Origin of the sequence: Rhizobium sp. BR 315 (assembly GCF_050577975.1) — a bacterium.
GTDB lineage: Bacteria > Pseudomonadota > Alphaproteobacteria > Rhizobiales > Rhizobiaceae > Rhizobium > Rhizobium miluonense.
On record NZ_JARWKZ010000012.1, the window covers coordinates 1 to 56,859 of the forward strand.

54 protein-coding genes and 1 pseudogene (1 of these 55 only partly in view) are annotated in these 56,859 nt (G+C 60.7%); 30 read left to right on the forward strand and 25 right to left on the reverse strand.

Annotated elements, in window-relative coordinates:
* The 4 genes and pseudogenes from QD409_RS14415 to QD409_RS14430 all read right to left on the reverse strand — a co-directional run.
* Positions 1–130 (reverse strand): annotated as a pseudogene (locus tag QD409_RS14415) (IS110 family transposase); the annotation flags it as partial.
* A gap of 203 nt (positions 131–333) precedes the next feature.
* On the reverse strand, positions 334–1,302 hold the full coding sequence (locus tag QD409_RS14420; RefSeq protein ID WP_430762951.1) for a 2-hydroxyacid dehydrogenase: 969 nt from the start codon (positions 1,300–1,302) through the stop codon (positions 334–336).
* 105 nt (positions 1,303–1,407) lie between these two features.
* Positions 1,408–2,454: a LacI family DNA-binding transcriptional regulator gene (locus QD409_RS14425; protein ID WP_092850200.1), complete on the reverse strand. Its 1,047-nt coding sequence runs from the start codon at positions 2,452–2,454 to the stop codon at positions 1,408–1,410.
* 118 nt (positions 2,455–2,572) lie between these two features.
* Entirely contained in the window at positions 2,573–3,085 is a 513-nt protein-coding gene (locus QD409_RS14430; protein ID WP_430762952.1) for a MarR family winged helix-turn-helix transcriptional regulator, read from the reverse strand.
* Between the two features lie 86 nt (positions 3,086–3,171).
* On the opposite strand from QD409_RS14430, the gene QD409_RS14435 reads away from it, so the two are divergent.
* The 4 genes from QD409_RS14435 to cysE all read left to right on the forward strand — a co-directional run bounded on the left by QD409_RS14435 (position 3,172) and on the right by cysE (position 7,120).
* Positions 3,172–3,963 (forward strand): creatininase family protein, encoded by a 792-nt coding sequence (locus QD409_RS14435; protein ID WP_430762953.1) that lies wholly within the window; start codon positions 3,172–3,174, stop codon positions 3,961–3,963.
* Between the two features lie 140 nt (positions 3,964–4,103).
* A complete protein-coding gene (locus QD409_RS14440) occupies positions 4,104–5,198 on the forward strand; it encodes a CobW family GTP-binding protein (protein WP_430762954.1) in 1,095 nt (364 codons plus the stop codon).
* Complete coding sequence (locus QD409_RS14445) at positions 5,198–6,187, forward strand: WD40 repeat domain-containing protein (RefSeq protein ID WP_430762955.1); 990 nt, start codon at positions 5,198–5,200, stop codon at positions 6,185–6,187. Before QD409_RS14440 ends, QD409_RS14445 begins: the two co-directional genes overlap by 1 nt.
* A 117-nt stretch (positions 6,188–6,304) precedes the next feature.
* The gene (gene cysE, locus QD409_RS14450; RefSeq protein WP_430762956.1) at positions 6,305–7,120 is read left to right on the forward strand and encodes a serine O-acetyltransferase; all 816 of its coding nucleotides are present in this window, start codon (positions 6,305–6,307) and stop codon (positions 7,118–7,120) included.
* Here cysE and QD409_RS14455 read toward each other — a convergent pair.
* A complete protein-coding gene (locus QD409_RS14455; RefSeq protein ID WP_430762957.1) occupies positions 7,117–7,296 on the reverse strand; it encodes a hypothetical protein in 180 nt (59 codons plus the stop codon). The genes cysE and QD409_RS14455 overlap by 4 nt on opposite strands.
* 80 nt (positions 7,297–7,376) lie before the next feature.
* Here QD409_RS14455 and QD409_RS14460 point away from each other — a divergent pair, with 80 nt between their 5' ends.
* Both QD409_RS14460 and QD409_RS14465 read left to right on the forward strand, forming a co-directional pair.
* A complete protein-coding gene (locus QD409_RS14460) occupies positions 7,377–9,005 on the forward strand; it encodes a phospholipase C (RefSeq protein WP_430762958.1) in 1,629 nt (542 codons plus the stop codon).
* Between the two features lie 19 nt (positions 9,006–9,024).
* On the forward strand, positions 9,025–10,389 hold the full coding sequence (locus QD409_RS14465; protein WP_430762959.1) for a cytochrome-c peroxidase: 1,365 nt from the start codon (positions 9,025–9,027) through the stop codon (positions 10,387–10,389).
* A gap of 39 nt (positions 10,390–10,428) precedes the next feature.
* Here the strand turns inward: QD409_RS14465 and QD409_RS14470 are convergent, their stop codons facing one another.
* Both QD409_RS14470 and odc2 read right to left on the reverse strand, forming a co-directional pair.
* A complete protein-coding gene (locus QD409_RS14470) occupies positions 10,429–11,019 on the reverse strand; it encodes a GNAT family N-acetyltransferase (RefSeq protein WP_092850234.1) in 591 nt (196 codons plus the stop codon).
* Positions 11,020–11,187: 168 nt separating this feature from the next.
* Positions 11,188–12,321: an ornithine/lysine decarboxylase gene (odc2, locus tag QD409_RS14475; protein ID WP_092850237.1), complete on the reverse strand. Its 1,134-nt coding sequence runs from the start codon at positions 12,319–12,321 to the stop codon at positions 11,188–11,190.
* Between the two features lie 528 nt (positions 12,322–12,849).
* Between odc2 and QD409_RS14480 the strand changes: the two genes are divergently transcribed.
* The 5 genes from QD409_RS14480 (at position 12,850) to QD409_RS14500 (ending at position 17,578) form a co-directional block, all read left to right on the forward strand.
* Positions 12,850–13,743, forward strand: a complete 894-nt coding sequence (locus QD409_RS14480) for a LysR family transcriptional regulator (RefSeq protein ID WP_430762960.1) — start codon at positions 12,850–12,852, stop codon at positions 13,741–13,743.
* 189 nt (positions 13,744–13,932) lie between these two features.
* The gene (locus tag QD409_RS14485) at positions 13,933–14,280 is read left to right on the forward strand and encodes a YciI family protein (RefSeq protein ID WP_430762961.1); all 348 of its coding nucleotides are present in this window, start codon (positions 13,933–13,935) and stop codon (positions 14,278–14,280) included.
* Positions 14,281–14,284: 4 nt separating this feature from the next.
* Positions 14,285–15,592 carry an RNA polymerase sigma factor gene (locus tag QD409_RS14490; protein WP_092850246.1) on the forward strand — a complete coding sequence of 436 codons (1,308 nt, stop codon included), beginning with the start codon at positions 14,285–14,287 and terminating at the stop codon, positions 15,590–15,592.
* Between the two features lie 217 nt (positions 15,593–15,809).
* A complete protein-coding gene (locus QD409_RS14495; RefSeq protein WP_208858656.1) occupies positions 15,810–16,469 on the forward strand; it encodes a DUF1007 family protein in 660 nt (219 codons plus the stop codon).
* On the forward strand, positions 16,463–17,578 hold the full coding sequence (locus QD409_RS14500) for a nickel/cobalt transporter (protein ID WP_430762962.1): 1,116 nt from the start codon (positions 16,463–16,465) through the stop codon (positions 17,576–17,578). The genes QD409_RS14495 and QD409_RS14500 overlap by 7 nt, the downstream gene beginning before the upstream one ends.
* 7 nt (positions 17,579–17,585) lie before the next feature.
* Here the strand turns inward: QD409_RS14500 and QD409_RS14505 are convergent, their stop codons facing one another.
* From QD409_RS14505 to QD409_RS14515, 3 genes are all read right to left on the reverse strand, one after another.
* Positions 17,586–17,801, reverse strand: a complete 216-nt coding sequence (locus QD409_RS14505; RefSeq protein ID WP_092850467.1) for a hypothetical protein — start codon at positions 17,799–17,801, stop codon at positions 17,586–17,588.
* Positions 17,802–17,991: 190 nt separating this feature from the next.
* A complete protein-coding gene (locus QD409_RS14510) occupies positions 17,992–18,711 on the reverse strand; it encodes a tellurite resistance TerB family protein (RefSeq protein WP_092850254.1) in 720 nt (239 codons plus the stop codon).
* A gap of 131 nt (positions 18,712–18,842) precedes the next feature.
* Positions 18,843–19,481 carry a 2-dehydro-3-deoxy-phosphogluconate aldolase gene (locus QD409_RS14515; RefSeq protein ID WP_092850261.1) on the reverse strand — a complete coding sequence of 213 codons (639 nt, stop codon included), beginning with the start codon at positions 19,479–19,481 and terminating at the stop codon, positions 18,843–18,845.
* A 159-nt stretch (positions 19,482–19,640) separates the two neighbouring features.
* On the opposite strand from QD409_RS14515, the gene QD409_RS14520 reads away from it, so the two are divergent.
* The 3 genes from QD409_RS14520 to QD409_RS14530 all read left to right on the forward strand — a co-directional run bounded on the left by QD409_RS14520 (position 19,641) and on the right by QD409_RS14530 (position 22,098).
* Positions 19,641–20,126 (forward strand): CYTH domain-containing protein, encoded by a 486-nt coding sequence (locus QD409_RS14520; protein WP_092850270.1) that lies wholly within the window; start codon positions 19,641–19,643, stop codon positions 20,124–20,126.
* Complete coding sequence (locus QD409_RS14525) at positions 20,104–21,015, forward strand: CHAD domain-containing protein (protein ID WP_092850273.1); 912 nt, start codon at positions 20,104–20,106, stop codon at positions 21,013–21,015. The genes QD409_RS14520 and QD409_RS14525 overlap by 23 nt, the downstream gene beginning before the upstream one ends.
* Positions 21,016–21,156: 141 nt before the next feature.
* Complete coding sequence (locus QD409_RS14530; protein WP_092850278.1) at positions 21,157–22,098, forward strand: rhodanese-related sulfurtransferase; 942 nt, start codon at positions 21,157–21,159, stop codon at positions 22,096–22,098.
* Positions 22,099–22,207: 109 nt separating this feature from the next.
* Here QD409_RS14530 and QD409_RS14535 read toward each other — a convergent pair whose 3' ends face one another.
* The 3 genes from QD409_RS14535 to QD409_RS14545 all read right to left on the reverse strand — a co-directional run bounded on the left by QD409_RS14535 (position 22,208) and on the right by QD409_RS14545 (position 26,520).
* On the reverse strand, positions 22,208–24,421 hold the full coding sequence (locus tag QD409_RS14535) for a bifunctional diguanylate cyclase/phosphodiesterase (RefSeq protein WP_092850282.1): 2,214 nt from the start codon (positions 24,419–24,421) through the stop codon (positions 22,208–22,210).
* Positions 24,422–24,531: 110 nt separating this feature from the next.
* Positions 24,532–25,080: an NADPH-dependent FMN reductase gene (locus QD409_RS14540; RefSeq protein ID WP_092850287.1), complete on the reverse strand. Its 549-nt coding sequence runs from the start codon at positions 25,078–25,080 to the stop codon at positions 24,532–24,534.
* Positions 25,081–25,146: 66 nt separating this feature from the next.
* Entirely contained in the window at positions 25,147–26,520 is a 1,374-nt protein-coding gene (locus tag QD409_RS14545) for a GH1 family beta-glucosidase (RefSeq protein WP_092850292.1), read from the reverse strand.
* A 235-nt stretch (positions 26,521–26,755) separates the two neighbouring features.
* Between QD409_RS14545 and QD409_RS14550 the strand changes: the two genes are divergently transcribed.
* Positions 26,756–27,160, forward strand: a complete 405-nt coding sequence (locus QD409_RS14550; protein WP_430762963.1) for a DoxX family protein — start codon at positions 26,756–26,758, stop codon at positions 27,158–27,160.
* A 46-nt stretch (positions 27,161–27,206) separates the two neighbouring features.
* On the opposite strand, the gene QD409_RS14555 is transcribed toward QD409_RS14550, so the two are convergent.
* The 5 genes from QD409_RS14555 to QD409_RS14575 all read right to left on the reverse strand — a co-directional run bounded on the left by QD409_RS14555 (position 27,207) and on the right by QD409_RS14575 (position 33,539).
* Positions 27,207–28,394: a Gfo/Idh/MocA family protein gene (locus tag QD409_RS14555; protein ID WP_430762964.1), complete on the reverse strand. Its 1,188-nt coding sequence runs from the start codon at positions 28,392–28,394 to the stop codon at positions 27,207–27,209.
* 222 nt (positions 28,395–28,616) lie between these two features.
* Entirely contained in the window at positions 28,617–29,669 is a 1,053-nt protein-coding gene (locus QD409_RS14560; protein WP_430762965.1) for a sugar phosphate isomerase/epimerase family protein, read from the reverse strand.
* Positions 29,670–29,928: 259 nt separating this feature from the next.
* The gene (locus tag QD409_RS14565; RefSeq protein ID WP_092850308.1) at positions 29,929–30,876 is read right to left on the reverse strand and encodes a substrate-binding domain-containing protein; all 948 of its coding nucleotides are present in this window, start codon (positions 30,874–30,876) and stop codon (positions 29,929–29,931) included.
* A 64-nt stretch (positions 30,877–30,940) separates the two neighbouring features.
* Positions 30,941–31,954 carry an ABC transporter permease gene (locus QD409_RS14570; RefSeq protein WP_092850313.1) on the reverse strand — a complete coding sequence of 338 codons (1,014 nt, stop codon included), beginning with the start codon at positions 31,952–31,954 and terminating at the stop codon, positions 30,941–30,943.
* Positions 31,955–32,015: 61 nt separating this feature from the next.
* The gene (locus QD409_RS14575; RefSeq protein WP_092850323.1) at positions 32,016–33,539 is read right to left on the reverse strand and encodes a sugar ABC transporter ATP-binding protein; all 1,524 of its coding nucleotides are present in this window, start codon (positions 33,537–33,539) and stop codon (positions 32,016–32,018) included.
* A 167-nt stretch (positions 33,540–33,706) separates the two neighbouring features.
* On the opposite strand from QD409_RS14575, the gene QD409_RS14580 reads away from it, so the two are divergent.
* Together QD409_RS14580 and QD409_RS14585 are read left to right on the forward strand one after the other, a co-directional pair.
* Positions 33,707–34,732, forward strand: a complete 1,026-nt coding sequence (locus QD409_RS14580; protein WP_092850332.1) for a LacI family DNA-binding transcriptional regulator — start codon at positions 33,707–33,709, stop codon at positions 34,730–34,732.
* 12 nt (positions 34,733–34,744) lie between these two features.
* A complete protein-coding gene (locus tag QD409_RS14585; protein ID WP_092850339.1) occupies positions 34,745–35,101 on the forward strand; it encodes a VOC family protein in 357 nt (118 codons plus the stop codon).
* 38 nt (positions 35,102–35,139) lie between these two features.
* Here QD409_RS14585 and xylA read toward each other — a convergent pair whose 3' ends face one another.
* The 5 genes from xylA to QD409_RS14610 form a co-directional block, all read right to left on the reverse strand.
* Complete coding sequence (gene xylA / locus QD409_RS14590) at positions 35,140–36,450, reverse strand: xylose isomerase (protein WP_092850348.1); 1,311 nt, start codon at positions 36,448–36,450, stop codon at positions 35,140–35,142.
* A gap of 223 nt (positions 36,451–36,673) precedes the next feature.
* Positions 36,674–38,131, reverse strand: a complete 1,458-nt coding sequence (gene xylB, locus QD409_RS14595; protein WP_430762966.1) for a xylulokinase — start codon at positions 38,129–38,131, stop codon at positions 36,674–36,676.
* 36 nt (positions 38,132–38,167) lie between these two features.
* Entirely contained in the window at positions 38,168–39,193 is a 1,026-nt protein-coding gene (locus QD409_RS14600) for a LacI family DNA-binding transcriptional regulator (protein WP_092850362.1), read from the reverse strand.
* Positions 39,194–39,445: 252 nt separating this feature from the next.
* A complete protein-coding gene (locus QD409_RS14605) occupies positions 39,446–41,047 on the reverse strand; it encodes a DHA2 family efflux MFS transporter permease subunit (RefSeq protein ID WP_430762967.1) in 1,602 nt (533 codons plus the stop codon).
* Positions 41,048–41,073: 26 nt separating this feature from the next.
* The gene (locus QD409_RS14610; RefSeq protein WP_430762968.1) at positions 41,074–42,294 is read right to left on the reverse strand and encodes an HlyD family secretion protein; all 1,221 of its coding nucleotides are present in this window, start codon (positions 42,292–42,294) and stop codon (positions 41,074–41,076) included.
* A 163-nt stretch (positions 42,295–42,457) separates the two neighbouring features.
* Here QD409_RS14610 and QD409_RS14615 point away from each other — a divergent pair, with 163 nt between their 5' ends.
* From QD409_RS14615 to QD409_RS14625, 3 genes are all read left to right on the forward strand, one after another.
* Positions 42,458–43,144, forward strand: a complete 687-nt coding sequence (locus QD409_RS14615; RefSeq protein ID WP_092850379.1) for a TetR/AcrR family transcriptional regulator — start codon at positions 42,458–42,460, stop codon at positions 43,142–43,144.
* Between the two features lie 106 nt (positions 43,145–43,250).
* Positions 43,251–44,090, forward strand: a complete 840-nt coding sequence (locus tag QD409_RS14620; RefSeq protein WP_430762969.1) for an AraC family transcriptional regulator — start codon at positions 43,251–43,253, stop codon at positions 44,088–44,090.
* A gap of 139 nt (positions 44,091–44,229) precedes the next feature.
* Positions 44,230–44,973 carry a TerC family protein gene (locus QD409_RS14625; RefSeq protein ID WP_092850384.1) on the forward strand — a complete coding sequence of 248 codons (744 nt, stop codon included), beginning with the start codon at positions 44,230–44,232 and terminating at the stop codon, positions 44,971–44,973.
* A gap of 47 nt (positions 44,974–45,020) precedes the next feature.
* Here QD409_RS14625 and QD409_RS14630 read toward each other — a convergent pair whose 3' ends face one another.
* Entirely contained in the window at positions 45,021–45,431 is a 411-nt protein-coding gene (locus QD409_RS14630) for a hypothetical protein (protein ID WP_092850387.1), read from the reverse strand.
* Between the two features lie 361 nt (positions 45,432–45,792).
* On the opposite strand from QD409_RS14630, the gene gltX reads away from it, so the two are divergent.
* From gltX to QD409_RS14645, 3 genes are read left to right on the forward strand one after another with little or no spacing between them, the layout of a single operon-like run.
* Entirely contained in the window at positions 45,793–47,250 is a 1,458-nt protein-coding gene (gene gltX, locus QD409_RS14635) for a glutamate--tRNA ligase (RefSeq protein WP_092850390.1), read from the forward strand.
* A gap of 15 nt (positions 47,251–47,265) precedes the next feature.
* A complete protein-coding gene (lysS, locus tag QD409_RS14640) occupies positions 47,266–48,762 on the forward strand; it encodes a lysine--tRNA ligase (protein ID WP_430762970.1) in 1,497 nt (498 codons plus the stop codon).
* Positions 48,763–48,797: 35 nt separating this feature from the next.
* Positions 48,798–49,082 carry a hypothetical protein gene (locus QD409_RS14645; RefSeq protein ID WP_092850406.1) on the forward strand — a complete coding sequence of 95 codons (285 nt, stop codon included), beginning with the start codon at positions 48,798–48,800 and terminating at the stop codon, positions 49,080–49,082.
* A gap of 41 nt (positions 49,083–49,123) precedes the next feature.
* Here the strand turns inward: QD409_RS14645 and QD409_RS14650 are convergent, their stop codons facing one another.
* A complete protein-coding gene (locus QD409_RS14650) occupies positions 49,124–49,963 on the reverse strand; it encodes a hypothetical protein (RefSeq protein WP_430762971.1) in 840 nt (279 codons plus the stop codon).
* A 195-nt stretch (positions 49,964–50,158) separates the two neighbouring features.
* Between QD409_RS14650 and QD409_RS14655 the strand changes: the two genes are divergently transcribed.
* From QD409_RS14655 to QD409_RS14685, 7 genes are all read left to right on the forward strand, one after another.
* Positions 50,159–51,067: a LysR substrate-binding domain-containing protein gene (locus QD409_RS14655; RefSeq protein ID WP_092850412.1), complete on the forward strand. Its 909-nt coding sequence runs from the start codon at positions 50,159–50,161 to the stop codon at positions 51,065–51,067.
* Positions 51,068–51,135: 68 nt separating this feature from the next.
* Positions 51,136–51,792, forward strand: a complete 657-nt coding sequence (locus tag QD409_RS14660) for a 3'-5' exonuclease (RefSeq protein ID WP_430762972.1) — start codon at positions 51,136–51,138, stop codon at positions 51,790–51,792.
* Between the two features lie 105 nt (positions 51,793–51,897).
* Positions 51,898–53,058, forward strand: a complete 1,161-nt coding sequence (locus QD409_RS14665; RefSeq protein WP_430762973.1) for an ABC transporter substrate-binding protein — start codon at positions 51,898–51,900, stop codon at positions 53,056–53,058.
* Between the two features lie 145 nt (positions 53,059–53,203).
* Positions 53,204–54,190, forward strand: a complete 987-nt coding sequence (locus QD409_RS14670; protein WP_092850422.1) for an ABC transporter ATP-binding protein — start codon at positions 53,204–53,206, stop codon at positions 54,188–54,190.
* Positions 54,187–55,161, forward strand: a complete 975-nt coding sequence (locus QD409_RS14675) for an ABC transporter permease (protein ID WP_092850425.1) — start codon at positions 54,187–54,189, stop codon at positions 55,159–55,161. Before QD409_RS14670 ends, QD409_RS14675 begins: the two co-directional genes overlap by 4 nt.
* Complete coding sequence (locus tag QD409_RS14680; protein ID WP_092850428.1) at positions 55,151–55,966, forward strand: ABC transporter permease; 816 nt, start codon at positions 55,151–55,153, stop codon at positions 55,964–55,966. Before QD409_RS14675 ends, QD409_RS14680 begins: the two co-directional genes overlap by 11 nt.
* A 13-nt stretch (positions 55,967–55,979) precedes the next feature.
* Positions 55,980–56,859, forward strand: the 5' portion of a protein-coding gene (locus QD409_RS14685; RefSeq protein WP_430762974.1) for a gamma-aminobutyraldehyde dehydrogenase. The gene runs 548 nt beyond the window's last position; only the first 880 of its 1,428 coding nucleotides appear in the window; its start codon is at positions 55,980–55,982; its stop codon lies beyond the right edge, outside the window.

Genomic DNA, 56,859 nt, shown 5'->3' on the forward strand with positions numbered 1-56,859 from the left:
GCCAAAACCAGGCGATCAGCGCATCGGGTTCACTGTGGACCTTTGCTTCACGCACAATGCGGCCATCCGCATCCACCACGCACACACTTGAGTATTCCAATGATACGTCGATGCCGGCATACTGCTTCATGGTCGTCTCTCCGTGATGCTATGGAGCAGGTCTCTCCTGACTCCGCGACACCATCATTGTGAGGGACGACCACCAGCCATTCAAACCTGGCTGGCCGGGCTCCGCCCGTTACACCATCTATCTTCTTATTTCCCAACGCATTCCGGACGGAAAACCGCTGCGCACTTTTCCATGAAATGCTCCATGGGCAGAAGGCCGTGTGATCAGCCGCGCAGCTTGACCGGCGTCTCCGGCACCGGCGTCACCGGCCGGCCTTTTACGAACCATTCGATGATGTTGTCGACGACAAGATCGGCCATGGCGTCGCGTGTCGGCACCGAGGCGGACGCCACATGCGGCAGCAAGGAAACGTTCGGCAGAGAGAGATAGCCGGCCGGCACATTGGGTTCATCGTAGAACACATCAAGGCCGGCGGCCCCCAGCGTACCGTTGCCGAGGGCGGCGATCAGTGCATCGTCATCGACCGACCAGCCGCGGCCGACATTGATGAACACGCCCTGCGGCCCAAGCGCCGATAGGATATCCGCGTTGATGACCTTGTGCGTTTCCGGCGTCTTCGGCACGATGGAGATCAGCGTATCCACCGACTGTGCCATTTCCTTCAGGGTCGGATAATAAACGTAAGGCAGCGAGTCGCGCGGCGAGCGTGTGTGGTAGCCGATCTTCACCTTGAACGGCTCGAGCCTTCTGGCGATCTCGAGACCGATGCGGCCGAGACCATTGATACCGATGCGGCGCCCCTTCATCGAAAAAGGCGAGAGCGGAAACGCCCCTTCCTTTACCCAGCGCCCCTCGCGCAGCCAGCTTTCAGCTTTCGGAAACTGCCGCAGCGTGTTCAGCAGCAGCGCGATCGCCGTATCCGCGACCTCGTCATTCAGGACGTCAGGCGTATTGGTGACAACGATCCCTTTGGAAGCGGCATGTTTGACGTCGATACCATCATAGCCGACGCCGAAATTGGCGATGACTTCGACATTCGGAAGGGCATCGATCCAGGTGGCACCGAAGCCGCCCGAGACAGCGACGCCGCGGATGCGCGCTGCCGTCTCCGCATCGACCTTTGGGCCGCCATCACGTTCTACGGACACGATATCGAACTGCTTTCCAAGCCTTTCGAGAACACGCGGGTGTATCTTCCCCGGAACGAGGACGGCAATGCGGTTATCGGACATGAATCTTTCCTCTTGCGGTACGGTTCGGCGCGACTGCAGCAATTCCAGGAAAATAGACGGCGGCTTCCCGCCCGGAACTACATAGAGCCAATGAGATAGAGCGGTTCAGCGATCCCGTGAAGGGCTGAACTGCTCGCGAGCCTTGTATGGCGCCGTCGACTGGCGGATGCGCATTTCCGGCTTGATGAGATGGATACCATCCGGCTCATGGCTTCCCGCCAATCTATCCAAAAGCGCCCGTGCTGCAAGCCTTCCGACCTCGGCCTGACCGTTCCAGACCGTCGTCAGCGCCGGCGTGGCGATCGCCGCTTCTTCCAGATCGTCGTAGCCGGTAACCGAAATGTCCCTCCCCGGTACAAGACCGGCGCGGGAAATACCGTTCATCAGACCGATGGCCACCAGATCGTTCCAGCAGACCGCTGCCGTGGGCTTCTGCGGCAGCGACAGGAAGTGCACGGCCGCCTCGAAACCGCCCTGCTTCGAGCGCGCGCCGGGAATACGCAGATTGGGATCGACCTCGATGCCCGCCTTGCGCAGCGCATTGACATAGCCCTGATAGCGGTCGCGCCCCGTCGAGGTCTGGTCCGTGCCGCCGATCATTGCGATCGAGCGGTGACCAAGGCTGATCAAGTGGTTGGTGGCAAGCGAAATCCCGTAGCTGTCGTCGCCGCGATAGGTCGGCAGATCCAATGCATCGATCTGGCGCGCCACGAGAATGGCCGGCATGCCGTTTTCTTCGGCCAGCTCGAAATCTTCCGGCGGCGTTCCGATCGCCGGCGACATGATCACGCCGTCGCCGCCAAGCTGCAGCAGCGTCTCGATGAAGGTTCGCTGCTTCTCAACCGAGTCATAATGGTTGGAGAGAATGAAGGTGTGCCGGCTGCGATCGAGCTCACTTTCGATCGCCTTGAGGATTTCCCCGTAAAACGGGTTCATGATGTCATGAACGACGACACCGATGATCCCCGATCGCGACGTTCTGAGGCTCGCCGCGCGGCGATTGTAGATGTAGCCTAGCGCGCGGGCCTGGTCCTTGATCTTCTCGCGTGTATTGACCGCGACCAACGGGCTATCACGTAAGGCCAGAGATACCGTTGCTGTTGAAATGCCGAGCGTTTCCGCAATTGTAGAAAGCTTTATCTTTTGCGCCACGCGCTCCCTCCCCGTGAAACGCAGCCGTAACATATTCCGTTCGTTTTACGATTCCGGAATTTAAAATATTTAATTAAAAGCTTTAATCGCGTCGCGCAACTCGAATTCGCGAGGATTTTCAGATTTCCTCATCGTCCTCGTCGTCATCGCCCGCCTGGAGATTGTTCTCGATCGTCTTCAGCAGTCGCACGAGCGAGCGAATGTCCTTTTCGGAGAAGCCGCGCGTAGCCAGTTCATCGCAGCTGGCAGCAGAGCTTTCGATCTCGCTGACGCTGTTGCGGCCCGTCTCGGTGAGATAGACCTTGGTCAGGCGAGCATCCTCGGCATCCGGCCGCCGTTCGACGAAGCCTTGCGCCTCCATGCGCCCGATCGTACGCGTCATCGTCGGCGCCTTGACGCCGAGCTTCTGCGCCAGCGATCCGGCCGGAAGACCGTCGCTGGCCGAAAGCGCAAGGATGACACCGTCCTGCCCGGCATAGAGCCCACTCGCCGTCAGGCTGCGGGTCATCACCGTTCGCATGGACCGCGCCGCCTGCGTCAATGCCGGCGACAGATCGGCAAGCGTATAGTCCCGGTGATCCTTCTTCTTACCTGACTTACTTTTCTTCCCGACCTTGTTCTTCTTACCCATCGTGATTCCGTTGACCTTTTCGCCGATGCGCCATCACGCTATGACATTGCGCAGGTTATTGACATAAACAAGAGGCACACCCTCAGATGGCGCATCCTTTGCCATGTTTCGACGACAATGATACTACATTGGCCCCTGAAGTACGGGCAAAATGGATCGCTGTGCTGCCACTTGGCGCCTATGAGCAACACGGTCCGCATCTGCCCTTTGAAACCGATGCGCTGATCGCCGAAGGCATCGTTTCACGCCTCAAGGCCGCCCTGCCCGCCAAACTGCCCGTTACCTTCCTGGCGACGGAGCCTGTCGGCTACTCCATAGAGCACATCGATGTCGCCGGAACCAAAACCCTGACTTTCGACGAAGCCGTGAAACGCTGGCTCGGCATCGCCGAGCGGATGAACAAGCTCGGCATCCGCAAATTCGTCATGCTGAACGCCCATGGCGGCAACTCTCCGCTGATGACCATCGTCGCGACGGAAGCGCGTGTGCGCTTCAACATGCTGGCGGTCGCGACCAGTTGGATCCGCTTTGGCGTGCCCGGCGGACTGATCATGCCCGACGACAAAGCGATCGACATTCACGGCGGCGATATCGAGACATCGGTCATGCTCGCCCTGCACCCTGAAAAGGTCGATATGTCGAAGGCGGAGAACTTTCCTTCCCGCCAATCCGATTTCATCCGCGACTTCAATCACCTTCGCGCCTACGGCCCCCACGCCTTCGGCTGGAAAATGTCCGATCTGAGCATTCGGGGCGTAGCCGGTAATGCAGGCGTGGCAACAGCGGACAAGGGCGAAAGACTGATCGCACATGCCGTCAAAGGGCTTGTCGAACTGCTTGAGGATATCGACCGCTTCGATGTGTCGTCGTTGACTTAGTGTTGCCGCCGATCTGCGCCTCAGCAATCCAATGTGATCTTATAACATATAAAAGCCTTTGAACTGACGTCTCCAACTCCTTATATGGAACCCGACCAATGTCTGCTCCTCGGGGCAACCTTCCCTATTTCGAGGCTCCCATGACCGAAACAGCCACGCAAAAGCCCGTTCCCGTTACCGTTCTCACCGGCTATCTCGGCGCCGGCAAGACGACGCTGCTCAACCGCATCCTGTCTGAAAATCACGGCAAGAAATACGCCGTCATCGTCAACGAGTTCGGCGAGATCGGCATCGACAACGACCTCATCGTCGAATCCGACGAAGAAATCTACGAAATGAACAACGGCTGCGTCTGCTGCACCGTTCGCGGCGACCTCATCCGCGTGGTCGAAGGCCTGATGCGCCGTCCCGGCCGCTTCGACGGCATCATCGTCGAAACCACCGGTCTTGCCGATCCGGTTCCGGTCGCCCAGACCTTCTTCATGGACGAGGATGTCCGCGCCAAGACCGAGCTTGATGCCGTCGTCGCACTCGTCGATGCCAAGCACCTGCCGCTGCGCCTGAAGGACAGCCGCGAAGCCGAAGATCAGATCGCCTTTGCTGACGTTGTCGTCATCAACAAGTCCGATCTCGTAACGCCGGAAGAACTGGCTCAGATCGAGGACATCGTCCGCGCCATCAACCCGGCCGCCCGCGTCTACAAGACGACCCGCTCCGGCGTCGATCTCGCCCGCGTGCTTAACCAGGGCGCCTTCAACCTTGAGCGCGCGCTCGAGAATGACCCACATTTCCTCGAGAACGGCCATGATGATCACGTCTGCGGCCCGGATTGCGATCACGACCATCATGATCATGACCACCATCATCATGATCACGACCACGATCATGACCACGGTCACGACCATCATCACCACGCCCCGTCGCCGATCCACGACGTCACAGTGCAGTCGGTTTCGCTGCGCGGCGGCCAGATGAATGCCGAACGCTTCTTCCCCTGGATCCAGAAGATCACGCAGACGCAGGGCCCGAACATCCTGCGCCTCAAGGGCATCATCGCCTTCAAGGACGATCCGGAGCGCTATGTCGTTCAGGGCGTGCACATGATCATCGAAGGCGATCATCAGCGTCCGTGGAAGGATGGCGAGAAGCATGAAAGCCGGCTCGTCTTCATCGGTCGCGAACTCGACCGCGAAAAGCTCGAAGCGAGCTTCAAGGCGTGCGAGGCGTCTGCCTGATGCCGACTGTTGCTCCGCTTGATATCGACGGCCACGTTCTGGCCGTCGAATTTTTAGGTGACACCCCCCTCTTCGCCAGCGCCGCAGGCGCCATCCATCGCCTGGAGGGCGGGGATAAGGTCACCGAAGCTCACCAGGGCATGCTCACCTGCATTCGCGATCCTTATAGCGAGAGCCTGATTTCCGGCGGCGAAGACGGCAAGGTCCTGCGCATCGCGGCCGATGGCGGCATAACGGTGCTGGCCGAAGCGCCGCGCAAATGGATCAGCCAGGTCGCCGCCGGACCGCAGGGCTCGGTCGCCTATTCCTATGGCAAGAGCGCCTTCGTCCGGCTGTCCGACGGCACGACGAAAGAGTTTCCGGAAGAGCGCACGGTCGAAGGCATCGCCTTTGCTCCGAAGGGCCTGCGCATCGCCGCTGCCCGCTATAACGGCGTGTCGCTGCATTGGGTCGGCATGAGCGCGCCGCCGGTCAATCTGGAATGGAAGGGTGCCCACACCGGCGTCACTTTCTCGCCGGACGGCCAGTTCATCGTCACCACCATGCAGGAAAACGCTCTGCATGGCTGGAAGCTGGACGCCAAGCCGGGTGCCGAAGCCCGGCACATGCGCATGACGGGCTATCCTGCCAAGGTGAAGTCCCTATCATGGTCGGCAAAGGGCAAGTGGCTCGCTTCGAGCGGCGCACCGGCTGCCATTGTCTGGCCTTTCCAGGGCAAGGACGGCCCGATGGGTAAGGCACCGCTAGAGCTCGGCAGCCGCGCCAATATCATGGCGACCTGCGTGAAGTTCCATCCGGCCGAAGATATCCTTGCCATCGGCTTCATCGACGGCATGATCCTGGCGGTCCGCGTCGGCGATGCCAAGGAGGCGCTCTTGCGCCGGCCCGGCAAGGGTGCAATCACATCGATGAGCTGGAGCAAGTCCGGCAAGCTGCTCGCTTTCGCCTCGGAAGCCGGCGACTGCGGCGTCGTCGACGTGTCGGCCTGAGGTGATCCCGCGAAAAGCACGCAGAGGCTTTTCGTTGGGAACCGCGTAACACCATAAATTGGAGCGGTTCGGAGTATCACTGGATAGCTGAACCGCTCTGGAGAGAAAGACAGGATCATGCCCAAGTCGGGAACGGCACCAGCCGGAAATACCCCTGCCCCAGCCGAAGACATCTGGGATGTGATCCGTTGCGAGGCCGCCGAGCTTGCGGCCCGCGAGCCGACGATAGCCCCGCTGCTGCAGGCGCAATTGCTTGCCAGCAGCTCCAATGTCGAAGGCCTCGACAATGTGCTCGCCGCCCGGCTCTGTGTCGTCAGGATTGAGCATGGCGACATGCTTTCGCTGCTGTCCGACGTGCTGACGCGGCATCCCGCAATCCTGCATGCAACCGAGGCCGATCTCATTGCCGTTCGCACGCGCGACCCGGCCTGCACCACCTATCTGCATGCGCTTTTGAACCTGAAGGGCTTCCATGCCCTGCAGACGCATCGCATCGCCCATGCGCTCTGGACTGAGGGACGGACGGAAATTGCCAGCTGGCTTTCCAACCTCGTCTCGCTCGTCTTCGGGCCGGATATCCATCCGGCTGCAAAGATCGGCACGTCGATCATGCTCGATCACGGCTCCGGCATCGTCATCGGCGAAACCGCCGTCATCGAGGATGAGGTCTCCATCCTGCAGAACGTCACCTTGGGCGGCACCGGCAAGGAGAGTGGCGACCGGCATCCGAAGATCCGTCACGGCGTGATGATCGGCGCCGGCGCGAAAATCCTTGGCAATATCGAGGTCGGAGCCTTCAGCAAGGTCGCGGCCGGCAGCGTCGTCGTGAAACCGGTTCCTGCGCACTGCACCGTCGCCGGCGTGCCGGCTTTGGTCGTGCGCATCCATCGTGCCGACGAGATCCCGGCCGAAACGATGGATCAGAACATCTAGTTCCAATCGATCGAGCCGGCGTCACGGCGCGTGACATAAGGTAGCAGCACGATCGCATCCGGCGAGCGCGCGCACGATGTCGCTCTCCGCTGCAGCAGAATCAAGTGTTTGACGACGGAAGGATTGCCGCGGCTTAGACTGACCGCCGCATCCTTCATGGAACTGTCATACTCCATTGATAGCTCGAAAGGGTTCTCTATGCCCGGCGTGGCGCAAATGCGCCGGAGCAATGCCCCCACTCGAAGAGGATATGACGATGACCAGTCTTTCACGTCGCGCCGCCCTTGTAGCCGGCAGCGCGCTTACTCTTATCTTGCTCTGTTCCACCGCGGGTGCCGCTGACACAGCGCCGGCACCGAATACCGCAACGCCGATCAAGCATCTTGTCGTTATCTTCCAGGAAAACGTCTCCTTCGACCATTATTTCGCGACGTACCCCAAGGCCGCAAACATCGCCGGCGAGCCGGAGTTCAAGGCGGCCGACAACACGCCGACCGATATCAACACGCTGGCCAATGCCGGTCTTCTCGACACCAATCCGAACAAGACCAACGCGGCCAATGGCGCAGACGCCGCTGCCCCGTTCCGGCTCGACCGCACGCAGGCGGCCACCCAGTCGCAGAATCACGGCTATACCGCCGAGCAGGCCGCCTATAACAATTTTGCCATGGACCTCTTCCCGGCCAATACCGGCAGGGGCACCAAGGGTGCCGCCGGCGCCTTCGGCACGAAGGGTCAGGTCATGGGCTATTATGACGGCAACACCGTCACGGCCTATTGGAACTACGCCCAGCACTACGCCCTGAACGACAATTCCTTCTCCACCAATTTCGGCCCCTCGACCCCCGGCGCGCTGAACCTGATCTCCGGCCAGACCAATGGCGTCATCCTGCCGCCCGGCTACATGCTGGAAAGCGACGGCACCTATTCCAAGGGCCGCATCGTGCCTGACGGCAATGGCGGCTGGACCGCGATCAGCGACTTCGATCCGACCGGCGACGTCTGCTCGGTCGGTCAGACGGCGCTGATGTACGGCAAGAACATCGGCGACATGCTGAACGAGCACAAGATTACCTGGGGCTTCTTCGAAGGCGGCTTCGACCTCTCGCTGACCAACCCGGACGGCACGACGGGTTGCAAGCGCGCGACGACTTCGACCGTCACCAAGGTCAATTACGGCGACTACATCCCGCATCACCAGCCGTTCCAGTACTATGCCTCGACCGCCAATCCGACGCATGCGCGCCCGTCCTCCGTGGCGGCGATCGGCACGACGGATGCGGCAAACCACCAGTACGACATGACCGACTTCTATGCGGCCTTGAAGAACGGCAACATGCCAACCGTCAGCTTCCTGAAGGCACCCGCTTATCAGGACGGCCATGCCGGCTATTCCGATCCGCTCGACGAGCAGGAATTCGTCACCCAAGTGGTCAATACCGTGCAGAATTCGCCGGATTGGAAGGATACCGCCGTCATCCTCCTCTACGACGATTCCGACGGCTGGTATGACCATGCCCACGCGGTCGTCAATCCGTCGAAGCTCCCGGTCAAGGGCTATGACGTGCTGAGCGGCGACAGCTGCTCCACCGGCACGCCGCTGCCCGGTGTCAACGGACAGCCTGCGCAAGGGCGTTGCGGCTATGGCACACGTCAGCCGCTGCTGGTCATCTCGCCCTACGCCAAGGTCAACTTCGTCGACCACACGCTGACCGACCAGACCTCGGTCATGCGCTTCATCGAGGATAACTGGATGGCCGGCGCCCGCCTCGGCGGCGGTTCTTTCGATGCGCTTTCGGGCTCGCTGAACAGCATGTTCGACTGGTCCAAGGGCGACGCGCCGAAGCTGACCCTCGATCCGAAGACCGGCAATCAGGCCTCTTAAAATCATAGGGGAGACGGAAATGCCCTTGCAGATCAACCACCGTCTCCTGCCGCTTCTCGCACTCGCAGGGCTTTCGCTTGCGGGTGCGGCTGTCGGCGTGGCAAGCGAGCCGACCGCAAACAGCTATGATGAACAGGCGCCACTGAGCGCGGTTGCCCAGCTCGGCAAGAAACTGTTCTTCGACCCGTCGCTCTCCGGCAACGGCCAGATGTCCTGCGCGAGCTGCCACGACCCGGCCAACCACTACGCGCCGGCCAACGGTCTCGCCGTCCAGCTCGGTGGCTTGCATCTCGATCAGCCGGGCATCCGCGCGGTACCGAGCCTCGCCTACAAGACGTCGACGCCTTCCTTCTCGATCGGAGAGGAGAGCGCTGCCGACGAGGCGGCGGAAGCGTCTCCGATGACCGAAGCATCGGGTGTGGCTCTGGCCAATGCGCCCGCCAGCGTCGCCGGCCCACTGACCGCCCAGGCCGTCAAGGCCGATGCGGCAGCCGCGAACCTCGTGCCGCGGGGCGGCATGTTCTGGGATGGGCGAATCGATTCGCTGGAAGAACAGGCCTTGCAGCCGATGATCTCTCCCTTCGAAATGGCGAATGCCGATGTGGCGACCGTCTATGCGAAACTGAAAAAGGGTTACGGCAAGGACATTTCGGCGCTCTTCGGCAACAATATCCTCAACGATCAGAACATGATGATTTCGGAGATCGGCTTCGCGCTCGCCCGCTATCAGATCGAGGAGCCCTCCTTCCATCCCTACACCAGCAAGTACGACTATTATCTCCGCGGCAAGGCGGTGCTGACGGACATGGAAGCGCGGGGGTTGAAGCTCTTCGACGATGCGAACAAGGGCAATTGCGCCTCCTGCCATCTCGACAAGATGACCGGCGACGGGCAGATGCCGAACTTCACCGATTTCGAGTTCGAGGCCTTGGGCGCGCCGCGCAACCCGGCCATTCCGGCGAATGCCGATGCCCATTATTACGATACCGGCATTTGCGGCCCGCTGCGCAACGACACCTATTCCGCCCAACAGCAGAATTGCGGGCTGTTCAAGACGCCGACGCTGCGCAATGTCGCCACCCGCCATGTCTTCTTCCACAATGGCGTCTACCGGACGCTTGAGGACGTGACCCGCTTCTACGTCAAGCGTGATATCAATCCGGAGGAAATCTATCCGAAGGATGCGAGTGGCAAGGTGGTGAAATACGACGACCTTCCGCCGCAGTATCGGGCCAATATCGACATCATCGACGCGCCGATGAACCGCAAGCTCGGCGATGCCCCAGCATTGAGCGACGCCGAGATCGCCGACGTCGTGGCCTTCCTGAGAACGCTGTCGGATGGCTATGACCCGGCGAAGGACAGTGTGAAGGCAGCCAGATAGAAACGCCTCCGCCCCAACGGGCGAAGGCGGAGTAAGACCTCAGGCTGCCTTGGAGATCGGCGGCTGAGCCAGCTTGCGACCGCTGGCGACGATGATGCCGGCGGCGCTGTCGAGCCAGCCTTCCTTGAGCTCGAGAGCCAGGAAACGATCGCGCTGGAACGGCCCAGACATGACAAGATGGCGGGTCTTCGAAGCGAAGAAGCCGAAGCGCTCATAGTAAGGCGCATCGCCGACGAGCAGGATCGCGCCGTGCTCACGCTTCTTCGCTTCCATGATGGCCGCGCGCATTAGCGCCGAGCCGACACCCTTGCCTTCATATGCCGGATCGACGGCCAGCGGGCCTAGCAGCAGCGCATCGACCGGGCGGGTCTCGCGGTCGACGCCGGCTTCGATGTTCCACAGGCGAACCGTGCCGATGACATGGCCGGCCCGATCGCGCGCGACTAGCGCCAGGCCTTCGGCCGGGATGCGGCCCTGGCGCAGCTTTTCCGACGACTTCTTGCGGCGACCGGCGCCCATGGCGCGATCCAGCAGGTTTTCGCGCGCAACGACATCGCCTGCGTTTTCCAGGTCAAGAGTGAAAGTGGACGGCGCAAAAAATGCGCGGACAGAATCAAGAACAGCGGCCATCTTGGCCTCCCGTGCCCAATACCGTTATCAGCGGCGGTGACGAACTATTGTGAGGGTGCCGCCCCGATTGGCTACGGGGGCGGCGATATCAGAACTCAGCCGACGCTGAGTTTTTTCCTTGGCATGATCTTATCCGAAAACCGCTTCGCACTTTTCGGGATGCATGCCTTAGATGATGTAGGCCTTCAGCGGGTCGAAACCGTTGAATGCCACAGCCGAGTAGGTCGTGGTGTAGGCGCCGGTTCCTTCGATCAGGACCTCGTCGCCAATGGTGAGCGTCACCGGCAGCGGATAGAGGTTCTTCTCGTAGAGCACGTCGGCCGAATCGCAGGTCGGGCCGGCGATGACGCAGGCTTCCATTTCGTCGCTGTCGCGCTCCGTGCGGATCGGGTAGCGGATCGCCTCGTCCATGGTTTCGGCGAGACCGCCGAACTTGCCGATGTCGAGAAAGACCCAGCGAGCGGCATCGTTGTCCGACTTCTTCGAAATCAGGACGACTTCAGCCTTGATCACACCGGCATTGCCGACCATGCCGCGGCCGGGCTCGATGATCGTGTGCGGGATCTGATTGCCGAAATGGGCGCGCAGAGACGCAAAGATCGCTTTGCCATAGGCTTCGGCCGAAGGAACGTCGCGCAGGTACTTGGTCGGAAAACCGCCGCCCATGTTGACCATCTGCAGGTGAATGCCCTGCTTGGCGAGCGAAACGAAAACGCGCTTGGCATCGGCAAGAGCGTCATCCCAGGCATCGACCTTGGTCATCTGCGAGCCGACGTGGAAAGACACGCCGTAGGATTCCAGACCGAGCTGATGAGCATAGACGAGAACGTCGACAGCCATCTGCGGAACGCAGCCGAACTTGCGCGACAGCGGCCATTCGGCGCCTTCGCCATCCGTCAGCACGCGGCAGAACACGCGAGCGCCGGGAGCGGCACGGGAAATCTTCTCGACTTCCTCGTGGCTGTCGACGGCGAAGAGGTTGATACCGAGTGCATGCGCACGGGCGATATCGCGCTCCTTCTTGATCGTGTTGCCGAAGGAGATGCGGGCAGCGGTCGCACCGGCATCGAGCGCCATTTCGATTTCAGCGACGGACGCGCAATCGAAATTGGAGCCGAGGCTTGCGAGCAGGCGCAGCACTTCCGGAGCCGGGTTGGCCTTGACGGCATAGTAGATGGCGCTGTCCGGCATGGCATGACGGAAAGCGTGAAAATTATCGCGGACGACATCGAGATCGACCACCAGGCAAGGACCATCCGGACGTCGGGTAGCGAGAAAGTCGCGAATACGCTGCGTGGTCATGTCAATTCCCTTTCAGTTCCAAAAGCTCCGGGAAAGACCCAGAGGACAAAGGGCGACGCTCATTTGCTTAGGAACCAGCCGGTGGAGACCCCGGTACCATGCAAATGCGCGAAGCGCGGATGATGAACGAGTGCCGCAAGCGGCGCTAATTCGCTTTGTCTGCCATGGATTGGAGGGAGAATCCCAACCGCACTTCCGGCAATGAAGGTGTGCCTCTTCAGTAACCCCGGCTGTTGGAAAGCCGGGAGAGAACAAAAAGGCCCGCACCGTCGTTGCTTCAGATGTCCTCGCATTTTTCGGTTGGCCGAAATAGCGACTGGAGGGGTTAGTTCCAGGTACCTTACCGATTTTCTCACCACATCGAGGATCGGCGGACACCCACGGGCACGTGCGACTTTGGGCTGATCGGGAAATAGGAACATTCGCGGTAATAATCAAGAAAATTTTTCGCGCATGCCCTAAAAAAATAATTGAACAAATCGGCGCATTTTGTTCAACATCTCGAAACAGTTAACGGGGGGCTCTGCCATGGATACTTTAACCCGAATTCGCGCCTTTATAGACGTGGTGGAGGCTGAAGGATTTTCGGCGGCCGCACGCAAGACCGGGCGCTCCAAGGCGCTGCTTTCGAAATACGTTCGCGAACTCGAAGACGAACTTGGCGCGCTGCTGCTCAATCGCACCACACGCCAGTTCTCCATGACGGAAGCCGGCCATACTTATTATCGCACCGCCTCCGACATCTTGAAGGAGATCGACAATCTCGCCGACCTCGTGCGCGAGAACAATCAGCAGCTCAAGGGGCGGCTGCGCATTTCGGTGCCGCGCACCTTCGTCGACGCCGAGGTCGGGCAATCGCTGATCGACTTCGCCAAGGAAAATCCCGATCTGGCGCTGGAGATCGCCGCCGACGATCGCTTCGTCGATCTGATCGAGGAAGGCTTCGACGTTGCCGTGCGCATCACCAAGCTCGAAGACTCAGGCATGATCGCCCGCAAGATCTCGGATTTCCGCGTCCACCTTTGTGCGACGGAGGAATTCCTCAACCTCTATCCGGCGCTGGAGCATCCGAGTGACCTTACGCGCGTGCCTTTCATCATCGACACCAACACCCGCTCCCAAGGCAATATCCGTTTCGTCGATGCCGACAGCACCATTTTCAATGTCGCCATCAACGGCACGCTCGAGGTCAACAGCCCGCATGCGACGCTGCGCGCGGCGCTTTCGGGCCTTGGCATCGCCGTCGTCCCGGATTTTATCGGTCGCAAGGCGATCGAAAGCGGACAATTGCTGACCTTGTTCAACGACTATCTGCCGACCGACCGCGGCATTTATGCCGTCTATCCGCACCGACGCTACCTCCCGGCAAAGGTGCGCATCTTTGTGGACTACCTGCACAACTGGTTCCGCAAGAACGGCTGAACACTCCAGCTGTCAAAACCAGCAAGGCCTGCAGCCGATCGCTCATGTCCCGCGTGTTTATAGGAGGAAATGCCTCCAACTCTGTCTCGGTTGAAATTTCGCCCCGCGCCCTGTCAAAATCGCGCCGGTTCAAACGTCACTGCTGCAGCGGGCACTAAAGCTCCGCGTAACGCGAGAAAGGAACGCGTCATGCAATATATGCTGTTGGTGTATTGGAACGAAGCTGAACACAAGAATGCTAAGAAAGAGCAGAAGGCCGAGATGTTTGCGGCCTATGCGGCCTACACGGAAGTGTTGAAAAAGGCCGGAGCGTTCCTGGCAGGCAGTGGATTGCAGGATTCCTCGACGGCAACCGTGGTGCGTGCGCCGGATAGCAAGCCCTCGGTTCTCAACGGCCCCTATATCGAGAGCAAGGAGCAGTTAGGCGGCTACTATCTTATCGAGGCGGCTGATCTCGACAGCGCCGTCCTCTGGGCAGCCCGTTGCCCAGGCGCTCAGCATGACACGGTGGAGGTTCGCCCTCTCATGGTCTATTGACGCCATGTCGCGAGAAGACGACCAGCCGGCCATTAAGGCTGCCGAGGCGGTTGCGCGCCGAAGCTATGGCAAACTGGTCGCCATTCTCGCGGCGCGCACGCGCGATGTGGCCGGCGCCGAAGACGCCTTGTCGGAGGCTTTTGCCTCCGCCCTGGCCGATTGGCCAATCAATGGCGCGCCGCATAACCCCGAGGCTTGGCTGCTTGCCGTTGCCCGGCGCAAGATGATCGACGCCATCAGACGCGGACGGGTCAGCGCCGCCGCCTCTGAACATCTTCGGCTCATGGCGGAGGAGCTGGAGGCAACGGCGAGCCAAACGCCGGAAATTCCCGACGAGCGCCTTGCTCTGATGTTCACTTGCGCGCATCCGGTAATACAGCCTGGAATCAGAGCGCCGCTGATCCTGCAGACGATCCTCGGGTTTGACGCACAGACAATCGGTTCCGCCTTCCTGGTCTCACCGGCGGCAATGGGCCAGCGCCTGGCGCGGGCCAAAAACAGGATTCGACGCGCCAAGATTCCTTTGCGCGTGCCCGACAAGGCAGACATGCGCGGGCGCCTTGGCGCAGTTCTGGAGGCGGTCTATGCGGTCTATACGGAAGGCTGGAGTGATCCGGCCGGCGCCGATGCTAGCCTGCGTAACCTGGCCGAGGAGGCGATTTGGCTCGGCCGGCTGATCGTCGCGCTCTTACCGGAGGAGGCTGAAGCGCTCGGCCTGCTTGCGCTGATGCTCTATTCACATGCGCGGCTTGAGGCTCGGCGCAGTTCGGCCGGCGAATTCGTACCGCTGGCCAATCAGGATCCTGCTCTTTGGGATGAAGAGTTGATCGACGAAGCTGAGAGGTTGCTTATTCACGCCAGTTCATTTGACGCCTTCGACCGCTATCAATTGGAAGCGGCAATCCAATCGGCCCATGTCGCGCGACGCCGAACAGGCAAGACTGATTGGGTGGCGATCGAACGTCTCTATGATGGCCTCTGCGCAATTACCGGCTCGCCGGTGGCGGCCATCAATCGCGCGATCGCCGTGGCGCAGACGCGCGGCGCGGCCGCAGGGCTGGCGGCGCTGCCGAGGCTGGACCCCGGTAGTCGGCTTAGCGAGTATCAACCCTATTGGGCAGCGCGAGCCGAACTTCATGCAAGAACAGGGGAGATATTGGCGGCACGCGAGGCCTATGACCAAGCGATTGCGCTGGAAATAGATCCTGCGGTCCGCCGCTTCTTGCAAAAGCGACGGACGGAAAGCATGGCGCCCGCTAACCCCGAGGGGCGTCAGACAAAGACAGATCCTAACAAAACAAGCTTGCTTTGAGTTACGCTAATTCTTACACGCTCGTCAGGTCAACGCATCAACGGACTTGTTCTTCGCAAAATGAACCTCTTCTTCTCGGCAGGTATTGCGAGATCAAATACTTGAATGAATCGCCTTGAATTGGTTTTGATACCGGTTCCGCCGGCCGGTCCCAATTCCGTCTCATTTCCTGACCAGAAGTCGAAGTGAATCAATGCTCACGAAGCACATCGGACGCATGAGAAAATCCACGATCGTTCACGCTGTCGCCTTGACCGGCGGCCTGCTGCTTGCGCCGGCTGTTGCTTCAGCGCATCCGCATATTTTCGTGGAAGCGCGGCTTGAAGTACTGTCAGGGCCTGATGGCAATGTGCAGGAGCTGCGCAACGTCTGGCGCTTCGACGAGGTGTTTTCCTCCTCGGTGCTGATGGATTTCGACAAGAACACCAATCTGAAGCTCGATCCGGACGAGCTGAAGGAAGTCGGCAAGACCGTGCGGGAATCCCTCGCCGAATACGACTACTACGCCAACCTGACGCTCAACGGCAAAACGATCAAAGTGCAGAAGCCAGACATCATCAATGTCGACTTTCGCGATGGTCAGCTTCTGATGTTCTTCGCCGTCAGGCCGGCGGAACCAATGCCACTGGCGAAGGGCAACAAGCTCGGCTTCGGCATCTACGACCCCACGCTCTACACATCGATCGATTTCCCGAGCGACAAGGAGCTGGTGACGGAAGGCGAAGCCTTCAAAAGCTGTACGCAGAAGGTCGTGCGCCCGAACCCGGATGAAGTCATCGCCGAAAACAAGTCAACCTTGACGGATGCCTTCTTCAACGATCCGACGGGGACGACGATGTCGAAACTCTTCGCAACGCGGATAGACGTCCAATGCTGATTTCGAGAATAGGAAAGCTCGCTCCGGCTGCAACGCTCGTCCTTCTGGCAGCCGCCGGCCTTGCACATGCCGCGGGTTCGCCGCTCGGCGTCGGCACGGCAGAGCCGAGCTTCCAGCCGATCGGCGGCCCGCTTGCGCCGATCTTACTTTATGTGAATTACGAGCAGCAGGCTTTCTATCGCGCGCTGACCAAATCGATCGAAGCCATGCGTCAGGACCCCTGGCAGCTTTGGACCTTGATCGGCCTCTCGTTTGCCTACGGCATTTTTCATGCAGCCGGCCCCGGCCACGGCAAGGCGGTCATTTCCTCCTACATGGTCGCCAACGAGATCGAACTGAAGCGCGGCATCAGCATCTCTTTCGTCTCGGCCCTCATCCAGGGCCTCGTCGCCGTCCTCGTCGTTGGCGCCGCCTATTTCGTCCTGCGCGGCTCCGGCATCACCATGACGATGGCCACCAACGCCATGGAGATCGCAAGCTTCGTCATGGTCATCCTGTTCGGCTGCTGGCTTCTGTTCCGCAAAGTGCGGGCGATGCTTCAAAGCCGGGCGCGGCGCCGCGAGATCCAGCTCGCGACATCGGCCGGACCGATCAGCCTGTCGCTCTTTGAAGGGGCCGCAACCGGCACGGATTCGGTAAGGGGCTTCTCCCGCAGCCGTGCGGCTGCCACGCCTGCCGCCGGCGGCTATCAATGCTACGATCCCGCCCACGCGACGGGCGATGGCGCCTACTGCGAAGCCTGCGGCCATGCCCATCTTCCCGATCCGAAGATGCTGTCGAACGAGAAATTCAGCGTCCGCGAAGCCTGGTCGGCCATCATCGCCGTCGGCCTGCGTCCCTGCTCCGGCGCGCTGCTGGTCATGACCTTTTCGATGCTGAACGGGCTCTATCTCGGCGGGTTGCTGTCCGTGCTCGCCATGTCGATCGGCACGGCGCTGACCGTTTCGCTGCTCGCGATCATCGCGGTTTTCGCGAAAGGCACCGCCATGCGCTTCACCGGCAGGGGCTCGACGCTTTCGGCATGGGTCGGCAACAGCATCGAGATCCTCGGCGCGCTGCTGGTCGTCTGCACCGGCGTCATTCTGCTCGGCGCTTCACTCCAGAGCTGACGGCGGCTTACCGCTCCCTGCGACGCTGATAGCGCGCCCTCAGCCAGAAGACGAAGAAGAAGGCGAGGATGACCAGCACGCCGAATCCGGTGCCGAGCCACGGCGAAATCGTTCCGAGCCAGACGATGACGTTCGGCATCAGATAAAGCACGGCCGTCGCGACCAGTAAAATAACCCCTGCCGCGATCGCTGCCGAGCGGGTGTCGCTTTTCTTGTCCGTCAAATCGCCGATCCCCAAAGCAATTCCAGGAAAAGTGCATAACGGTTTTCCGTCCGGAATTGCGTAAAAACAAAAAGATAGAGCTTTTTCGCGATTCGAAGAAAAGCGGAAAGGCTCTAGCACGCCATGAAGTGTTTCGGCGAAGGCTTAGGCCAGCCGCCGATGAAAGGCAACCGGCCGCAACCGATCAGGCTCAGACCTTGGCGCCCGCGACCGTCGCCTCGATGTGATCGACCAGCGCGTCGGGCAGACCGAGCCGGCCGGCCAGCAGGTCCAGATAGCCGCGCTCGGCCCGTGAATCAGGCTCGATCGTCAGCCGCGATGCCGTATAAACCTGCACCCGCTGCTCCTCCGTCTTTGCCGAGGCAACGATGGCGTCGAGATCGACGGGATTGGCAAGTTCGCGCTGGAAGAAGGCCTCCGCCTCGGATCCGACGCCAGCCTCCTGCACCTTGCCGAGAATGCGCTGGCGCTCCGTGTCGTCGATATGACCGTCGGCACGGGCAGCCGCGATCATCGCGCGGACGAGGGAGAGCGTAAAATCGTTGCTGGCAATAGCCGGCGCGGTGCTGAAACCGGAATTCGACGGCGGCGGCAGGAACTGCGGCTCGGCCTGCGGGGCGGCCCGTGAGTCCGACTGCGGCGCGGGCTGCGGCTGACTGCCGTCGCGATAGTTCTTGTAGGCCTGGTAGCCAAGCCCCGCGATGGCGGCGAGGCCGCCGAGCGCCAACGCATTGCCGGCGACCTGACGCCCGGTCTTCGTCCCAAGCAGCACGCCAGCAATCGCACTCGTTGCCATCGGATTGTCGCGGGCGAGATTGATGACCTCGGTCGCCTTGTCCTTAACGCTTCCCTGCATACCAGGGACCTGCGACCCTAAAAACTGGTCCAGCAGCTTGCGGGCATCGATCATGTGGTGCTCCTTCCGTCCTAGCGATGGTGACAGGGAGATAGGAAGCGCAACCGCAAATACAAATAATCCGCGACAAAGAAAAAGGCGCGCATGATCCACGCGCGCCTTCGAAATCGAATGGAAGCGACTTATCAGCCCTTGAGTGTCGCAGCCTCGGCGGCAAGCTTGGTGATCCCGGCCCAGTCGCCGGCAGCGACCAGTTCCTTCGGCGCGACCCAGGAACCACCGACGCAGATGACGTTCGGCAGCGACAGGTAGTCATGGGCATTCTTCAGCGAGATGCCGCCGGTCGGGCAGAAGACCGTGCCAGCAAGCGGCGAGGACAAAGCCTTGAGATAGGCCGCGCCTCCGGCCTGCTCGGCGGGGAAGAACTTCAGCACCGTATAGCCTTCTTCCCGCAGCGCCATGACTTCGCTTGCCGTGGCAGCGCCCGGCAGCAGCGGCACATGCGAGGAGCGGGCAGTGTCGAGAAGCTCCTGCGTCGTGCCCGGGCTGACGATGAACTTGGAGCCGGCTTCGACGGCCGCGTCCCACTGCGCAACGTTCAGGATCGTGCCGGCACCGACTTCGGCACCTTCCACTTCCTCGGCCACGGCACGGATGGCATCGAGCGCGCCCGCGGTACGCAAGGTAATTTCGATCGCCTTCAGGCCGCCGGCGACCAGCGCCCGGGCAAGAAGAACGGCCGATTTCGCATCGTCGACGATCAGCACCGGCACGACCGGCTGCAATTTCAGAATGGAAAGAAGCTTCGCGGTTTTCTCGCCCATGGTCGGTGCGCTCCCTTAAAACGATTGAAATCCGGCTTTCGAATAGCCTTCCCGGAGGTGCTTGTCGAGACAAAAGCTCACTCTCGCTGCGATGGGTAGGAATTCGTCAAGACTTGCTATAGGCTGGCTCAATCTGTGCCGGTGGAGCATGTCAAACGCATGGCAAAAGAGATCGAGCGAAAGTTTCTGGTGCGCGGCGATCATTGGCGGAATTTTGTGTCGGAGAGGCTCATTCTGCGGCAGGGATACATCGCTTCCATGGATGGCCGTTCAGTGCGCATCAGGCTGACGAACGAGAGCGTTGCCACCTTGACCATCAAGATCGGCAAGGCGATGACGCGTGACGAGTTCGAATATGAGATCCCCATCCCGGAGGCTGAGGAATTACTGGGAGCGTCGATCGGCCTCGTCATCGAGAAAACCCGCCATAAGGTGCCTTTCAAGGGATTCGTCTGGGAGATCGACGTCTTCCGCGGCGCTCATTGCGGCCTCGTGATCGCCGAGGTGGAGATGGAAGACGAAAACGACAAACCGGAATTGCCGGACTGGATCGGTCGCGAAGTGACCGGCGAATACCGCTATTCCAACCAGGCGCTCGCGACCCAGTTCGAGCAGGAGTACGATGAGCTATCGCATACGGCCTGACCGGGCGCTTGATGGCGAGGTGCATAGGGTCGCCGCACACCAACTCGGCAAGGCGATAGCCGTACTCAAAGATCGCCCCCAGGGTCTGCACGAAGCGGTCCACGACGCTCGCAAGAATATCAAGCGCGTACGCGCCCTCTATCGATTGATCGCTCCGGTCGCCCGGGAATTTCAGCGGCAGGAAAATGGCCGGCTTCGCGACATGGCGCGCACGCTCTCAGGCGTACGTGACGCCACGGCATTGATCGAGGTCAGCCACTATCTTCAGGAAACGGCGACCTCAGCCGACGAGCAGCAGGCATTGTCCCGCGTCAGCGAAGTGCTGACCGCCCGGCGCGACCGCCTATCCCAAGAAGAGAGCGACCTTGAAGACAAGGCACAGGCGGCAATCGCCACTTGTGGCGAAGCGATCGAAGCGGTGAAGGGTATTTCGATCGAATGCGGAAAGCGCGATGCGGCGCGGCTGCTCCGGAAGAGCTGGCGCACGAACGGCCGCAAGGCGATAGAGGCATTCTGCGAATGCGGCGACACCGATGCGCATGTGGAGAGCTTTCATGACCTGCGCAAACGCAGCCAGGACTGCTGGATGAACCATATGCTGCTGCGGGACATCTGGCCGGCCGCCATGCATGCCAAACAGCTTGAGGCCAAGGCACTGGTCGATGTGCTCGGCCGCTATCTCGATCTGTCGATCCTGTCCGGCGTCGCGGACCGCGAGCCGCAGCTCTTCGACAGCAACGACGATCGCGCCCGTCTGCTGGAGGCGATCATCTCCCGGCAGCAGATCGCCCGCGAGGAAGCATTGAGCCGAGCCCATTGGGTTTTTGCCGACAAGCCCGAATGCGAGGCGCGAACCATCAAACGGCTCTGGCTGGAAGCGGCGGATTGAAGCAGGCGACCTCTAAGCAACGGTGGTCAAATCGGCTTTCCAGCCCGTTTTCTTGACAGTTTGTGCCGCTTGCACCAGCAATGCCGGCCTTCAACGCAAATCCCGATTGCCTGCAAGCCCACAAAATTGTATTTCCCCGCCATGACCGACATCCTTTCCAACCCACGGCGCGAGGCGACCGGCGCATTTCTTGTTGCCGCGCTCTATCATTTCGTTTCCTTCCCGCGCTTCGAAAGCCTGCGTGAGCCTCTATTTGCGCTCTGCGAGGAAAATGGCGTCAAGGGCACGCTGCTGCTCGCGCATGAAGGCATCAACGGCACGATTGCCGGCACGGATGCTGCCATCGGCACCGTGCTCTCCTTCCTGCGCGCCCAGCCGGAATTTGCCGGTCTCGAGCACAAGGAAAGCCGTGCATCGAAAATGCCTTTCGTGCGCATCAAGGTGAAGCTCAAGAAAGAGATCGTCACCATGGGCGTCGAGGATATCGATCCCACCCAGGTCGTCGGCACCTATATCGCGCCGAAGGATTGGAACGCGCTGATCTCCGATCCCGACACCATCGTCATCGACACCCGCAACGACTACGAGACCGCCATCGGCGTCTTCAAGGGCGCGGTCGACCCGAAGACCAAGACCTTCCGCGAATTCCCGGAATGGGTGCGCGAGAACACCGGCCTGCACAACAAGCCGAAGATCGCCATGTATTGCACCGGCGGCATCCGCTGCGAAAAGGCGACGGCCTTCATGAAGCAGCAGGGTTTCGACGAGGTCTATCATCTCAAGGGTGGCATCCTGAAATATCTCGAGGAAGTGCCGGCAGAAGAAAGCCTTTGGGAGGGCGCCTGCTTCGTCTTCGACGAGCGCGTCTCGGTCGAGCATGGGCTGAAGGAAGGCAACCACAAGCTCTGCCACGCCTGTCGCAACCCGATCACCGCGGAAGAAGTCACATCGCCCTTCTACGAGGCGGGCGTCTCCTGCAGCCATTGCTATCATGAGCGCAGCGAGGAAGACCGCGAACGTTACCGTGAAAGGCAGCGCCAGATCGCGCTCGCCCGCAGGCGCGGCCAGCAGCATATCGGCTGAGAAACTTAAAGCATGTCGCGCAAAAGTGTACGGCGGTTTTGCAATAACGACATGCGAAATATGAAAAGCTTAAAGCGCACGGAGCGAATTTGAAAGATCGCGACGCGCTTTAAGCTGCGGCGCCGCGCTCTTCGTCCAGTGCCGCAGCATTCTGAATGGAAAGCCGCTTGCTGATCTCGGCTTCCGGCATCGGCTTTCCGTAGAAATAGCCCTGCAGCTCGTCGCAGCCGAAATTCTGCAGCGCCCGTCCCTGCTCTTCGATCTCGATACCCTCGGCAGTCACAGGAATGTCGAGCGAGCGGGCGAGCGCTACCGTTGCCCGCAACATCTCGCGGGCGCGGCTGTCCTCCAGCACGTTCATCGTCAGCGAGCGGTCGATCTTGATACGATCGAAACCGAACTGGCGCAGATAGCCGATGGACGAGAAGCCCGACCCGAAATCGTCCAGCGCCACCTTGACGCCGAGCGCCTTTAGCCGCTCGATCGACTGGCGCGTGCGTTCCGGATTTTGAATGATGTAGCCTTCGGTGATTTCCAGCGTCACGCGCCCGGCTTCGATCCCCGTGCTGTTCAGGACGTTGCGAACGTAATCGGCAAAGGCGGGATTGCGGAATTGCCCGGGCGAGACATTGACGGCCACCCGTAGCTCCGGCCATTGCTGCGCCGCTTCGCATGCTCTGCGCAGCACGAGCAGCCCGAGCGCCTCGATCAGTCCCGATGTTTCGGCGACCGGGATGAATGCCTCGGGCGAAATCGGTCCGTGACCCGGACGGTTCCATCGCACGAGCGCTTCGACACCGGTCATTTCGCAGCTCGACGCATCAACCAGCGGCTGGTAGGCGACCGTCAGTTCCTCCGTCTCGATCGCACGGCGCAGATCGAGTTCCAATGCGTTGCGTTCTTCGCGATGCGCGTCCATGGCCGTCTCATAGCAGGCCATGCGAGCGCGGCCGGCCTCCTTGGCCTTGTACATGGCAAGATCGGCGCGCCGCACCAGTTCCTCCCGGTCTGTGCGGCCTTCCTGGGAGCTTGCGATACCGATGCTGGCGCCGACGACGACCACGCGACGGCCGATCTCCAATGGCTCCGACAGAAAATCCAGAACCTGTTCGGCAAGCCGCAGGGCTGGCGCGTCGTTAAGCTCCTTTGTCGGGAAGACGATGGCGAATTCATCGCCGCCAAGACGTGCCAGCGATGCCTGCGCGGGAACGAGCACGCTCAGCCCGGCCGCTACGGCGCGGATAAGCTGGTCGCCGGTGCCATGCCCATAGGCATCGTTGATTTCTTTGAACCCGTCGAGATCGAGATAAAGCAGCAGAACATTGCTGCCGTCGCTGCGCGCCCTCTCGACCAGCCGATCCACATCGAGCCGCAGCCCCTCGCGATTGAGAAGGCCGCTCAGACGATCGCGCAGGGAGCCCTGGCGCGCCTGGACCTCCTCCGCCCGCAGCCGGCGCCCCGCCAGCGATCCCAGGATCAGCAGCACGACGAAGAACAGGCCGACTAGGCCCAGCGCACCAAGCACCAGCGGGCGAACCTGTTGATAGCTGAGATCGCCGGGTTCGCGTGAATTCCAGACCAGCCGCCCCAAAGATTTGCCGAGCGGATCGACGATCGACACGGCATATCGCGCCACGGTCTCCGGCGGCATCAGCTTCAAACCGCTGATGACATAGGTATTGGAGAGCATCTTGATCCGTGCAGCATCGAGGTAGCGCACGAGGATGAGGTAGCGTCGCTGACCTTCGGGAACGGGAATGCGGCCGGATCTCTCCCGGATCGTCGCGGCCGCGGCAGCGGCAATGCCGTGGCTGGTCATGATGTAACCGCCCGCCTCGGGGACTCCGGTGATGCGCGTGGTGCGCGCCTGATCGACCAGGGCCCAAACGGCGGTTCCGAGAACGTCCTCGACATTCTCGGTCATTCGCTCGCCGTCATGATAGGCAACGATCGGCTTATTGTTGTCATCGACAATGACCGCCGTGTCGAACAGGGCACCGTTGGAGGATATATCGCCGTAATTGCCGGCAACCCAGCCGCGGTCATCCCGCCCGTAGACGCTGCGCGCGGCATCGTTGCGCGCGGAGTGGTCGTGCAAGGTGGCTTCGAGCTGCCCTTGAAAGGTCTTGAGCGCGCCGACCGTCGTCTCCCAGGAGCGCTCGTCATCCAGCTTGTTGGAATAATCGGCCACACGACCGATCGCGGTGAGCACCATCAAAGTCACCACGGCAACGACCACTGCGAAAGTAATCAAAACGGCCGTCACGATAGAATGACGACCGACCTGCGTACTATGCCGCAATGACTCGATACCTGCTCCCAAGGTCTTTTCTCCTTGGGGCGAAAGTCTGCCGTCAGGACTTCAATAAACGGTTAAGGCGAATTCGAGATTCCTACAGGAAAGAGTTGTATATTTGCCGATATGGGGAGAATTCACCCTTCGGCGGAAATCGCGTCCGCGAAACGGCTGAGGCTAGTGAGCAACAAATCGTTATCCCGTGCCTCCGCAAGAGCTTCCGCCTGCAGCTCATCGCTCTTGCCCGCAATCGGCAGGCGCAGAAAGGCCTCGGATACGATGCGCAGCGACATGGTTCGCAGCACGTCCGCGAGCTGCTCCAGAACGAGGTCGCCGCGATGCGATGCATGCGCGAACATCAGCGGCTTGAACGGCACCTCGTCACGCGACACCAGCCAATCGAGCGCATTCTTGAACCCTCCTGGTATGCCGTGTGCATATTCCGGACAGGACACGATCAGGCCATCCGCCTTCCGGATCTTTTCTGCGAGTTTCTCGACAACAGGCGGCGTTTTCTCACCCTCGTGATCCGGATTGAAGATCGGCAGGTCGCCGATCAGATCGCAGATCTCAATGGTGATGCCCTCAGGGCATGCGAGCTGCAGAGCTTCCAGCAGCCGGCGGCTGGTCGAAACCTGCCGCTGACTACCGCAGAGGGCATAAAGGAAAAGCGGGCGCGGGGTCATGCGCGAATCCTAACAGGCTGCATCGATTCGGGCGACGCCCAACACCACGGTCGAAGGGCTGGCGGATCAATCCGCCTTATGATTGCCCCTCGGGAAGTGGCCCGCGAGCTCGCGATACCATTTGCCGCTTTTCTTGATCGTGCGCACCTGCGTCTCGTAATCGACATGCACCAGGCCGAAGCGCATGCGATAGCCTTCCGCCCATTCGAAATTGTCCATCAGGCTCCAGGCGAAGTAGCCGCGCATCGGGTAGCCGTCCTTGATGAGGTCGGCGACGATACCGAGATGCTCGATATAGTAATCGAGGCGCGGCTGGTCGTCGATCTCGCCGTTGACGATGCCCATATTGTAACAGGCGCCGTTCTCGGTGATGTAGCACTCCGGCAGCTCGTAGCGCTTGTTGAGGTCCTCGACGACGTGTTTCAGGCCCGGCGCATAGACCTCCCAGCCGATATCCGTCTTCACGTCGCTGACGGGCGGAGCTTCCTTCGCCCAGGGGAAATCGCCGCTCTTGGAAGAGTCATCGAAGACGCGCATCGGCATGTAATAGTTCAGGCCCCACCAATCGAGCTTCTGATTGATGGTCTTGAGATCGCCATCCTCGATGACCGGCATGCGATCGCCAAGCGCCTCGACGAATTCCTTAGGATATTCGCCCTTGAAGATCGGATCGAAGAAGGCGCCGTTGTGGAACTGATGGGCACGCTCGACCGCAGCCAGATCTTCGGGCCGATCGGAGCCCGGCAGGATGGATGCGGCATTGAGCACGATACCAACGGGCACCTTCGGCGCTACGGAGCGGATCGCCTCGACGCCGAGACCGTGGGCAAGGTTCATATAGTGCATGGCATAGAGGGCCGCCTGCATGTTGCGTTCGCCCGGCGCATGAACGCCGTAGAGGTGGCTCAGCCAGACGATGCACCAGGGCTCGTTGAAGGTGGCAACGGAATCCAGACGGTCGCCGAGGCGGCTCATGACGGTCTTGGCATAGCGCTGGAAAGCATGTGCCGTCGAGCGCGCCGTCCAGCCGCCGTCGCCGGCGAGCGTCAGCGGCAGATCCCAATGGTAGAGGGTCGCAAAGGTCTTGATGCCCCTTGCCTTGCAGCCGTCGACGAGGCGATCGTAGAAATCGAGGCCGGCTTCGTTGACCGGGCCGGTGCCGTCGGGAATGATGCGCGGCCATGCGATCGAGAAGCGATAGGCTTCTACACCCATCTCCTTGATCAGATCGAGATCCTGCTCCAGCCGATTATAGTGATCGCAGGCAACGTCGCCATTGTGGCGCTGATAGACACGACCCGGCATGTTGGCGAAGGCATCCCATATGGATGGCTTGCGGCCATCGGCCTTGGTGGCGCCTTCGATCTGGAATGCAGCGGTGGCAACGCCGAATGTGAAGTCGCCGGGGAAGCGATCGGCAAGAAGCTTCGGATCGATCATGATGAAAATCCCGTCTGTTGTGGCTTCATTGGCGGCGGTTTAACCAACCTGCGCGGCAAAGTACAGGGCCGGCATCGGAAAACTGCAACGTTGCAGGTGTCGAAAAACCGAGCCGGCTAATGGCTTTGTTCGGGATTCCGCGAGAGCGATAACATCAATGTCAACAGTCGTGACTTGTCTTTTTGGCACGGATCAATTGAGGGTAGCGCGCAAACTTGACAATCAAAGGATACAAATGCTCCCTGCGCTCCACGCTTTTCAACCCCATCTGCTGAGCCTCCTGCGCATAGTCGCCTCGCTCGTGCTGTTCAGCTATGGAACGCAGAAGGTGCTGCGTTTCCCGGCGGCTGAAACGGTGCCGCCTGTCGGATCGCTGCCCTGGATCGCCGGCCTGCTCGAACTGACCCTCGGCTTCCTCGTCCTGATCGGCTTCAAGACGCGGATCGCTGCCTTCGTATTGTCAGGCCTGATGGCTTTCGCCTATTTCCTGCGTCATGCGCCGCAGAGCTTTTATCCGGCACAGAACGGCGGCACCGCAGCTATCCTGTTCTGCTTCATCTTCCTGTTTCTTGTCGGAGCTGGCGGCGGCCCGCTGAGCATCGACGCCCTTGCGAAGCGCAAGCAGGAAGTCGCTGCCTGAATGAGCAGGTTCGAGGCGGTTTCACCGCCTCGAACTTCATCTAAGCTTAGAGCTTGACCCAGGCGCCGTTGCGCTTCGAGGAAGCGACGCAGGCTTCGACAAAGGCCACACCCTTCACGCCATCATCGACGGTCGGATAGACCACGGCCGGATCGATCGCCACGCCCTTCTTGCGGGCGTTGATGGCCCGTGCAGCCTCGGTATAGATCGTGGCGAAAGCTTCCAGATAACCTTCCGGATGACCCGCCGGGATGCGCGAGACGCGTGCTGCGGCAGCACCGGAGCCGGCGCCGTTGCGGGTAATCAGCCGCTTCTGTTCGCCAAACGGCGTGTACCACAGATAGTTCGGATCGGCCTGCGTCCATTCGATGCCGCCCTTGGTGCCGTAGACGCGGAGCTTAAGGCCATTCTCATGGCCCGGCGCCACCTGGCTGCACCAGAGCATGCCCTTTGCCGGCTTTTCCTCGCCCTTTGCCTTGAAGCGCAGCAGCACATGACCGTTGTCGTCGAGGCGGCGGCCTTCGACGAAGCTGTCGAGATCAGCGGCAAGGCTGTCGAGCTCGAGGCCGGTGACGAAGGAGGCGAGATTATAGGCATGCGTGCCGATATCGCCGGTGGAGCCGCCGGCGCCGGACTGAGCCGGATCGGTGCGCCATGCCGCCTGCTTCTGGCCGGACTGCTCGATATTCTCAGTCAGCCAGTCCTGCGGATATTCCGCCTGCACGATGCGGATATCGCCGAGCTCGCCATTGGCGATCATCTCGCGCGCCTGACGGACCATCGGATAGCCGGTGTAGTTATGCGTGAGGATGAAGAGCGCGCCGCTCTCGTCGGCGACCTTCTTCAGCTTCTTAGCGTCGGCAAGATTCGACGTCAGCGGCTTGTCGCAGATGACGTGGATGCCGCGCCGCAGGAATTCCTTGGCCGCATCGTAGTGAACGTGGTTCGGCGTGACGATCGAAACCGCCTCGATGCCGTTCTTCAGCTTGGCTTCGCGGATCGCCATGTCGCGATAGCTGGAATAGGTGCGCGTGGGATCGAGACCGAGATCGCGGCCGGAAGCCAATGCCTTCTCCTGCGAAGATGAGAGCGCACCCGCAATAAGATCGAACTGGTCGTCAATGCGCGCGGCGATACGGTGCACCGCTCCAATAAACGCGCCAGCGCCGCCGCCAACCATGCCAAGCCGAATGCGCGGCTCCCGCGCCTGTTCCGATGATCCTTCGATTGCCATTTCTGTCCTCCTGGAAATGATTTGTTTGGGTGCGATCGCTTGCCGCAATCGTCCCCTCTCCCCGGCTGCGGGGAGAGGGTTAGGGTGAGGGGCATCGCAGGTCCGGCAAGCTCTGCCGCCGCGATGAATATCGAGAAGGCCCTCATCCGTCCTCTCTCGGCTTCGCTCCGCTCAACCGTTCGAGTCCACCTTCTCCCCGCCTTGCGGGGCGAAGGAGTTTGATCAGATCCCCAGCATGCGCCTGTTGGCCGCCTGGTCTGTGCCGCTGCCGGCGAAATCATCGAAGGCCTTTTCCGTAACGCGGATGATGTGCGCCTTGACGAATTCGGCGCCTTCGCGCGCACCGTCTTCGGGATGCTTCAGCGCGCATTCCCATTCGACCACGGCCCAGCCGTCAAAATTATTGGCTGTCATCTTCGAGAACACGGCGCCGAAATCGACCTGGCCGTCGCCGAGCGAACGGAAGCGGCCTGCGCGCTCGACCCAGCCCTGGTAGCCACCATAGACACCCTGGCGGCCGGTCGGATTGAACTCCGCGTCCTTGACGTGGAACATCTTGATCCGGTCCTTATAGATGTCGATGTTGTCAAGATAATCGAGGCACTGCAGGACATAATGCGAGGGATCATAGAGCATGTTGGCGCGCGGGTGGTTCTTCACGCGCTCCAGGAACATCTCGAAGGTGATGCCGTCATGCAGGTCTTCGCCCGGATGGATCTCGTAGCAGACGTCGACGCCGTTTTCGTCGGCATGATTGAGGATCGGCGTCCAGCGGCGGGCGAGCTCTTCGAAGGCGGTTTCGACGAGGCCGGCGGGGCGCTGCGGCCAGGGATAGATGAAGGGCCAGGCGAGCGCGCCGGAGAAGGTCGCATGCGCCTTGATGCCGAGATGCTTCGAGGCCGTCAGCGCCATCTTCACCTGCTCGACAGCCCATTCCTGCCGTGCCTTCGGATTGCCGCGCACTTCCGGCGCCGCAAAGCCGTCGAAGGCTTCGTCATAGGCCGGATGCACTGCGACGAGCTGACCCTGCAGATGGGTTGATAGCTCGGTGACCTCGACGCCGTTCGAGCGGGCGATACCGGCAAACTCGTCGCAATAATCCTTGGAGGAGGCCGCCTTCTTCAGGTCGATGAGCTGGCCTGCCCAGGTCGGAACCTGCACGCCGACATAGCCGGCATCGGCAGCCCATTTCGTGATCGAATCCCACGAATTGAACGGCGCGGTGTCGCCTGCGAATTGTCCGAGAAACAGGCCGGGGCCCTTGATCGTCTTCATAGCTAATTCCTCCCTAGTCGCGTTCTGTAAACGTTTCCGATACCATTCCGACCCGTATTCGAGGTGGTTGGGATACCGTTGCCTCAAAAAACTATAGGGCCGTCAGGATGAAAGTCGAATGCCTGGTGACCTAATCACGGCCGGCCGCTGGCGGCAAGAGGTACGTGCCGCAAAATTATCGCCCCAGTGAGAAACAAGGCGGCACACCCATAAAAAACGCCCGCCGAAACCGGCGGGCGTATCTGTTCAGCACGACCGATCAGAACGGTGAATCGGCGAAGTAGAAGTCCTTGGCATTGTCCTTCGTGACGAGCGTCGCATCGAGGATGTAATTGCCGCGAACCGGTACCTGATTGTAGAAGTTGGCAGCGGTCAGCTCCATGGCCGTGCCGACCATTGCCGGCGGATAGAGCACGTCGACCGGGATCAGCTTGTCGCCGTCCATGACCTTCTTGACCATGTCCTTCGAGCCGGCGCCGGCGACGATATACTTGATATCGGTGCGCTTGGCCTGATCGATCGCCTGCAGCACGCCGACAGCCATGTCGTCATCCTGACACCAGACCACGTCGATCTTCGGGAACTTGGTCAGATAGTCCTGCATGACCTTGAAGGCGTCGTCGCGGTTCCAGTTGCCGTACTGGCGGTCGAGAACCTTGACCTTCGAGCCTGCAATGCCCTTGTCGAAACCATCCTGGCGCTGCTGATCGATCGGGATCGGCAGACCGCGGATGACGACGACCTGCGCGTCCGGCGTGGTCGCCTTGATGTATTCGCCCGCCGTCTGGCCGAGTGCCGGATTGTTGCCGGCGACATAGAGATCACGGACGGAATTGTCGTTGTTGCTCGGCGCACGGTCGACGAGCGTCACGAACTTACCCTTGCCCTTGACTTCCTTGATGGCGTTGACGAGCGGATCCGGGTCCGAAGGCAGGATGACGAGCGCGTCGATGCCCTGTGTCTCGAGGTCCTGCACGGCGTTCGCCTGGCTCGCCGCGTCAGGTGAAGTCTTGACGATGACGTTCAGTCCCGGATGTTCCGCCATCAGCTGCTTGGCCACACGCTCGGCATGGAACACCACGCCCGAGGTCCAGCCATGGTCGGCGGCCGGAATGGAAACGCCGATCGTCACCTTCTTGTCTGCGGCATGTACTGTGCCGGCCAGAGCCACAAGCACGACGGCCACGCCAATAAGTCTTTTGCGCATTTTTATCCTCCCACATTAAGACAGGGCTTTGTCCTGATGACCGGGCGCCCCCTGACCCGGTTATTCACGATTTGCGTACCAGCGAACGCTGGACGAGCATGGCGATGATGATGATCGCACCCTGGATGGCACCGATCAGATATTCGCTGATGAAATTGGAAAGCAGCATGATGTTGCCGACCAGCTCGAGGATGAAGGCGCCGCAGATCGTGCCCCATACCCTGCCCGCGCCGCCCTTCAGCGCCGTGCCGCCGACGACGACGGCGGTGATCGCCTGCAGCTCCCAGAGTATCCCCGTCGTTGCCGAGGTCGAGCCGAGCCGTGGCACATAGAGAAGCACGGCAATGGCGACGCAAAGGCCCTGAATGACGAAGGCAATGGTGCGCACGCGATTGACCGCAATGCCGGAATAGCGCGCGACGTCGCTGTTCGAGCCGACGGCGACGACATGCCGTCCGTAGCGGGTGCGATAGAGAATGAAGGCGGCAACGCCGGTGACGGCAAGGATCACCACGATCGGAACCGGCACACCTAGAATGGAGCCGAAATAGGCCGGGCGATAAAGCGACTGCAGTTCCGACGAGCGCAGCGTGATTGCGCCACCCTGCGACAGCCAGGTTGTCAACCCGCGATAGACACCCATCGTGCCGAGCGTCGCGATGAAAGGCTCGATCTTGCCGACGGTGGTAATCAGGCCGTTGGCAAGGCCGCACAGCGCGCCTGCCACGATCCCGAACAGCATGGCCACCACCAGCATCAGGGTCGGATCGGCAACGACGCCGGAATTCATCAAGAGGATCATCAGGCTGGCCACGAAAGCCACCATCGACCCCACGGACAGATCGAGATCGCCCGCCGAGATGACGAAGGTCGCTCCGACCGCGATGATAGCGATGAAAGCGCTTCTTGTCGCAACGTTCGCAAGATTGGTGATGCCGATGAAGTTCGGGTTGACCAGTGCGCCCACGATCAGAAGCAGCACCAGCGCTGCAAACGGCGCAACGGCCCGCAGATCGATATCCCGCCAGGAACGGCCCCGCCGACCTGTCTTGCCGCTGCTGTCTTCGCCCACGCTCATAACCAAAACCAACCTCCCGTCCCATGACCGCTGGGAATTCGCCCTGTCCTGTGCCGCCCGTTTAGGCGGCGGTCTTTTTCTTCAGGCCTGCCGCATAACGCATGATTTCCTGCTCGGAGATCTCATCGCCTTCGAGCATCCCGACCATGCGCCCTTCGCGCATCACCGCGATCCGCGTGCACAGTCCGATGACCTCGGGCATTTCCGAGGAGACCACGATGATCGAATGGCCGTCGCGCGCCAATGCCGAAATGAAATGATAGATCTGCTGCTTCGTGCCGACATCGATGCCGCGCGTCGGCTCGTCGATGATAATGATCTGCGGCTCGGTCTCCATGACCTTCGCCAGAAGCAGCTTCTGCTGATTGCCGCCGGACATGCGGCCGGCAACGATGTTTCCGTCACGAACCCGGATATCGAAACGGCGGCGCGCACGCGTCAAAGCATTCGCTTCACTGGAAGCGCTTAGATAACCAAACTTGCCGTGCCGATCGAGCGACTGGAGGGTCAGGTTGACGGCCATGCCCGAGTTCAGAAGCAGGCCCTTGGACTTCCGGTCCTTGGTCATATAGGCAAGCCCGGCGTCGATGGCCGCATGCACATCATTTGGCGGGACAATCTGACCGTTGGCAACGACCTCGCCGGCGGCGCGCGAGCGCAGACCGACGATCGCTTCCATCAGCTCAGTCCGGCCCGAGCCGATCATGCCGGAAAAGCCCAATATCTCGCCCTTGCGCAGCTCGAAGCTCGCATCGCGGACGTAACCGGTCGAAAGGGAGCTGACACTGAGTACCACCTTCTCGTCAACATCAGGCTCGTGCTTGGCCGGATAGAGGCTGGAAAGTTCGCGCCCGACCATCAGCTGGGCGATCGATTCGCCATCAAGCAGCGAGGTCGGCGAGGTCTTCACCCATTGGCCGTCGCGCAGCACCGTAACGCGATCCGTCAGCTCCATCACCTCATCGAGCTTGTGGGAGACGAAGACGAAACTCGTTCCCTGGTCGCGCAGCTTGCGCACTTGCCTGAACAGGAAATTAGTCTCCTCGCGCGACAGGACGGCGGTCGGCTCGTCCATGAAGACGATCCGCGCGTCGCGGCTGATCGCCTTGGCAATTTCCACCATCTGCTTGTCGGCAATCGAAAGCGTGCTGATCACGGCATTCTCATCGACATGCGAACCAAGGAGGTCGAGCACGCGCCGCGTCTCCGCGCGCATATGCTTGCGGTCGAGCACGCCGAAACGCGTGACTTCGCGACCGAGAAACAGGCTCTCGGTGACGGTCAGATGTTCCGCAAGGTTGAATTCCTGATGGATGATGACGATGCCGAGCGCTTCGGCAGCGCCGTTCGGCGGCAGCTTTATCGCCTTGCCATCGAGCACAATCTCGCCGGAGGTCGGCTGTTCGAAACCGGAAAGGACCTTGACGAGCGTCGATTTGCCGGCACCGTTTTCGCCCATGAGCGCATGAATTTCGCCAACTCGCAGATCGAAGTTGACGCTGAACAGCACCTGCACGCCGTTGAAGGATTTGGATATCCCTCTCGCAGACAGCACCACCGCACCGTCGACGGCTTCCGAATTCATTGAATCCTCCCTGCGGTCCCACCCGCTTTCCAATGATGTAAACCTTTACATACATCGTGTAAAGGTTTACATCATTGGATATCGTACAAAATTTCGCGGTTACCTTTGACCTCCACGTAAGTCTGTGTAGTCTCCAGCCCCGAGACGAGACCCCAAGGCAGAGCGCAGTGTCGAATTCCACGCCCGCAACTATCGAAGACGTCGCCCGAATTGCCAATGTTTCGATCGCAACGGTCTCCAGAGCAATCCATATGCCGGAGAAAGTCGCCAATTCGACGCGGCTGAAGGTCAATCAGGCCATTGCCGTCACCGGCTATACGACCAATGCCATGGCACGCAGCTTGAGGCTCGGCCGCTCCAATATGATCCTGGTCGTCGCACCGGATATCGGCGATCCCAATTTCTCCAATATCCTGATCGGCCTGGAGAATGAGGCACGTTCGCACGGCTATGGCGTTCTCATCGGCCACACTCAGAACGATGCGCAGCGCGGGCTCGAATATCTGAAATTTCTGAATTCGAACCAGGCAGCGGGACTGATCCTCTTCACCGGCATCCTGCCCTTCGGTCATCAGACGATGACGGCACGACTGCCGCCAAGCGTCGGCGTCTTCGAACCGGTCTTCAATGGCGGCATTCCCTATGTCGGCGTCGACGACATCGCCGGCGCGCGCAAGGCCGTCGACCTGCTGATTGCCGAGGGCCACCGCAAGATCGCTTTCATCGGCGATTCCCGCACGCGCCTTGCCTATAGCCGGCGGCGCATGGGCTATGAAGCCGGGCTGGATGCCGCCGGCATCGGCCCCGATCTCCGCATGGTGCTCGAAGGCGACGGCACCATCGAGAGCGGGCGGCTCGCCGTCGAGCAACTTTTCATGCGCGACAGGCTGCCGACAGCCTTCATGTGCGTCAACGATCAGACCGCGATCGGCGTGATGATCGGCCTGAAGACGCGCGGCTACGATATCCCCGAAGATTTCTCGGTGACCGGCTTCGACGACGTGCCGCAAGCCGTCTTCATGACGCCGTCGCTGACGACGATCCGGCAGCCGCGTACCGCCATCGGCAAGCATGCGATGGCGCTGCTGCTCGAGCTGCTTTCGGACGGTCAGCCCGCCGAGACGGAGATCCTGCTGAGGCCGGATCTCGTGGTGCGAAATTCGGTCTCGGCTCCGGCACGCATCCGGCGATAGGCGGGCGCAACGATGCCGCTCGGCAGAATCACCCTCTATGTCCGCGATGTCGAGGCGACGATCAGCTTTTACGAGAAGCATTTTGGGTTCAAGCCACTCCGTCTGGAGGGCGACCGGATTGTCGAACTGCTCGCGCAGGATGGCGGTGCCAATCTGATGATCCATCCAGCGGGCAAGGCGCAGAAAATGGGCCAGGTGCTGGTAAAGCTGATCTTCGACGTCGAGCATGTCGAAGCTTTCCGCGCCAAGTGTGCTGAAGAGGGACTGGAGTTCGGACCCTTGCATCAGGCCGATGGCTATGTCTTCGCCAATGCCAAGGACCCTTCGGGAAACCCCATAGCCATTTCCAGCCGCGCATTCCGGCGATAATCCGGGAGGCGATGAAACCGCCTCCCGAATGCCATCGATCAAACGTAACGATTGACGATATTTTCGAGCAGTTCCTGCTTGCCGGACTTCGGCTGCGGGTTGACGTCTTTCGTTTCAACCCACTGGGCGATCTGATCGAGCGAATATTCGCCGCGCAGCAGCTTCTGGCCCTCGGCCGAATCCCAGCCGGCATAGCGGTCGGCGAGCGGCTTGGAGAGTGCCTTGTCTTCGATCATCTTGGCAGCTGCCTTCAGGCCGCGAGCGCAGCAATCCATGCCGCCGATGTGACCGATGAGCAGATCTTCCGGATCGAGCGACTGGCGGCGCAGCTTGGCGTCGAAGTTCGTGCCGCCCGTCTTGAAGCCGCCGCCTGCCAGAACCTGGTAGTAGGCCAGCGTCATTTCCGGAACATTGTTCGGGAACTGGTCGGTATCCCAGCCAGACTGGTAGTCGTTGCGGTTCATGTCGATCGAGCCGAAGATGCCGAGCGCATTGGCAAGCGCCAGCTCATGCTCGAAGGAATGGCCGGCGAGGATCGCATGGCCCTGCTCGATGTTGACCTTCACTTCGTTTTCCAGGCCGTACTTCTTCAGGAAGCCGTAGACGGTCGCGACGTCATAATCATACTGGTGCTTGGTCGGCTCCTGCGGTTTCGGCTCGATCAGGATCGTGCCCTTGAAGCCGATCTTGTGCTTGTACTCGACGACGAGATTGAGGAACCGGCCCATCTGGTCCAATTCGCGCTTCAGGTCGGTATTGAGCAGCGTCTCATAGCCCTCGCGGCCGCCCCAGAGGACGTAGTTTTCGCCGCCGAGCTTGTGGGTGGCATCCATGCAGGTCTTCACGGTCGCAGCCGAGAAGGCAAAGACGTCCGGATCCGGATTGGTCGCAGCGCCCGACATGAAGCGGCGGTTGGAGAAGAGGTTTGCCGTCCCCCAGAGCAGCTTCACGCCGGTATCGGCCTGCTTCTGGGCGAAGTAATCCACGATCTCGTTGAGGTTCTTGGTGTTCTCGGCGAAGTTCTTGCCTTCCGGACGCACGTCGGCATCGTGGAAGCAATAATAGGGCGTGCCGAGCAGGGTGAAGAATTCGAAGGCGACGTCGGCCTTAAGCTTGGCGGCTTCCATGGTTTCATGGAACCAGGGGCGAAGGAAGGTCTGGCCACCGAAGGGGTCGCCGCCCGGCCAGGTGAAGGTGTGCCAATAGGCGACGGCAAAGCGCAGATGGTCTTCCATGCGCTTGCCGAGAACGACTTCATCCTTGTTGTAGTGACGGAAGGCCAGCGGATTGGTGCTGTCGGGGCCTTCGTATTTTACCTTGCTGATATCGCCGAAAAATCCGGTGCTCATATCTCATCTCCTTGGGTTTGCTGTTTAAATGTTGTTGTTCGTGCCGTGCAGCTTAGCCCCTCACCCTAGCCCTCTCCCCGCCTGCGGGGAGAGGGGACGACCTTCGACCCCCTCCCAAATCAGAGATGAGAGGGACGGTGATGGTGCGTCTGTCCCCTTCTCCCCGTCAAAACGGGGAGAAGGTGCCCGACAGGGCGGATGAGGGGCCATGCGCCATGTTATTTCAATGCGCCGACAGCGGCTTGATTGCCGGATAAACGGCCCGATAGCGCTTGTAGGCATCCGCATAGGCATCCGTCAGCGACGCCACAGGATCGATCGTGCCGGCCGTCTGCGGCGGGGTGCAGACAGCGACGGGATCGGCACCGGTGGCAGCGATCAGGCCGAGACGAGCGGCACCAAAGGCCGCCCCGAAATCACCGTCCGCCGGCAGGTCGACAGGCACGCCCAACGCGGTGGCGATCGAGGCCAGCCAATAGCGGGAACGCGAGCCGCCGCCGATGGCGGTCACGCGCGCAATGTCGGTGCCGGCAGAGCGCAGCGCTTCCAGATTGTCCCGAATGGCGAAGGATACGCCCTCAAGCACGGCTTGCGTCAGCACCGCGCGGCCGCTTTCATGGCCGAGGCCGATAAAGGCGCCGCGGATCGTTGCATCGTTGTGGGGCGTGCGCTCGCCCGAGAGATAGGGAAGGAAGGTGACGCTTGTCGGCGCTTTCAGCGTCTCGCCCAACTCGCCAGTGAGGTCTGCAGCGGATTTGCCGGTGACACCAGAATGCCAGTTCAGCGCATCGGTCGCCGACAGGATGACGCCCATCTGGTGCCAGGTGTTCGGCAGCGCGTGGCAAAAAGCATGGACTGCGCTTTCCGGCTTCGGCAGGTAGGAGCCGTTGGCGGCAAAGAGCACGCCTGACGTTCCGAGCGAAACGAAAGCGGCGCCATGGCTCACCGTGCCCATGCCGCAGGCCGAGGCCGCATTGTCCCCTGCCCCGCCGGCAACGACGACGTCGCCGGCAATGCCCCATTTCGAGGCCAGTTCGCCGCGCAGCTTGCCGGCAACTTCAGTGCCTTCGACTAGCGTCGGCATCTGCTTCTCATCGAGATTGGTCGCTGCCAGCAGCTCGGAAGACCATTTGCGCTTGCCGGTATCGATCCAGGAGGTGCCGGCGGAATCCGACATTTCCGACATGTGCTCACCGGTCAGCCAAAGACGCAGATAGTCCTTCGGCAACAGCACCCAGCGCACTCTAGCGAAAATCTCCGGCTCATGCTTGGCGACCCAAGCGAGTTTCGGGGCGGTAAATCCGGGGAAGACGATATTGCCGGTCAACGCCCGGAAACGCGGATCGGCATCGAGCGCAGCAGCCTCCTGGTAGCTGCGGGTATCGTTCCAGAGAATGCAGGGGCGCAGCACCTTGTCATCGGCGTCAAGCAGCGTCGCACCGTGCATCTGGCCGGAAAGGCCGATGCCGCGCACCGCCGCCAGCTCCTTCGGATGTGCTGCCTTCAGACCGGCAACTGCCTCTTCCGTCGCGCGGATCCAGTGGGCCGGGTCCTCCTCGGACCAGCCGGGATGCGGGCGCGATACGTCAAGCCCGCCATTGGCGGAACCGATGATCCTCTGGTTGCCGTCGATCAGCATCGCTTTGACGCCGGACGTTCCAAGATCGAGACCCAAATACATCAGATGGTACTCCCTATGCTCTGCCGCGTTTAAATGTCAGGGCAGATTGTCCTTCAAGAAAATGTCGAGACGTATGCGCTCCTGATCGGCGATAACAGCCTGACCGTCGGCAGTCGCCTTCATGACGCGGACGGCGCTGCGCACCTCGTGGCCCGCATCCTGATTGAGAACGGCATCAATCGTGCCATCCACCAGCGCCACGCGCGTATGCTGCGTCAGTTCATGCACGACTACTGTCAGCTCGCGCTCGGGCCGAACGGCTTTCAAGGCTGCAATCAGACCTCTATTGCCGGCGCCGAGGCTATAGATGCCGATAATGTCCTTGTTTTCGGACAGCGCCTTGGAGACAAGCGACTTCGTCCGCTCGGGATCGTCGCGCCCTTCCAGTACGGGCAGCAGCCGCAGCTTGGGAAACTCCGCCGCCATCACGGCAGAGAACCCCTGCAAGCGCTCGCGATGATCGCGCACCAGCATGGAGCCGGCGAGAACGGTGAGATCGCCTTCACGACCGCCGAGGAACCGCCCGAGCAGCCGGGCAGCGGTGCGGCCGGCGGCGATATTGTCGATGCCGGCATAGTGATGACGGGTGGAATCGGTAAGATCGGAAACCAGCGTGACGACGGGGATGCGCTCGGACACCAGCCGGTCGACCGCGGCCCGCACCTCAGGCGCATCGGTCGCCACCAGTGCTACGCCGGCAATATCCTGCCCCTGCAATGCGTCGAGCGCTGCAACAAGCGCCGGCACATCGAAAGCCGGTACTTCGACGATGCGGATATCCGTGCGCTCTATGCTCGCGCGCAAGGTCGCGTGATGCACCTCGGAACGTAGCCCATGCATAAACGAATTGTCGCCCGTCGGCACGATGAAAACGAGGGGATAGACGCGGCCCTTGGCCAGATTGGCGGCAGCGACATCGCGGATATAGCCGATCTGGCGGATGGCCTCCTCCACCTTCTCGCGCGTGACCAGCCGCACGCCCGGCCGCTGGTTCAGCACACGGTCAACGGTGGCGAGGCTGACGCCTGCGGCAGCAGCGATGTCATGCACGGTCGGTCTCATCGGCTCCTCCTGCATAAACCCTTACTGCGATTTCTGATGTACGTAAATCAGAAATTTTCACACACTCGATTTTCTGCTCGTGATCGGAACAAAAAAAGGCCCCTCACGAGGAGGGGCCATGCCTTGGGAGCATTCTTTAAAAGCATTTCCAGGAAAAGTGCGCAGCGGTTTTCCGTCCGGAATGCGTAAGAAAACAAGAGGATAGAGAAATTTCGCATTTCAAAGAAAAGCGGAAGCGCTCTAAACGCTGGATCAGTGGCCTCCACCTCCGCCGCCCGGCACGCCAGGCTTGCTGAGCATGAGAACGCCGAGGATCATCGCCAGGAACAGCACGGTCAGCATCAGGAAAATATCCCCGAAGGACATGACGACCGCCTGCCGCGTCGCCATGCCGACCATCCGCTTCAAGGCGACCTGTTGGCCATCCAGTCCGGAGGCGTTGAAGTTCGCGGCCATATTGTTCAGTTGGGTAACGGCCGCATGGCTGCCCCAATGAATATGGTCGCGCAGATTGAAATAGTGCTGATCCTGCCGGTTCGTCAGCAGTGTATTGATGATCGCGAGACCGACGGCGCCACCGAGGTTACGCGTCAGGTTGAACAGGCCGGACGCGCCGCGCATGCGGGCGGGCGGCATGGTTCCGAGCGCGATGTTGTTGATCGGCACCATGCAGAGCATCAGGCCGAAGCCGCGCAATATCTGCGGGATCAGCAGCTCCCAGAAATCCCAATCCACCGTCAGATGCATCATGATGTAGGTACCGGCCGAGAAGCTGGTGAAACCGATGATCATCAGGATGCGCAGATCCACCCTGCTCGCCAGGAAGCCGGCAAGCGGCGCCGTAAAGAACATAGCCAAGCCGGACACGAACATCGTCTCGCCGATCTGCAGCGAATCGTAGCCACGAATGCGCGCGAGAAAGAGCGGATAGATATAAGTCAGGCCGTAAAGGCCTATGCCCATGACAAAGGAGAACATCGACCCGAAGGCGAAGTTCTTGTTGGTGAAGGCTCTGAGATCCACGACGGGGAATTCGACCGTAAACGCCCGGTAGAAGAAGATGACCGCGGCGATGGCGGAAGCAATAGCGCCGACAACGATATAGTTGTCGTTGAACCAGTCGTTGGTGTTGCCCTCCTCAAGCACATATTCCAGCGCGCCGAGGAAAACGCCCATCGAGAACAGGCCCCACCAGTCGAACTTCTTCATCAGCGACAATTCTGGCTTGTCGAAGTCGATGAAATTCCAGGTGACGATGGCAACGACGATGCCCGGCGGGATGTTGACCAGGAACAGCCAGTGCCAGGAGAAGGCGTTGGAAAGATACCCACCCACGGTCGGGCCGATGGTCGGCGCAAGCGTGGCGATCAGGCCGATGATCGGCGAGACGACGTTGCGCTTGGACGGGGGGAAGATCGTGAATGCCGCCGCAAAGACCGAGGGGATCATGCCGCCGCCGATGAAGCCCTGCAGGGCGCGGTAGATGATCATCTGATCGATGTTGGTGGCGGTCGCGGCGAGCGCGCTCGCTGCAGTGAAGCCGGCGGCCGAAATCGCGAACAGGTAGCGCGTGGAAATGATGCGTGCCAGCGTTCCCGAAAGCGGGATCATGATGACTTCGGCGATCAGATAGGCCGTCTGAACCCAGCCGATTTCATCCGAGCCGGCGCTGAGGCCAGCCTGGATTTCGCTGAGCGATGCCGAAACGATCTGAATGTCGAGGATCGACATGAACATGCCGAGCACCATCGCCAGGAAGGCGATGAGCTTTTTCGTGTCGATATGATCCGCCGCCGGCGCGGCGGGCCCGGCCGCACGTGGGGGGGATCCGGCTGTAGTGCTGGCGGACGACATCGTGCGTCTCTCCCGAGCTTGATCGCTTACTTGTCCGGTGCCGTGCGGGTATCGACGTCGACGACGACGCTGAGGCCTGCGCGCAGACGGCCGGTATTGAGCGCATCCTGCGGCAATGCGATGCGGACAGGCACGCGCTGGATGATCTTGGTGAAGTTACCTGTCGCGTTTTCCGGCGGCAGCAGCGAGAAGACCGAGCCCGAAGCCGGCGAGATCGATTCGACGGTGCCGACGATCGGATGATCGCTATAGGCATCGACATGAACATTGACCTTGGAACCGGGAACCAGGTGCTGGATCTGCGTTTCCTTGAAGTTCGCATCGATATAGAGCTGCCGGGTCGGCACGATCGCCATCAGCTTCTGTCCAGGAGACAAGAGGTCGCCTTCCTGGACCGAGCGGTTGCCGACGATGCCGTCATAAGGTGCCTTGAGCACGGTGAAGGACAGGTCGCGGGCAGCCTTGTCACGAGCGGCCGCGAGGCCCTTGATCGTGCTTTCGGCCTGACGACGCTGCGCCTGCAGCAGGTTGATGTTGGCTTGTGCCGAAGCAATCGCGGCATCACCGCCGACCAGGTTGGCCTTGGCTTGGTCGAGCGCGATGTTGGCGCTATCCAAGGCGGCCGTGGTGCCGACCGACTTGGCTTGCAGTTCAGCAGCGCGCGTCTGGGTGATCTGGGCACCACGAACCGTGGCGTCCAGGGCAACCTTCTGGGCCTGCGACTGGGCAAGAGCGGCCTGGCCGGCGGCGATCTGTGCATCGATAGTATGGAGTGAAAGCTGTTCGGTGTCGTACGAAGCCTGTGCCTGCTCCAGCGCCAGCTTGTAGTCACCGTCATCGAGCGTGGCGAGCACGTCGCCGGCTTTGACCTTCTGGTTGGCCACGACGCTCACCTTGGCGACATAGCCCGTGACCTTCGGCGAGATCGTTGCGATGTCACCGCCGATATAGGCATCGTCGGTGGATACCATGAAGCGGCCGTTCGTCCACCATTCATAACCATACCAGCCGCCTGCTGCGAGAGCAGCGGCGATGATGATCGGGAAAGCCAGGCTGCGCCGCTTCTTTTCCGGCAGCGGTGGGGCCGCGGGGGCCGGAGATGCGGGCGCAGCCTGGGCGGGGGTCGGGTTGCCGCGCGTTTCGGCGACAGGAGCATCGGCGGATACGCCTGCTCCCCGAGCTTCCGCTTCGGCATCAGCGGGCTCATTCACGATGCGCGCTACATTGTTTCCATGACTTGACGACATTGCCCTACCACCGAAAATCTGGGTAAAATAATCGAACCGAACGGTTCAGTTCAATTGACATAGAGCCTTTTTCACTCCATATCAAGAGATATCGAACCGCGTGGTTCGATTTATTTGGCGAATCTGATTAAGATTCAGAAAAAATGATCGAGTGAAGGAGACGATGAAACACGAATCGCAAAATGCCGCTGTGTTGAACGCACCTGTCCCAGGCTCCGGCGGACGCTGGGCTGCCGGCGAAGATCCGGCCAAACGTCATCAAATTCTCGAGGGCGCCAAGCGCGTCTTTATGAAGATGGGCTTCGATGCAGCGAGTATGAACGACGTCACCCGTGAAGCCGGCGTTTCCAAGGGCACTCTATATGTCTATTTCGCCAACAAGGAAGATCTGTTCGCCGCCATCGTAAATAGCGAACGTGCGCATTTCGTCGAAATCGTGCGTGCCGCTCTTGTCGATGACGCCGATATTTCGACCAGCCTTCTCGAATTCGGCAAGGTTTTTGCAACGCACGTGACATCCGATAAGACCATCAGCGCCATGCGGACGGTCGTTGGCGTGCGCGAACGCATGCCAACGCTCTGTCAACGCTTCTTCACCGGCCCAGACAATCTGCGCACCGTCTTGCGCGGCTTTCTGGAGCGCAAGGCCGAGGCTGGCAGCGTGGAGATACAGGACTTCGACCTGGCTGCGCGCCAATTCCTTGAGATGGCCAGTGGCGGTTATTTYAAGTTGCGGCTGTTCGGTGACATGGACGCTCCTCCTTCGGCAGACGAAATCGATTATGTCGTGCGCGGCGCCGTGCGCGTCTTCCTCGCGGCTTACGGCACCGATCGCCGGGGTCGGGATTGACGCTTCTGCGATTGCCGGCGAGCGGAGGCCCCCAACTCCGCAATGGCGATCAAGCATCGCCGCGATTGCGCGCCTATGACTGGTCCGGCAACCAGGGGAGTTTAGTATGAGCGCGATCGGAAGAGCGATATGGTTCATCGAAAGCCATTTCACGTCCGATATCTCGCTGGACGAGATCGCCGAGACGGCTGGTCTGTCGCGCTATCATTTGTCGCGCGTCTTCGGAATGACGACAGGCCATTCGATCAGCGGCTATATCAGGAGCCGTCGCCTGAGCGGCGCGGCCCTCGCACTGATCGACAGTTCCTCCACCATTCTCCAGGTTGCCCTCGATGCCGGCTATGGCTCGCACGAGGCTTTCACCCGTGCCTTTCGCGAGCAGTTCGGCATGACGCCGGAAAGCCTGCGTAAACAGGGGCACGTTCGCAACCTCGCTCTACAGGAGCCGATCAGAATGGACGACACCCGCCTTCCCAAACTCGACGCCCCGCGCTTCGAAAGCCATCCGGCAATGCTGCTTGCCGGGCTTGCGGAAACCTATGCCCATGAGGCCACGCAGGCGATCCCCTCGCTCTGGCAGAAATTCAACCAGCATTTCGGCCATATTCCAGGCCAGAAGGGCAATGTCGCCTACGGCGTCTGCACCCAGGCGGAAGAAGGCAGCGAAAGCTTTCGTTACATGTCGGCCGCCGAAATCTCCGGCACAGACGACCTGCCCGAAGGCTTCGTCACCACGAAACTGCCGCCGCAGCGCTATGCGATCTTCACCCATCGCGGCCATATATCCGGCATCTCGGCGACAGTGCACCAGATCTTCGGCGAGTGGCTTCCGCAATCAGGTCATCAGCATGCCAGTGTACCGGACATGATAGAACGCTACGATGATCGGTTCGATCCGCACACCGGCATGGGCGTGACTGAAATCTGGATCCCGCTGAAAGCCTAAACAGTGCCCGCCGCCACGAAAATGGCGGCGGTGCTTGTACCGGAGACGGCACTCCTTACATTACGGCCATTCTTAAAGGCCGGGGCTGGGGGTCAGCATCGGCAAAGCCGATAGAAAGCTGACAGCGGGGAAATCATCCATGAATATTGTGGTGCTGATGCAGGATCCGAGCGCGTGGGTCGCGCTCGTCACGCTCGTGGTCATGGAGGTGGTGCTTGGCATCGACAACCTCATCTTCATCTCAATCCTGACCAACAAGCTGCCCGCCGAACACCGGGACAGAGCCCGCAAGATCGGCATCGGCCTTGCCCTTGTCATGCGCCTCGCCCTGCTCGGCACCGTCGCCTGGATCGTCCAGCTGACGACCCCCGTCTTCGAGATCCTCGGCCAGGGCTTTTCCTGGAAGGACATGATCCTCATCGGCGGCGGCCTCTTCCTTATGTGGAAGGCGACGAAGGAGATCCATCACAACGTCGATCCGCAGGAACAAGGCGAGGATTTCATCGCCAAGTCGACGACCTCGACCTTTGCCGCAGCCATCGGCCAGATCCTGCTGCTCGATCTGGTCTTCTCGATCGACAGCATCATCACCGCCGTCGGCATGACGCCGCATCTGCCGATCATGTTCATCGCCGTGATCGCTGCAGTCACCGTCATGCTGGTGGCCGCCAACCCGCTCGCCAACTTCATCGAGAAGAACCCGAGCATCGTCATGCTGGCGCTGGCCTTCCTGCTGATGATCGGCACGACGCTGATCGCCGAAGGCATGGGCGTGCATGTGCCCAAGGGCTATATCTACGCCGCCATGGCCTTCTCCGCCCTCGTCGAGGTGCTCAACATGCTGGCCAGAAACCGCCGGAAAAAGGCATCCGGCGGCCATTGAGCGAGAAAGCCGCACCCCGAAACCGGTGCGGCTTTAATCTTGCCCGATCAGTCCTGAACGTGGATGTCGACATATTCGCCGACATCGCCGCGTCCGTAAATATCGACCTTGACCCAGACATTGCCGCGAACGATGAGGTTCCCGGCGTCATCGGCGATGTTGCCGTTTGCCAGCATCTCTTCGAGCTTCGCCCGGTTTGACGGCAGCGAAAAGAAGCTGTCCCCCTGGTCACCACGGTCGCGGCGGCGATAGGCATGATAGTTCGCGCGGTCCTGTCGTATGATCTGCCAGGGCGCCGTCAGTCGCTCGCCCTTGGAATTGTAGAGGTCGTCGCTGCCGATATAAGCGCGGTAGGATTCGATCAGCTTCGCCGAGCCGTCGCGTGTAATGGTCGATTGAGCCGCAGCTACATCGAACATGGCGGCTGTCAACAAAAGGCTCAAAATCAATTTCTTCATTGCTTCCTCGCGGTGACTGATTGAAGACTTCATTCCGCCACTGCCGCACAAATTGCAAATAAAATTCGCCGAACTGTTTGCTTTCATGCAGATAGCCTTACGAAGGGTAAAGAGGCCGCGCGCATTGGCAAGTAAGTCCGAAACGCGCCGCAGCAAGCCCGGTGGCGCTTTCCTGTCCATCTCGGAGCGCAGTTTCCCTTGACGCCAACCCTTGAATATGGCCTAAGCCAGCCATACGGAAAACGCGGAATAGAAGCGGCAAGACGCCCTTTTCCGGCCGGTTTCCTGATCCAGATACACATCTTCGGCTGGACGGCGCTCGTCCCGAGCGCTGCCTGGCCCTTTATGACGGGCAAACAAGATGACCACTTCAGGCGTTCGCGTCCGCATCGCACCCTCCCCCACCGGCGAGCCGCATGTCGGTACCGCTTACATCGCGCTGTTCAACTATCTCTTCGCCAAGAAACACGGCGGTGAGTTCATCCTGCGCATCGAGGACACCGACGCAACCCGCTCCACCCCGGAATTCGAGACCAAGGTGCTGGACGCGCTGAAATGGTGCGGCCTCAAATGGTCCGAAGGCCCCGATGTCGGCGGCCCTTATGGCCCTTACCGCCAGAGCGACCGCAAGGAACTCTACAAGCCCTACGTCGAAGAGATCGTGACGGCTGGCCACGGCTTCCGCTGCTTCTGCACGCCGGAGCGCCTGGAAAAGATGCGCGAGGCGCAGCGCGCCGCCGGCCTGCCGCCAAAGTATGACGGCCACTGTTTGAACCTTTCGGCCGAGGAAGTCACCACGCGGGTTGCAGCCGGCGAGCCGCATGTCGTGCGCATGAAGATACCGACCGAAGGCTCCTGCAAATTCCATGACGGCGTTTACGGTGATGTCGAAATCCCGTGGGATGCCGTCGACATGCAGGTTCTGCTCAAGGCCGACGGCATGCCGACCTATCATATGGCCAACGTCGTCGATGACCATCTGATGAAAATCACCCATGTCGCGCGCGGCGAAGAATGGCTTGCTTCCGTGCCCAAGCACATCCTGATCTATCAGTATCTCGGCTGGGAAGCGCCTGTTTTCATGCACCTGTCGCTGATGCGCAATGCCGACAAGTCGAAGCTGTCGAAGCGCAAGAACCCGACGTCGATCTCCTATTATACGGCCCTCGGCTACATCCCCGAGGCGCTCATGAACTTCCTCGGCCTGTTCTTCATCCAGATCGCCGAAGGCGAAGAGCTGTTGTCCATGGACGAGCTCGCCGGAAAATTCGACCCAGAAAACCTCTCCAAGGCCGGCGCGATCTTCGATATCCAGAAGCTCGACTGGCTGAACGGCCGCTGGATTCGCGAGAAGCTCTCGGAAGAGGAATTCCAGCACCGCGTCCTGACCTGGGCGATGGAGAACGACCGCTTGAAGGAAGGCCTCAAGCTCTCGCAGTCGCGCATCACCAAGCTCGGCGAGCTGCCCGATCTCGCCGGTTTCCTGTTCAAGTCCGATCTCAACCTCGATCCAGCTGCTTTCGCCAGGATCAAGTCGACGCCGGAAGAATTGCTGGAAATCCTGAACACGGTACAGCCCGACCTCGAGAAGATCCTCGAATGGAATGTCGAGACGATCGAAGCCGAGCTGCGCGCCATCGCTGACCGCATGGGCAAGAAGCTGAAGGTCATCGTCGCGCCGCTCTTCGTTGCCGTCTCGGGCTCCTCGCGCTCCCTGCCGCTTTTCGATAGCATGGCCATCCTCGGCCGTTCCGTCGTGCGCCAGCGGCTGAAACTTGCCGCCCAGACCGTTGCGACCCTCGTCGGCCCGAAGAATTGAACCGGACGTAAAACCATGAACGACAAGACCGAAACCGCCACCCTCTCCTCCGACGCAACGGAAGTTCGCGCGCAGAAGCTGAAGCTACTGCGCGAACAGATCGGCGACGTCTATCCGGCGCATTTTCACCGGACGATGACCAATGCCGAACTGGCTGCGAAATACGAAGGCCTGGAGCCGGATACGGAAACCGCCGATGTCGTGACCGTCGCCGGCCGCGTCTATTCTTCGCGCAACTCGGGCATGTTCATGGACATCCATGACGCCTCGGCCAAGATCCAGATCTTCAGCCACAAGGACGCGACCGGCGAAGAGGCCCGCAGCCTGCTGCCGATGATCGATATCGGCGATATCATCGGCGTCACCGGCGTCGTGCGCCGCACCAAGCGCGGCGAGCTGACGATCAACGCGCAGCAGATCACCATGCTGACCAAGTCGTTGCTGCCGATGCCCGAGAAGTGGCACGGCCTGTCCGATATCGAGCTGCGCTACCGCAAGCGCCACCTCGACATCATGACCAACGAGGAATCGAAGCTTCGCTTCCAGCAGCGCAGCCGCATCGTCTCCGGCATCCGCCGCTTCATGGAGAATGACGGCTTCATGGAAGTCGAGACGCCGATGCTGCATTCGGTTTATGGCGGCGCCACCGCCGAGCCGTTCAAGACGCATCACAACACGCTGAAACTCGACATGTACCTGCGCATCGCGCCGGAACTGTTCCTGAAGCGCACGCTGGTCTCGGGCCTCACCGACAAGGTCTTCGAGATCAACCGCAACTTCCGCAACGAAGGCGTCTCCACCCGGCACAATCCTGAATTCACGATGATGGAGTGCTACTGGGCCTATGCCGACTACGAGGACATCATGGACCTCGTCGAGCGGCTGTTCTCGACGCTCGCCATGTCGATCCACGGCAGCACCGAATTCGCCTTCGGCGACAAGCAGATCTCATTCAAGGGCCCGTTCCGCCGCGTGCCGATGCCTGATGCCGTCAAGGAAGCGACCGGTATCGACTTCCTGGCGATCAAGACTGACGAAGAAGCCCGTGCTGCCTCCAAGGCCGCCGGCTTTGCCGTCGAGAAGGACGCCACCTGGGGCGAATGCCTCGCCTTCATCTTCGAAGAGAAGGTCGAGGGCACGCTGATCCAGCCGGCGCACGTCACGCATTTCCCGAAGGACATCTCGCCCTTCGCCAAGGAAGTGCCGGGCGAACCGCGCCTCGTCGAGCGTTTTGAGACCTATTGCAACGCCTGGGAACTCGGCAACGCCTTCTCGGAGCTCAACGATCCGGAAGAGCAGCGCGCCCGCATGGTCGAGCAGCTCCAGCAGGCACATGCGCGCGGCGAGAAGGAAAAGCAGCTGGACGAGGAATTCCTCGATGCCATCGATCAGGGCATGCCTCCGGCAGGCGGCCTGGGCATCGGCGTGGACCGTCTCATCATGCTGCTCACCAACTCGCCGTCGATCCGCGATATCATCCTCTTCCCGGCGCGGCGCGCCAAGGCCGATTGAGGCAATCCCGCCTTCCCAGATCAAAGGTGCGAACCATGACCGAGAAAGAGACATCGGCGGCAGATGCCGACAGCGAACTGCAGCGACAGGCCGATCTTGCAGAGATCGGTGATGTCGATTTGTCGCAATACAAGCCGGGAACTTTTGGTTGCCACGAGGCGATGCACACGACGTCGATCATGCTCGACATGACCGACGATCATCTGCTGCAGCACCCCGCTATCCTGGCAGATCCCGATTTCTACCGTCTTGCCGGCGAAGTTCACGAGGCGCTCTTCGCGCTCTACCAGGCTATCGGCGAGAAACATTTGGCAGATTGAGGAACTTGTCTTTGCGCTGGCCGGCGCAAAGACACTTCCGATCAGTTCGTGACGGGCGACCGCCGGTCGGCAGCACCCGTCAAGGTCGGATCCAGTCCCTGTGACGGCCCCTTTTCGTCGCTGGTCGCGTCGGCACCGATAAACTCGCCATTCTCGTCATAGTCCGACCGCACGTTGCCGGTCGATTTCGGCTCGGGCGGAGCAGGCTTGCTATCTTGTTTCTCTGCCTGCTTGGCAGCCGCTTTTTCTTCCGCGGCGATTGCTGCCTTTAGCTTGTCTTTCTTGGCATCGCCGGGTCTATTGTCTGCCGCAAGCGCATTGTCGCAATCGCTCAGGTCCTTCAACCCGGCAAGGGCAGTATCGATGTCGTGCGGCATCATGGTGATCTGCTCGCCATAAAACAGACCAGCCGTGCTTGCGTCACCATCATAATAGCGCGCGGTAAGCGGGACCTCGCTGCTGCCGTCGGCAAGCTTCTCGGGATGCGGAACATAGACGACATCCGCCCCCAGCGCCCGGCCCCGTATGTCGGAGCGCAGCGTCGGCCCTTTCTCGTCGAGAACCACAACCTGGACGAGGTCCGGCTTCTGTTCCTGATAAACGGCCTTGGCGACACGCAGCGCAGTCGTCACGCGCGTCATGCCATCGGTCGGTTGGGTGCGGATATATTTGCGCACCCAGAAGCGATTGTCCTTGCGAATGGTAACGAGATTGATGTCCGTGCACTGCAGCCCGTTGTGGGAGGCAGAGGTAAGACCGAGAAGCTTGTCCTTGCCGACATAAATCGCCAAAACGCCGGAGCAGCCTATGAGAAAGGCCGCTCCGCCGATCAGGACGACAAACTTCCGGGGCATCCGGAAAATGTGCAGTAAGGCGCTCACGCCAACTGCTCCAGCATAGACCACTCCAAGGCGATAAAGATGATCACCCCTCACGTTAGGGATTTGGCGTTTCGGAATACTTAAAACGGAGGCAAAACTTGCGTCCCTCGCGGTATCTTTACCAAAAAAGGTCCAAACTTTCACAGCTTTGACGAGAGCTTGCTTTCCGTGCCGCGGACATGCTCTAACCCTTTAATGGCCTTCACCTTGAGACAGTTGCAGTATTTCGTTGCCGTCGCAGAGCAGGGTTCGGTGACCCGCGCGGCCCAGAATCTGTCGATCTCGCAATCCTCGGTCACCGAAGCCCTGAAAGAATTGGAAGGCGACCTCGGCGTCGAGCTGTTCGAACGCCATCCGCGCGGGCTCTCCATCACCCATAACGGTCACCAGTTCCTGCGCCATGCGACAAAGATTCTCGCGACCGTTTCCGACGCGCGAACCAGCTTTTCCGGCAAGCGGAACGAGGCCGGCGGTACGCTGAATATCGGCGTGACGTCGCTCGTCGCCGGCTATGTCCTGTCGGATCTTCTGGCCCGCTATCGCCGCGCCTGCCCCGGCGTCGAAGTCAGCGCCATCGAGGATAATGGCGGTTATCTCGAACATCTTCTGGTTGGCGGCGAACTCGATGTCGCCGTCATGGTCATTTCCAACCTTCGCGACCGCATGGCACTGCAGGCCGAGATCCTCGAGACCTCGCCCTATCGCCTCTGGCTGCCGATGGGCCATCCCCTCGTCTCGGCCGACATCATCAGCGTCGCCGACATCAGCCGCGAACCGCTGATCATGCTGACCATCGACGAGATCGAGGAGAATACCGGCAAGCTGCTGAGCGCACTCGGCGCCCGCCCCCATGTCGCCTTCCGCACGCGCTCGGTCGAGGCGGTGCGCAGCCTTGTGGCGACCGGCGCCGGCGTCGCGCTGCTGCCGGATCTCGTCTATCGCCCCTGGTCGCTGGAAGGCGATCGCATCGAGAGCCGCGACGTTTCCGGCTCGCTGCCGGTCGTGCAGGTCGGCATGGTCTGGCGCAAGGGATCCAGCCTGCCACAGGCCGCCCGCGACTTCGTCGGCGTCGCCGAAAGCATGCGCACGGGACGACAACGGTAACAGGGGCGATCTTCCGGCGCCAATGCATGGAATACAATCGAAGATCGTTCGAGCAGCGAGGGCGAGATATGAAAACCGCCATCATATTTGACTGTGAGTTCCTTTGCCTTGAAGGGTCGCAACGCCGGTTCTGGTGCGCGGCTCACGATCCCGATCCGGTCATCGCTGAGGTCGGCGCCGTCAAACTTGGCCTCGAAGGCGATTTCCCTATTCTGGGTAGCTATAAGGCCCATGTTCGCCCCATCGACAGGTTTGGTGCTCAATATGCGCTCGACCCGTTCTTCACCGCCCTCACCGGCATTACCGAGGACAACATCAGGTCCGAAGGCGTCTTGTTGCAGGACGCTCTCGCCGGTCTGGACCGCTTCTCGGACGGCGCTCGCTTCTGGTCCTGGGGCAAGGACGAGCTGAACATGATGGCGATCAGCTGCTATGTCGCCGGAATTCAGCCCTCCATTCCGGCGCATCGCTTCGACAATGCCGTCAAGCTTCTGCTGGCAGCGGGAATGCCTGTCGAAGATCTGGCAAAGACGCCGAGCAACAAACTTGCCGACTACTATGGCGTGCAGCATCCACCGCTTCAGGGCCATGATGCGCTCGACGACGCGCTTTCCGTTTCCTACACGCTGCAACACCTCATGAAGGCAGGAAATCTACAGCCCGAAACCTTCGACCTCGCACGCATCAGAGATCAGGAATCGGAATTTCCGATATCGCCTTTCTGATAAATGAATTTGCGAATGCGGCAAAATCGGATCACCTTTTCTTCCGGGAACAAGAAGCCAGACACTGGCTCCACAATATCAAGGCTCAAAAACCGGGAGAGTCCGATGAAGCATCTGCTGAAGTCATGCACGGCTGCGCTTGCATGCTTAAGTTTCGCCACGCAGGTCATTGCCGCCGAGCCGCTGAAGACGCTCGGCAAGGGCGAAGGTGCCGTCAGCATCGTCGCATGGGCTGGCTATATCGAGCGCGGCGAAAGCGACAAGAATTACGATTGGGTCACAGGTTTCGAGAAGGAAACCGGCTGCAAGGTCAGCGTCAAGACCGCCGCGACATCGGACGAAATGGTCGCGCTGATGAACGAAGGCGGCTTCGATCTCGTCACCGCTTCCGGTGACGCCTCGCTGCGCCTCGTTGCCGGCAAGCGCGTCCAGCCGATCAACACCGACCTGATCCCGAGCTGGAAGAGCCTCGACGAACGCCTGAAGAATGCCCCCTGGCACACGGTCAACGGCGTCCATTACGGCGTCCCCTATCTCTGGGGGCCGAATGTGCTGATGTATAACACCGACGCCTTCAAGGGTCAGGCGCCGAAGAGCTGGAATATCGTCTTCGAAGAAACGACGCTGCCTGATGGTAAGTCCAACAAGGGTCGCGTCCAGGCGTATGACGGCCCGATCTATATTGCCGATGCCGCCCTCTACCTCATGGTCCACAAGCCCGAGCTGGGCATCAAGGACCCCTACGAGCTTAACGAAGACCAGTACAAGGCCGCCCTCGAACTGCTGCGCGGCCAGCGCAAGATCGTCAGCCGCTATTGGCATGACGCGATGATCCAGACCGACGACTTCAAGAACGAAGGCGTCGTCGCCTCCGGCTCCTGGCCGTTCCAGGTGAACCTGCTGCAGGCTGACAAGCAGAAGATCGCCTCCACCTTCCCGGATGAGGGAACGACAGGCTGGGCCGACACCACCATGCTGCATGCCGACAGCGAACATCCGAACTGCGCCTATATGTGGATGGAGCATTCGCTCCAGGCAAAAGTTCAGGGTGATGCGGCCGCCTGGTTCGGTGCCGTACCCTCCGTTCCGGCAGCCTGCAAGGGCGACGAGCTCCTGACCGACAGCGGTTGCGCCACCAACGGCTACGACCACTTCGACAAGATCAAGTTCTGGAAGACCCCCGTCGCCAAGTGCACCAGCCAGAGCGAATGCGTGCCCTATCATCGCTGGGTCTCCGACTATATCGGCGTGATCGGCGGCAGATAACGAGCCGACATGGGCCTTCGTCGCTCCGAAAAAACGGAGCGGCGATCCCGCCGGCACTTTGAAGCACCGGCTCCTGCAGCACACCAGATCTTGATCCGGTCCGGCTGGCATCGTTTCAAACATTCTGCATATCTTGGAGAAACCAATGAACGCCGTTCGTTTCCAGCAGGTGTCGCGCCATTTCGGCCAGGTCCGCGCTGTGGACCGCGTCGATCTCGAAATCGCACCCGGCGAATTCTTCGCCATGCTCGGCCCCTCCGGCTCCGGCAAGACCACGTGCCTCAGGCTGATTGCCGGCTTCGAGCAACCCACAGGCGGCCATATCGAAATCTTCGGCGAAACCGCCGAAGGCGTGCCGCCCTACCGGCGCAACGTCAACACGGTGTTCCAGGACTATGCCCTGTTTCCGCATCTCAATATTCTCGACAACGTCGCCTACGGGCTGATGGTCAAGGGTGTCGGCAAAAGCGAAAGGCTGCGTGCCGCCGAACAGGCGCTAGAGCTGGTGAAGCTGTCGGGTTATGGCGCTCGCCGCCCCGGCCAGCTCTCCGGCGGTCAGCGCCAGCGCGTGGCGCTCGCCCGGGCGCTGGTCAACAAGCCGAAGGTGCTGCTTCTCGACGAACCGCTCGGCGCTCTCGACCTGAAACTGCGCGAACAGATGCAAGAAGAACTGAAGAGCCTGCAACGGGCGCTCGGTATCACCTTCGTCTTCGTCACTCACGATCAGGGTGAGGCGCTGTCCATGGCCGATCGCGTCGCCGTCTTCAACGACGGCCGCATCGTGCAGCAGGGAACGCCGCATGAGATCTACCAACAGCCGAAAACCCGCTTCGTCGCGGATTTCGTGGGCTCCTCCAATGTCATCGCCCCGGAAACCATGTCGTCGCTCGGCGGCGAACGACGCTGGGCAAGCCTGCGGCCGGAAGCGATACGGTTGACTGAGGAGAGCGGCGTGGCAGCGACCGTGAAAGCGACAAGCTTTCTCGGTGCTGCTACCCGCCTCTCGGTGGAGGCGAACGGCGCCCGCCTGCATGTCACCGTGCCGGCAGGCCAGTCGGCGCCCGACACCGGCGCTGCCGTCCGCCTCGCATGGCTGCCGGCGGATGTGCATTACATGGATGACGCCGCATGAACGCCGCCGCTTTCCCCACCTCGGCGCAGCACGCGCCGGCGTCGATCCTGCCGAGCCGCGGCGGCGTCTTCGGCCGCCTCTCGGACCTCTTCTGGCGCCGTCCGAAGCTGCTGCTGTTCCTGATGCTGACGCCGCCGCTGCTCTGGCTCGGCATCATTTATATTGGCTCGCTGATCGCGCTGCTGCTGCAGAGCTTCTTCTCGATCGACGACTTCTCGGGAATGGTGAACTACGAATTCACCCTCTCGACCTATGCGCAGCTTTTGAACACAGCCAATTTCGACATCATCGTGCGCACGGTGGTCATGGCCGCCCTCGTCACGCTAGCATCCTCCTTCGTCGCCTTCCCCATCGCCTATTATGCGGCCCGCTATGCGCAGGGAAAGTGGAAGGCGCTGTTTTATCTCGGCATCATGCTGCCGCTCTGGTCGAGCTATCTGGTGAAGGTCTATGCCTGGAAGCTCATCCTTGCCAAGGAAGGCATCCTAACCTGGATCTTCACCAAGCTACATCTCGGTTGGCTGCTCGACGGCGTGCTCGCTTTGCCCGTCATCGGCGGCAACTCCCTGTCGGTCAGCTACATCGGCACCTTCCTCGTCTTCGTCTATATCTGGCTGCCCTATATGATCCTGCCGACGCAGGCCGCTCTCGAACGCGTACCGGCCAACCTGCTCGAAGCCTCGTCCGATCTCGGCGCAACGCCGAACCAGACCTTCCGCACGGTGCTGCTGCCACTCGCTTTGCCGGGCGTGGTCGCCGGCTCCATCTTCACCTTCTCGCTGACATTGGGCGATTACATCATCCCGCAGATCGTCGGCTCCTCGCGCCTCTTCATCGGCCAGGCTGTCTATGCGCAGCAGGGCACTGCCGGCAACGTGCCGCTGGCCGCCGCCTTCTCGGTCGTACCCATCGTCATCATGGCCATCTATCTCTGGATCGCTAGGAAACAGGGAGCTTTCGATGCGCTCTGATCGCGGCCAACGCGCCTCATTTCCGCTGAAGACCGCAGCCGCAGGCGGCCTGCTCTTCCTCCACCTGCCGATCCTGCTGATCTTCGTCTATGCCTTCACGACCGAAGAGAAGAGCTACCAGTGGCCGCCGCCGGGCTTCACGCTGCAATGGTTCGGCATTGCCTGGAACCGGCCGGACATATGGTCGTCGCTTGCGCTCTCCGTCCAGGTGGCGACCATTGCAACCGCGATCGCCCTGCTGCTCGGCACGCTCTGCGCCGCCGCCGTCAGCCAGACAAAGTTCTTCGGCCGCGAGGCGATCTCGCTGCTGGTCATCCTGCCGATCGCACTTCCCGGCATCATCACCGGCATTGCGCTTCGCTCGGCCTTCAGCCTGTTCGATATCCCGTTCTCGGTCTGGACGATCGTTCTCGGCCATGCCACCTTCTGCGTCGTCGTTGTCTATAACAATGCCGTCGCCCGTTTCCGCCGCACCTCCGGCTCGCTGATCGAGGCATCCATGGATCTTGGCGCCGACGGCTTCCAGACCTTCCGCCATGTGGTCCTGCCGAATATCGGTACGGCGCTGCTTGCCGGAGGCATGCTTGCCTTCGCACTATCCTTCGACGAAGTCATCGTCACCACCTTCACCGGCGGCCAGCAAATGACGCTGCCGATCTGGATGCTGGAGGAACTCATTCGCCCACGCCAGCGACCCGTCACCAACGTCGTCGCCATGGTCGTCGTGCTTGTCACCTTCCTGCCGATCCTGGCAGCCTACTATCTTACCCGCGACGGCGACCAGATCGCCGGCGGCGGCAAATGAAAGGGAGATAAATATGGATACCCAGATGCTGATCGGCTCCCGCTTCGAAGCCGGCACGGAAACGGAGGAACGCGTCCTCAACCCGAAGACGGGCGAGACCGTGCTCGATCTGCCGGAGGCCTCGCTCGGCCAGATCGACGCTGCCGTCGACGCTGCCGAAAAGGCTTTCACGAGCTGGTCGCAGACGACGCCGAGCCAGCGCTCGGCCTACCTGCTCAAGATCGCCGACGCCATCGAGAGGGATGCCGAAGGCTTCGCAACGCTCGAAGCGCTGAACTGCGGCAAGCCGATCAACGCCGTCCTTAATGACGAAATCCCGGCGATCGTCGACTGCTACCGCTTCTTTGCCGGCGCGGTGCGCAACCTGCATGGCCCGGTCGCCGGCGAATATCTGCCCGGTCACACCTCGATGATCCGCCGCGACCCGATCGGCATCGTCGGCTCGATCGCGCCCTGGAACTATCCGCTGATGATGATGGCCTGGAAGCTGGCGCCGGCCATTGCCGGCGGCAACACCGTCGTCTTCAAGCCCTCCGAGCAGACGCCGCTAACGGCGCTGAAGATGGCGAAGCTGCTGGCGAATATTCTGCCGGAAGGCGTCGTCAACGTCATCCTCGGCCGTGGCGAGAGTGTCGGCAACGCTTTGATCAACCACCCCAAGATCGGCATGGTCTCCATCACAGGCGATGTCGCCACCGGTAAAAAAGTGCTGCAGGCCGCCGCCAAGACGGTCAAGCGCACGCATCTCGAACTCGGCGGCAAGGCCCCGGTCATCATCTTCGACGATGCCGACATCGATGCCGTCGTCGCCGGCATCCGGACCTTCGGCTACTACAATGCCGGTCAGGACTGCACCGCGGCCTGCCGCATCTATGCCGACGCCAAGGTCTACG

Bases quoted from the DNA above. Each gene is read 5' to 3' on its own strand.
- xylA (WP_092850348.1), bottom strand. From the start codon at position 36,450: ATGAGCACCGGATTTTTCGGCGATATCAGCAAGGTAAAATACGAAGGC.
- QD409_RS14645 (WP_092850406.1), top strand. From the start codon at position 48,798: ATGACCGAGAAAGAGACATCGGCGGCAGATGCCGACAGCGAACTGCAG.
- QD409_RS14445 (WP_430762955.1), top strand. From the start codon at position 5,198: ATGCCGACTGTTGCTCCGCTTGATATCGACGGCCACGTTCTGGCCGTC.
- QD409_RS14680 (WP_092850428.1), top strand. From the start codon at position 55,151: ATGCGCTCTGATCGCGGCCAACGCGCCTCATTTCCGCTGAAGACCGCA.
- QD409_RS14465 (WP_430762959.1), top strand. From the start codon at position 9,025: ATGCCCTTGCAGATCAACCACCGTCTCCTGCCGCTTCTCGCACTCGCA.
- QD409_RS14575 (WP_092850323.1), bottom strand. From the start codon at position 33,539: ATGAATTCGGAAGCCGTCGACGGTGCGGTGGTGCTGTCTGCGAGAGGG.
- QD409_RS14570 (WP_092850313.1), bottom strand. From the start codon at position 31,954: ATGAGCGTGGGCGAAGACAGCAGCGGCAAGACAGGTCGGCGGGGCCGT.
- gltX (WP_092850390.1), top strand. From the start codon at position 45,793: ATGACCACTTCAGGCGTTCGCGTCCGCATCGCACCCTCCCCCACCGGC.
- QD409_RS14520 (WP_092850270.1), top strand. From the start codon at position 19,641: ATGGCAAAAGAGATCGAGCGAAAGTTTCTGGTGCGCGGCGATCATTGG.
- QD409_RS14530 (WP_092850278.1), top strand. From the start codon at position 21,157: ATGACCGACATCCTTTCCAACCCACGGCGCGAGGCGACCGGCGCATTT.
- QD409_RS14665 (WP_430762973.1), top strand. From the start codon at position 51,898: ATGAAGCATCTGCTGAAGTCATGCACGGCTGCGCTTGCATGCTTAAGT.
- QD409_RS14440 (WP_430762954.1), top strand. From the start codon at position 4,104: ATGACCGAAACAGCCACGCAAAAGCCCGTTCCCGTTACCGTTCTCACC.
- QD409_RS14600 (WP_092850362.1), bottom strand. From the start codon at position 39,193: ATGAGACCGACCGTGCATGACATCGCTGCTGCCGCAGGCGTCAGCCTC.
- xylB (WP_430762966.1), bottom strand. From the start codon at position 38,131: ATGTATTTGGGTCTCGATCTTGGAACGTCCGGCGTCAAAGCGATGCTG.
- QD409_RS14430 (WP_430762952.1), bottom strand. From the start codon at position 3,085: ATGGGTAAGAAGAACAAGGTCGGGAAGAAAAGTAAGTCAGGTAAGAAG.
- QD409_RS14610 (WP_430762968.1), bottom strand. From the start codon at position 42,294: ATGTCGTCAAGTCATGGAAACAATGTAGCGCGCATCGTGAATGAGCCC.
- QD409_RS14470 (WP_092850234.1), bottom strand. From the start codon at position 11,019: ATGGCCGCTGTTCTTGATTCTGTCCGCGCATTTTTTGCGCCGTCCACT.
- QD409_RS14565 (WP_092850308.1), bottom strand. From the start codon at position 30,876: ATGCGCAAAAGACTTATTGGCGTGGCCGTCGTGCTTGTGGCTCTGGCC.
- QD409_RS14655 (WP_092850412.1), top strand. From the start codon at position 50,159: ATGGCCTTCACCTTGAGACAGTTGCAGTATTTCGTTGCCGTCGCAGAG.
- QD409_RS14675 (WP_092850425.1), top strand. From the start codon at position 54,187: ATGAACGCCGCCGCTTTCCCCACCTCGGCGCAGCACGCGCCGGCGTCG.
- QD409_RS14460 (WP_430762958.1), top strand. From the start codon at position 7,377: ATGACCAGTCTTTCACGTCGCGCCGCCCTTGTAGCCGGCAGCGCGCTT.
- QD409_RS14525 (WP_092850273.1), top strand. From the start codon at position 20,104: ATGAGCTATCGCATACGGCCTGACCGGGCGCTTGATGGCGAGGTGCAT.
- QD409_RS14510 (WP_092850254.1), bottom strand. From the start codon at position 18,711: ATGATCGATGCCCGCAAGCTGCTGGACCAGTTTTTAGGGTCGCAGGTC.
- QD409_RS14605 (WP_430762967.1), bottom strand. From the start codon at position 41,047: ATGTCGTCCGCCAGCACTACAGCCGGATCCCCCCCACGTGCGGCCGGG.
- QD409_RS14435 (WP_430762953.1), top strand. From the start codon at position 3,172: ATGGCGCATCCTTTGCCATGTTTCGACGACAATGATACTACATTGGCC.
- QD409_RS14560 (WP_430762965.1), bottom strand. From the start codon at position 29,669: ATGAAGACGATCAAGGGCCCCGGCCTGTTTCTCGGACAATTCGCAGGC.
- QD409_RS14625 (WP_092850384.1), top strand. From the start codon at position 44,230: ATGAATATTGTGGTGCTGATGCAGGATCCGAGCGCGTGGGTCGCGCTC.
- QD409_RS14585 (WP_092850339.1), top strand. From the start codon at position 34,745: ATGCCGCTCGGCAGAATCACCCTCTATGTCCGCGATGTCGAGGCGACG.
- QD409_RS14515 (WP_092850261.1), bottom strand. From the start codon at position 19,481: ATGGGCGAGAAAACCGCGAAGCTTCTTTCCATTCTGAAATTGCAGCCG.
- QD409_RS14420 (WP_430762951.1), bottom strand. From the start codon at position 1,302: ATGTCCGATAACCGCATTGCCGTCCTCGTTCCGGGGAAGATACACCCG.
- odc2 (WP_092850237.1), bottom strand. From the start codon at position 12,321: ATGACCACGCAGCGTATTCGCGACTTTCTCGCTACCCGACGTCCGGAT.
- QD409_RS14660 (WP_430762972.1), top strand. From the start codon at position 51,136: ATGAAAACCGCCATCATATTTGACTGTGAGTTCCTTTGCCTTGAAGGG.
- QD409_RS14540 (WP_092850287.1), bottom strand. From the start codon at position 25,080: ATGACCCCGCGCCCGCTTTTCCTTTATGCCCTCTGCGGTAGTCAGCGG.
- QD409_RS14455 (WP_430762957.1), bottom strand. From the start codon at position 7,296: ATGGAGTATGACAGTTCCATGAAGGATGCGGCGGTCAGTCTAAGCCGC.
- QD409_RS14555 (WP_430762964.1), bottom strand. From the start codon at position 28,394: ATGGCAATCGAAGGATCATCGGAACAGGCGCGGGAGCCGCGCATTCGG.
- QD409_RS14490 (WP_092850246.1), top strand. From the start codon at position 14,285: ATGTCGCGAGAAGACGACCAGCCGGCCATTAAGGCTGCCGAGGCGGTT.
- QD409_RS14550 (WP_430762963.1), top strand. From the start codon at position 26,756: ATGCTCCCTGCGCTCCACGCTTTTCAACCCCATCTGCTGAGCCTCCTG.
- QD409_RS14485 (WP_430762961.1), top strand. From the start codon at position 13,933: ATGCAATATATGCTGTTGGTGTATTGGAACGAAGCTGAACACAAGAAT.
- QD409_RS14495 (WP_208858656.1), top strand. From the start codon at position 15,810: ATGAGAAAATCCACGATCGTTCACGCTGTCGCCTTGACCGGCGGCCTG.
- lysS (WP_430762970.1), top strand. From the start codon at position 47,266: ATGAACGACAAGACCGAAACCGCCACCCTCTCCTCCGACGCAACGGAA.
- QD409_RS14670 (WP_092850422.1), top strand. From the start codon at position 53,204: ATGAACGCCGTTCGTTTCCAGCAGGTGTCGCGCCATTTCGGCCAGGTC.
- QD409_RS14480 (WP_430762960.1), top strand. From the start codon at position 12,850: ATGGATACTTTAACCCGAATTCGCGCCTTTATAGACGTGGTGGAGGCT.
- QD409_RS14500 (WP_430762962.1), top strand. From the start codon at position 16,463: ATGCTGATTTCGAGAATAGGAAAGCTCGCTCCGGCTGCAACGCTCGTC.
- QD409_RS14630 (WP_092850387.1), bottom strand. From the start codon at position 45,431: ATGAAGAAATTGATTTTGAGCCTTTTGTTGACAGCCGCCATGTTCGAT.
- QD409_RS14620 (WP_430762969.1), top strand. From the start codon at position 43,251: ATGAGCGCGATCGGAAGAGCGATATGGTTCATCGAAAGCCATTTCACG.
- QD409_RS14545 (WP_092850292.1), bottom strand. From the start codon at position 26,520: ATGATCGATCCGAAGCTTCTTGCCGATCGCTTCCCCGGCGACTTCACA.
- cysE (WP_430762956.1), top strand. From the start codon at position 6,305: ATGCCCAAGTCGGGAACGGCACCAGCCGGAAATACCCCTGCCCCAGCC.